Annotated in this window: 54 protein-coding genes (2 of these 54 cut by a window edge); 21 read left to right on the top strand and 33 right to left on the bottom strand. The window is 72.3% G+C overall.

Going from position 1 to position 56170, the window contains the following annotated elements; genetic code table 11:
- From ACG83_RS31780 to ACG83_RS31760, 5 genes are all read left to right on the top strand, one after another.
- Window positions 1-177: the 3' portion of a Zn-ribbon domain-containing OB-fold protein gene (locus tag ACG83_RS31780; protein ID WP_054569932.1), read on the top strand. 561 nt of this gene lie to the left of the window's left edge; the window shows 177 of its 738 coding nt (coding positions 562-738); its start codon lies off the left edge, out of view; its stop codon occupies window positions 175-177.
- Entirely contained in the window at window positions 174-1358 is a 1185-nt protein-coding gene (locus tag ACG83_RS31775) for a hypothetical protein (RefSeq protein ID WP_054569931.1), read from the top strand. Before ACG83_RS31780 ends, ACG83_RS31775 begins: the two co-directional genes overlap by 4 nt.
- A 74-nt stretch (window positions 1359-1432) precedes the next feature.
- On the top strand, window positions 1433-2260 hold the full coding sequence (locus ACG83_RS31770) for a crotonase/enoyl-CoA hydratase family protein (RefSeq protein WP_083473747.1): 828 nt from the start codon (window positions 1433-1435) through the stop codon (window positions 2258-2260).
- Window positions 2245-4824 (top strand): CaiB/BaiF CoA-transferase family protein, encoded by a 2580-nt coding sequence (locus ACG83_RS31765; RefSeq protein WP_200931415.1) that lies wholly within the window; start codon window positions 2245-2247, stop codon window positions 4822-4824. Before ACG83_RS31770 ends, ACG83_RS31765 begins: the two co-directional genes overlap by 16 nt.
- A 231-nt stretch (window positions 4825-5055) precedes the next feature.
- Window positions 5056-5694 (top strand): TetR family transcriptional regulator, encoded by a 639-nt coding sequence (locus ACG83_RS31760; protein WP_054569930.1) that lies wholly within the window; start codon window positions 5056-5058, stop codon window positions 5692-5694.
- A 63-nt stretch (window positions 5695-5757) separates the two neighbouring features.
- Here ACG83_RS31760 and ACG83_RS31755 read toward each other — a convergent pair whose 3' ends face one another.
- The 8 genes from ACG83_RS31755 to ACG83_RS31720 all read right to left on the bottom strand — a co-directional run bounded on the left by ACG83_RS31755 (window position 5758) and on the right by ACG83_RS31720 (window position 13784).
- Window positions 5758-6123, bottom strand: a complete 366-nt coding sequence (locus ACG83_RS31755; RefSeq protein WP_054569929.1) for a hypothetical protein — start codon at window positions 6121-6123, stop codon at window positions 5758-5760.
- A 151-nt stretch (window positions 6124-6274) separates the two neighbouring features.
- The gene (locus tag ACG83_RS31750; RefSeq protein ID WP_054569928.1) at window positions 6275-7351 is read right to left on the bottom strand and encodes a CaiB/BaiF CoA-transferase family protein; all 1077 of its coding nucleotides are present in this window, start codon (window positions 7349-7351) and stop codon (window positions 6275-6277) included.
- 45 nt (window positions 7352-7396) lie between these two features.
- A complete protein-coding gene (locus ACG83_RS31745; protein ID WP_054569927.1) occupies window positions 7397-8212 on the bottom strand; it encodes an enoyl-CoA hydratase/isomerase family protein in 816 nt (271 codons plus the stop codon).
- Between the two features lie 88 nt (window positions 8213-8300).
- Window positions 8301-9326 (bottom strand): PDR/VanB family oxidoreductase, encoded by a 1026-nt coding sequence (locus ACG83_RS31740; RefSeq protein WP_054569926.1) that lies wholly within the window; start codon window positions 9324-9326, stop codon window positions 8301-8303.
- Between the two features lie 438 nt (window positions 9327-9764).
- Window positions 9765-10232 (bottom strand): Zn-ribbon domain-containing OB-fold protein, encoded by a 468-nt coding sequence (locus tag ACG83_RS31735; RefSeq protein ID WP_054569925.1) that lies wholly within the window; start codon window positions 10230-10232, stop codon window positions 9765-9767.
- Complete coding sequence (locus tag ACG83_RS31730; protein WP_054569924.1) at window positions 10229-11425, bottom strand: thiolase family protein; 1197 nt, start codon at window positions 11423-11425, stop codon at window positions 10229-10231. Before ACG83_RS31730 ends, ACG83_RS31735 begins: the two co-directional genes overlap by 4 nt.
- A gap of 141 nt (window positions 11426-11566) precedes the next feature.
- Window positions 11567-12997, bottom strand: coding sequence for an aldehyde dehydrogenase (locus ACG83_RS31725; protein WP_054569923.1), 1431 nt, complete (start codon window positions 12995-12997; stop codon window positions 11567-11569).
- A 235-nt stretch (window positions 12998-13232) separates the two neighbouring features.
- Window positions 13233-13784, bottom strand: a complete 552-nt coding sequence (locus ACG83_RS31720) for a TetR/AcrR family transcriptional regulator (protein WP_198955756.1) — start codon at window positions 13782-13784, stop codon at window positions 13233-13235.
- A 649-nt stretch (window positions 13785-14433) separates the two neighbouring features.
- Here ACG83_RS31720 and ACG83_RS31715 point away from each other — a divergent pair.
- From ACG83_RS31715 to ACG83_RS31700, 4 genes are read left to right on the top strand one after another with little or no spacing between them, the layout of a single operon-like run.
- Window positions 14434-15651, top strand: coding sequence for an ABC transporter substrate-binding protein (locus tag ACG83_RS31715; RefSeq protein ID WP_083473746.1), 1218 nt, complete (start codon window positions 14434-14436; stop codon window positions 15649-15651).
- Between the two features lie 36 nt (window positions 15652-15687).
- A complete protein-coding gene (locus tag ACG83_RS31710; protein WP_054569920.1) occupies window positions 15688-17778 on the top strand; it encodes an ABC transporter permease in 2091 nt (696 codons plus the stop codon).
- Window positions 17762-18571, top strand: coding sequence for an ABC transporter ATP-binding protein (locus tag ACG83_RS31705; RefSeq protein ID WP_054569919.1), 810 nt, complete (start codon window positions 17762-17764; stop codon window positions 18569-18571). Before ACG83_RS31710 ends, ACG83_RS31705 begins: the two co-directional genes overlap by 17 nt.
- Window positions 18568-19293, top strand: coding sequence for an ABC transporter ATP-binding protein (locus ACG83_RS31700; RefSeq protein ID WP_054569918.1), 726 nt, complete (start codon window positions 18568-18570; stop codon window positions 19291-19293). Before ACG83_RS31705 ends, ACG83_RS31700 begins: the two co-directional genes overlap by 4 nt.
- A 110-nt stretch (window positions 19294-19403) precedes the next feature.
- Here the strand turns inward: ACG83_RS31700 and ACG83_RS31695 are convergent, their stop codons facing one another.
- The 7 genes from ACG83_RS31695 to ACG83_RS31665 form a co-directional block, all read right to left on the bottom strand.
- The gene (locus tag ACG83_RS31695; protein ID WP_054569917.1) at window positions 19404-20555 is read right to left on the bottom strand and encodes an acyl-CoA dehydrogenase family protein; all 1152 of its coding nucleotides are present in this window, start codon (window positions 20553-20555) and stop codon (window positions 19404-19406) included.
- Between the two features lie 4 nt (window positions 20556-20559).
- A complete protein-coding gene (locus ACG83_RS31690; protein WP_054569916.1) occupies window positions 20560-22122 on the bottom strand; it encodes a class I adenylate-forming enzyme family protein in 1563 nt (520 codons plus the stop codon).
- A gap of 47 nt (window positions 22123-22169) precedes the next feature.
- Complete coding sequence (locus ACG83_RS31685; RefSeq protein WP_054569915.1) at window positions 22170-23303, bottom strand: hypothetical protein; 1134 nt, start codon at window positions 23301-23303, stop codon at window positions 22170-22172.
- Window positions 23300-24466, bottom strand: a complete 1167-nt coding sequence (locus ACG83_RS31680; RefSeq protein ID WP_054569914.1) for an aromatic ring-hydroxylating dioxygenase subunit alpha — start codon at window positions 24464-24466, stop codon at window positions 23300-23302. Before ACG83_RS31680 ends, ACG83_RS31685 begins: the two co-directional genes overlap by 4 nt.
- A 143-nt stretch (window positions 24467-24609) precedes the next feature.
- A complete protein-coding gene (locus ACG83_RS31675; RefSeq protein ID WP_054569913.1) occupies window positions 24610-25497 on the bottom strand; it encodes an SDR family NAD(P)-dependent oxidoreductase in 888 nt (295 codons plus the stop codon).
- Window positions 25494-26828 carry a cytochrome P450 gene (locus ACG83_RS31670; protein ID WP_054569912.1) on the bottom strand — a complete coding sequence of 445 codons (1335 nt, stop codon included), beginning with the start codon at window positions 26826-26828 and terminating at the stop codon, window positions 25494-25496. Before ACG83_RS31670 ends, ACG83_RS31675 begins: the two co-directional genes overlap by 4 nt.
- Window positions 26829-27185: 357 nt before the next feature.
- Window positions 27186-28091 carry a TIGR03564 family F420-dependent LLM class oxidoreductase gene (locus tag ACG83_RS31665; protein ID WP_054569911.1) on the bottom strand — a complete coding sequence of 302 codons (906 nt, stop codon included), beginning with the start codon at window positions 28089-28091 and terminating at the stop codon, window positions 27186-27188.
- Between the two features lie 87 nt (window positions 28092-28178).
- Here ACG83_RS31665 and ACG83_RS31660 point away from each other — a divergent pair, with 87 nt between their 5' ends.
- Window positions 28179-28817, top strand: a complete 639-nt coding sequence (locus tag ACG83_RS31660) for a TetR/AcrR family transcriptional regulator (protein WP_054569910.1) — start codon at window positions 28179-28181, stop codon at window positions 28815-28817.
- Between the two features lie 106 nt (window positions 28818-28923).
- Here ACG83_RS31660 and ACG83_RS31655 read toward each other — a convergent pair whose 3' ends face one another.
- Window positions 28924-29259 carry a hypothetical protein gene (locus ACG83_RS31655; protein ID WP_054569909.1) on the bottom strand — a complete coding sequence of 112 codons (336 nt, stop codon included), beginning with the start codon at window positions 29257-29259 and terminating at the stop codon, window positions 28924-28926.
- 452 nt (window positions 29260-29711) lie between these two features.
- Here ACG83_RS31655 and ACG83_RS31650 point away from each other — a divergent pair, with 452 nt between their 5' ends.
- On the top strand, window positions 29712-30416 hold the full coding sequence (locus ACG83_RS31650; RefSeq protein ID WP_054570014.1) for a nitroreductase family protein: 705 nt from the start codon (window positions 29712-29714) through the stop codon (window positions 30414-30416).
- Window positions 30417-30575: 159 nt separating this feature from the next.
- Window positions 30576-31475, top strand: a complete 900-nt coding sequence (locus ACG83_RS31645) for a hypothetical protein (RefSeq protein WP_054569908.1) — start codon at window positions 30576-30578, stop codon at window positions 31473-31475.
- A 52-nt stretch (window positions 31476-31527) separates the two neighbouring features.
- Here ACG83_RS31645 and ACG83_RS31640 read toward each other — a convergent pair whose 3' ends face one another.
- The 8 genes from ACG83_RS31640 to ACG83_RS31605 all read right to left on the bottom strand — a co-directional run bounded on the left by ACG83_RS31640 (window position 31528) and on the right by ACG83_RS31605 (window position 39099).
- Window positions 31528-31911, bottom strand: coding sequence for a hypothetical protein (locus tag ACG83_RS31640; RefSeq protein ID WP_235498312.1), 384 nt, complete (start codon window positions 31909-31911; stop codon window positions 31528-31530).
- Between the two features lie 68 nt (window positions 31912-31979).
- Complete coding sequence (locus tag ACG83_RS31635) at window positions 31980-33176, bottom strand: SfnB family sulfur acquisition oxidoreductase (protein WP_054569907.1); 1197 nt, start codon at window positions 33174-33176, stop codon at window positions 31980-31982.
- 128 nt (window positions 33177-33304) lie between these two features.
- Window positions 33305-34738, bottom strand: a complete 1434-nt coding sequence (locus ACG83_RS31630; RefSeq protein WP_054569906.1) for an HNH endonuclease signature motif containing protein — start codon at window positions 34736-34738, stop codon at window positions 33305-33307.
- Between the two features lie 276 nt (window positions 34739-35014).
- Window positions 35015-35791 (bottom strand): SDR family NAD(P)-dependent oxidoreductase, encoded by a 777-nt coding sequence (locus ACG83_RS31625; RefSeq protein ID WP_054569905.1) that lies wholly within the window; start codon window positions 35789-35791, stop codon window positions 35015-35017.
- Between the two features lie 22 nt (window positions 35792-35813).
- A complete protein-coding gene (locus tag ACG83_RS31620; RefSeq protein WP_235498311.1) occupies window positions 35814-36941 on the bottom strand; it encodes a dihydrodipicolinate reductase in 1128 nt (375 codons plus the stop codon).
- Window positions 36942-37008: 67 nt separating this feature from the next.
- A complete protein-coding gene (locus tag ACG83_RS31615; protein ID WP_054569904.1) occupies window positions 37009-37758 on the bottom strand; it encodes an enoyl-CoA hydratase-related protein in 750 nt (249 codons plus the stop codon).
- Between the two features lie 105 nt (window positions 37759-37863).
- Window positions 37864-38289, bottom strand: a complete 426-nt coding sequence (locus tag ACG83_RS31610; protein ID WP_054569903.1) for a hypothetical protein — start codon at window positions 38287-38289, stop codon at window positions 37864-37866.
- A 216-nt stretch (window positions 38290-38505) separates the two neighbouring features.
- On the bottom strand, window positions 38506-39099 hold the full coding sequence (locus ACG83_RS31605; protein WP_054569902.1) for a TetR/AcrR family transcriptional regulator: 594 nt from the start codon (window positions 39097-39099) through the stop codon (window positions 38506-38508).
- Between the two features lie 160 nt (window positions 39100-39259).
- Between ACG83_RS31605 and ACG83_RS31600 the strand changes: the two genes are divergently transcribed.
- Window positions 39260-40450: an acyl-CoA dehydrogenase family protein gene (locus tag ACG83_RS31600; RefSeq protein ID WP_054569901.1), complete on the top strand. Its 1191-nt coding sequence runs from the start codon at window positions 39260-39262 to the stop codon at window positions 40448-40450.
- The gene (locus ACG83_RS31595; protein WP_054569900.1) at window positions 40447-41205 is read left to right on the top strand and encodes an SDR family NAD(P)-dependent oxidoreductase; all 759 of its coding nucleotides are present in this window, start codon (window positions 40447-40449) and stop codon (window positions 41203-41205) included. The genes ACG83_RS31600 and ACG83_RS31595 overlap by 4 nt, the downstream gene beginning before the upstream one ends.
- Window positions 41206-41282: 77 nt before the next feature.
- On the opposite strand, the gene ACG83_RS31590 is transcribed toward ACG83_RS31595, so the two are convergent.
- Genes ACG83_RS31590 through ACG83_RS31580 form a run of 3 tightly spaced genes read right to left on the bottom strand, consistent with a single transcriptional unit; the run spans window position 41283 to window position 43785 of the window.
- Window positions 41283-41930, bottom strand: coding sequence for a TetR/AcrR family transcriptional regulator (locus ACG83_RS31590; RefSeq protein ID WP_054569899.1), 648 nt, complete (start codon window positions 41928-41930; stop codon window positions 41283-41285).
- A gap of 23 nt (window positions 41931-41953) precedes the next feature.
- Window positions 41954-43030 carry a nitronate monooxygenase family protein gene (locus ACG83_RS31585; RefSeq protein ID WP_054569898.1) on the bottom strand — a complete coding sequence of 359 codons (1077 nt, stop codon included), beginning with the start codon at window positions 43028-43030 and terminating at the stop codon, window positions 41954-41956.
- The gene (locus ACG83_RS31580) at window positions 43027-43785 is read right to left on the bottom strand and encodes an enoyl-CoA hydratase family protein (protein WP_054569897.1); all 759 of its coding nucleotides are present in this window, start codon (window positions 43783-43785) and stop codon (window positions 43027-43029) included. Before ACG83_RS31580 ends, ACG83_RS31585 begins: the two co-directional genes overlap by 4 nt.
- Before the next feature lie 155 nt (window positions 43786-43940).
- Here ACG83_RS31580 and ACG83_RS31575 point away from each other — a divergent pair, with 155 nt between their 5' ends.
- The 4 genes from ACG83_RS31575 (at window position 43941) to ACG83_RS31560 (ending at window position 47592) form a co-directional block, all read left to right on the top strand.
- A complete protein-coding gene (locus tag ACG83_RS31575) occupies window positions 43941-44852 on the top strand; it encodes an SDR family oxidoreductase (protein ID WP_054569896.1) in 912 nt (303 codons plus the stop codon).
- A gap of 10 nt (window positions 44853-44862) precedes the next feature.
- Window positions 44863-45648 (top strand): MaoC/PaaZ C-terminal domain-containing protein, encoded by a 786-nt coding sequence (locus tag ACG83_RS31570; RefSeq protein WP_054569895.1) that lies wholly within the window; start codon window positions 44863-44865, stop codon window positions 45646-45648.
- A gap of 186 nt (window positions 45649-45834) precedes the next feature.
- Window positions 45835-46782, top strand: coding sequence for a TIGR03619 family F420-dependent LLM class oxidoreductase (locus ACG83_RS31565; protein ID WP_054569894.1), 948 nt, complete (start codon window positions 45835-45837; stop codon window positions 46780-46782).
- 39 nt (window positions 46783-46821) lie between these two features.
- On the top strand, window positions 46822-47592 hold the full coding sequence (locus ACG83_RS31560; protein ID WP_152991581.1) for an SDR family oxidoreductase: 771 nt from the start codon (window positions 46822-46824) through the stop codon (window positions 47590-47592).
- 91 nt (window positions 47593-47683) lie between these two features.
- On the opposite strand, the gene ACG83_RS31555 is transcribed toward ACG83_RS31560, so the two are convergent.
- From ACG83_RS31555 to ACG83_RS31530, 6 genes are read right to left on the bottom strand one after another with little or no spacing between them, the layout of a single operon-like run.
- Entirely contained in the window at window positions 47684-48472 is a 789-nt protein-coding gene (locus tag ACG83_RS31555) for a CoA-transferase subunit beta (protein ID WP_054569893.1), read from the bottom strand.
- Window positions 48469-49347, bottom strand: coding sequence for a CoA transferase subunit A (locus ACG83_RS31550; protein WP_152991580.1), 879 nt, complete (start codon window positions 49345-49347; stop codon window positions 48469-48471). Before ACG83_RS31550 ends, ACG83_RS31555 begins: the two co-directional genes overlap by 4 nt.
- Window positions 49348-49402: 55 nt before the next feature.
- Window positions 49403-50548 carry an acyl-CoA dehydrogenase family protein gene (locus ACG83_RS31545; protein WP_054569892.1) on the bottom strand — a complete coding sequence of 382 codons (1146 nt, stop codon included), beginning with the start codon at window positions 50546-50548 and terminating at the stop codon, window positions 49403-49405.
- Window positions 50549-50550: 2 nt separating this feature from the next.
- Entirely contained in the window at window positions 50551-51609 is a 1059-nt protein-coding gene (locus tag ACG83_RS31540; protein ID WP_054569891.1) for an acyl-CoA dehydrogenase family protein, read from the bottom strand.
- Complete coding sequence (locus ACG83_RS31535; protein WP_054569890.1) at window positions 51606-52781, bottom strand: acyl-CoA dehydrogenase family protein; 1176 nt, start codon at window positions 52779-52781, stop codon at window positions 51606-51608. Before ACG83_RS31535 ends, ACG83_RS31540 begins: the two co-directional genes overlap by 4 nt.
- Window positions 52778-53719, bottom strand: a complete 942-nt coding sequence (locus ACG83_RS31530) for an enoyl-CoA hydratase (protein WP_083473768.1) — start codon at window positions 53717-53719, stop codon at window positions 52778-52780. Before ACG83_RS31530 ends, ACG83_RS31535 begins: the two co-directional genes overlap by 4 nt.
- 162 nt (window positions 53720-53881) lie before the next feature.
- On the opposite strand from ACG83_RS31530, the gene ACG83_RS31525 reads away from it, so the two are divergent.
- The 3 genes in view from ACG83_RS31525 to ACG83_RS31515 are tightly spaced (at most 60 nt apart) and all read left to right on the top strand, a layout consistent with a single transcriptional unit that may run on beyond the window.
- On the top strand, window positions 53882-55117 hold the full coding sequence (locus tag ACG83_RS31525) for an acyl-CoA dehydrogenase family protein (RefSeq protein WP_054570009.1): 1236 nt from the start codon (window positions 53882-53884) through the stop codon (window positions 55115-55117).
- Window positions 55118-55158: 41 nt separating this feature from the next.
- On the top strand, window positions 55159-55959 hold the full coding sequence (locus tag ACG83_RS31520) for an SDR family oxidoreductase (RefSeq protein ID WP_054570008.1): 801 nt from the start codon (window positions 55159-55161) through the stop codon (window positions 55957-55959).
- Between the two features lie 60 nt (window positions 55960-56019).
- Window positions 56020-56170, top strand: partial view of an acetyl-CoA C-acetyltransferase gene (locus ACG83_RS31515; protein WP_054569889.1) — the beginning only. Its footprint extends 1001 nt past the window's final position; only the first 151 of its 1152 coding nucleotides appear in the window; it begins with the start codon at window positions 56020-56022; its stop codon lies off the right edge, out of view.

Genomic DNA, 56170 nt, shown 5'->3' with positions numbered 1-56170 from the left:
CACCTGCCGTACGTCGTGGTGCTCGTGGAACTGCCGGCCGCGGGCGGGCGCCGGGTGCTCGGCGTGCTGCGCGACGCCGACGGCGCCGACATCCGCATCGGCCTGCCGGTGAAGGGCGACTTCGACCCGCCGGCCACGCCGGTCGGGGTTCCGCTGCTGCGCTGGAGGATCTCGTGACGACGAACGGTTCGCTGTGCGGGGCCGCAGCCGTGGTGGGGATCGGCACCACCGCGTACCGCAAGCGGGGGACGGCGCCCGCCTCGGCGCTGCGGCTGACCTTGGAAGCCGTGCTGGCGGCGTGCGCGGACGGAGGGCTCGACCCCCGGTCCCTCGACGGGTTCGTGTCATACGCGAACGACGCCAACGAGGGCATCGCGGTCGGCTCGGCGCTGGGGGTGCACGAGATCCGCTGGTCGACCATGGTGTGGGGCGGCGGTGGCGGCGGGGTCGCGGCCGCGGTGAACGCCGCCGCCGCGGCGGTGGCCTGCGGCCAGGCCGAGCACGTCGTCGTCTACCGCGGGATCACCGAGGTCGACGACGGGCGCGGCAGCTACGGCCGCGGGCACTTCCCGCCGCTGTTGCACAGCCACGGCCTGCTCACCCCGGCGCAGATCTGCGCGCTGCGGACGCAGCGTCTGCTGGAGGTCGACGGGGTGCCACGCTCGGCCCTGGAAGCCCTGGTGCAGGCCGACTACACGCACGCGCAGAACAACCCGGCGGCGGTCGCCTACGGACGTCCACTCGACCCGGCGGTCTACGCCGACGCGCGGTGGATCTCCGAGCCGCTGCGGCTCTACGACTGCTCCCGGGAGAACGACGCGGCGGCCGCGGTGGTCGTCACGTCGGCGCGGCGGGCCCGTGAGCTCGTCGAGCGGCCGGCGTTCATCCTGTCCGGGGTGCAGGGCGCGACCCGCGGCTGGAGTGAGTCCGCGGAGAACGAGACGAGCTACACCAGCGCCGGGTTCCACCCCGAGCTGGTGCGGCGGCTGTGGGACGGGGCCGGGGTGAAGGCCGGCGAGGTCGACGTCGTCCAGGTGTACGAGAACTTCAGCGGGCCGGCGGTCGCCGCGCTGATCGACCTGGGGCTGTGCCCGCCCGGGCCGGAGGCCGGGCGGTTCATGACCGTCGAGAACCTGACCGCCCCGCACGGGCGGTTGCCGATCAACACCGCCGGCGGCAACATCGCCGAGGGGTTCGTCCACGGGATCGGGCTGGTCCTGGAGGCCGTCCGGCAGATCCGCGGGACGTCGGTCAACCAGGTGCCGGGTGCGGACCTCTCGCTGCTGCTGGGAGGGCCGATGGCACCGCTGGTGAGCGCGACCCTGCTCGGGTCGCAGCGAACGCTCGCCGGCCGGTGATCGTCGCATCGAGACCGTTCTCGGCCGCCGCGCCAGCCGGCGGGGCGGCCGAGAACCGAAGGGGACTGAACACAATGACCACGAATCCGTCCTCCCAGGTGACCGACGCCGGCGGCGAGGAGCCCGCGGCGCTGTTCACACGTCACGACGGCCACGTCGGTGTCGTCACCCTGAACCGCCCGCGGGCGCTCAACGCGGTGAACGCGCGGCTGTCGGTGGACGCGGGGGCCGCGCTCGAGCAGGCGCAGGCCGACCCCGAGGTCCGCGCGATCGTGATCACCGGCGCGGGCCGTGCCTTCTGCGCGGGCGCCGACCTCAGGGAACTGGCCGCCGGCAACCGGGTCGACGACGTCGAGCACCCCGAACGGGGCTTCGCCGGGATCGCCCAGCACTGGGTCGGCAAGCCGACGATCGCCGCCGTCAACGGCTTCGCGCTCGGCGGCGGCACGGAGATCATGCTGGCCTGCGACCTCGCCGTCATCGACGAGACCGCAGCGCTGGGGCTGCCCGAGGTGAAGCGCGGGCTGTTCGCCGCCGCGGGCGGGGTGATCCGGCTGCAGCGCCAGATCCCGATGAGGATCGCGCTGGAGGCGGTGCTGACCGGCGAGCCGATCTCCGCTGCGCGGGCCTACGAGCTGGGTCTGGTCAACCGGGTCGCGCCTGCCGGCACGGCCCTGGAGCTCGCCCTCGAGCTTGCCCGGACGGTGGCGGCGAACGCCCCGCTGGCGGTGCAGGAGAGCAAGCGCGTCATGCACGCCACCGGCTCCGCCGGCTCCGACTGGGAGCGTGAGGTCTGGCGGATCAGCAACCAGGCCGTGAAAGTCGTCTTCGCCAGCGAGGACGGGAAGGAAGGCGCAAGGGCGTTCGCCGAGAAGCGGGAGCCGAAGTGGACGGGACGTTGACGGCGTCGATCTGGCCCGCGTCGATCTGGCCCGCGGCGACCTCGATCGGGGCGACCTCGACCGGAGCGCGGCCGGTCACCGATCAGGTCGCGGATCAGGTCGCCGCGCGGACGCTGCCGCTGTGGGGGGTGCGCGTCCTCGACCTCACCGAGGGAGCGGCGCAGTCGTGTGCGCGCTACCTCGCCGACCTCGGCGCCGAGGTGCTGCGGATCGAGCCGCCCGGTGGCTCGCCGGGCCGTGCGGAGCCGGTCGCGTTCGCGCTGCGCAACGCCGGCAAGCTCGGGCTGGTGCTCGACCTGGATGACGAGACGGGCCGCGAGCGGCTGCACGAGCTCGCCAGCATGGCCGACATCCTGCTCGACTCGTCCGGTGAGGCGACCGCGCGGGCCCGGGGCCTGACACCCGAGGAGTTGTCGACCCGGCATCCGCGGCTGGTCATCGTCTCGATCACCGCCTTCGGCCGCTCCGGGCCCTACCGGGACTTCACCGCGACCGAGCCGGTGCTCGCCGCACTCGGCGGTGTGCTGGCCCGCTCCGGGCTGCCCGGGGCCCGCCCGGTGCTGCCGCCCGCCGGCCTGGTCGACCAGACGGTCGGGGTGCACGCGGCCTGGGCGGCGCTGGTCGCCTACGTCCGGCGGCTGCGGACCGGTGCCGGTGAGCTCGCCGACGTCAGCGCGCACGAGGCGGTCGTGCACGGGTTCGATCCCGGTTTCGGTACCCAGGGGTCGGCCGCCGCCGGCCGGCCGGAGGGCTTCCCCCGGGACCGTCCTGACGCCAGCGCCTTCTACCCCGTGTTCCCCTGCGCCGACGGGCATGTGCGGATCTGCCTGCTCGCCCGGCGGCAGTGGCGGGCGATGTTCGCCTGGCTGGGGGAGCCGGCGGAGTTCGCCGACCCGAGTTACGACACCATCCCCGCCCGGTTCGCCGCCGCCGACCGGCTGCATCCGCTGATCGGGGCGCTGTTCGCCGGCGTGCGGCGCGACGAGCTGGTCGCGGAGGGGACCCGGCGCGGGGTCCCGATCGCCGCGGTGCTCACCCCCGGCGAGGTGCTGGCGGCCGACCACTTCGCCGAGACCGGCACCCTCTTCGACGCCGAGATCGCCGAGGGGCTGCGGGCCAGGGTTCCGTCCGGCTACGTCTCGGTCGACGGCGTCCGCGCCGGGCTGCGTCACCGGGCCCCGAACCTCGGCGAACACACCGAGCTGCTCCTGGGCGGAGCGGCGCCGGGCGGAGCGGCGCTGGACGGCGGGGCGCTGGGCCAAGCAGGGGAGCGGGGGCCGGAGCCCGACCTGGGCATCCCCGGGGATCCGGCGGACGGGCCGCTGGCCGGCCTGCGCGTGCTCGACCTGGGGGTGATCGTGTTCGGCGCGGAGCTCGGCCGGCTGTTCGCCGACCAGGGCGCCGACGTCATCAAGATCGAGAACAACGCCTTCCCGGACGGGCTGCGCCAGACCCGCCGGGGCGGCGGGATGAACGCGTCCTTCGCCTGGGGCCAGCGGAACAAGCGCGGTCTCGGCCTCGACCTGCGCAGCGAGCCGGGCGCCGCCCTGTTCCGGGAGCTGGTGCGGCACGCGGACATCGTCGCGGCGAACTTCAAGCCCGGCACCCTGGAGTCGCTGGGCCTCTCCCACGCCCAGCTCGCCGAGATCAACCCGAGGATCATCGTCTCCGACAGCAGCGCCTTCGGCTCGCGCGGGCCGTGGAGCGGGCGGATGGGCTACGGCCCGCTGGTCCGTTCCTCCTGCGGGGTCTCCGCCCTGTGGCGGGACCCGACGCGCGCCGAGACGGACAGCCAGGCGTACTGCGACGGTTCGACGGTCTACCCCGACCACATCGCCGGGCATGTGACTGCCGTCGCCGCGCTCGCCGCGGTGATCAGGCGGGCCCGTTCGGGCCGGGGCGCGGCGTTGGAGACCGCGCAGGCGGACGTCGCGGTGATGCCCCTGGGCCCGGCCCTCGCCGCCGCGTCACTCGCCCCGGGATCGGCGGCCCCGGGAACGGCGGCCCCGGGAACGGTGGACGGCGGCGCCGGGAACATCTTCGCGGCGGTGCTGCCCTGCGCGGGTGACGACGAGTGGTGCGTGGTCGACGTCCGAGGCGACGAGCACTGGGCCCGGCTGACGACGGTGCTCGGCCGGCCGGAGCTGGCGGTGGGCGAGCTCGCCACCGCCGGAGGGCGATGGACCAGATGGGCCGAGGTCGAGGAGCTGATCTCCCGGTGGACCGCGCAGCGTACGCCCGCGCAGGTCACCGCCACACTGCAGGAAGCCGGTGTCCCGGCGGGCGCGATGGTCCGGCTGCCCGAGGAGCTGACCGATCCGCAGCTGGTCGCACGGCAGTCGTTCCGGACGCTGGAGCACCCGCTGCTGTCCCGGCCGGTGCCGGCGAACGCCCGCATCGCACGGTTCTCCACCATCGCGGACCCGCCGCTGCGTCCGGCGCCGGTGCCGGGCGAGCACACCTGGGAGATCTGCCGGACCCTGCTGGGGCTGACCGAGGACGAGATCGACCGCCTCGCCGAGGCCGGCGTCCTGCAGCCGCCGCCGGAGCCTGCCCTGACCTGACCTGGCGGCGTGTTGCTACCGGACAAGGCGGCGTGTTGCTACCGGACAAGAGTGAAGGATTTCGGTCGTCAGGACGACCAAGATCCTTCACTCTTCGGGTGGTCGACCTCGCCTCGGGACCACGGTTTCAGGCGTGCCGGTGGTCGTGGGCGACCTGGGCCCGGCGTTGCCCGGCGCGGCTGCGACCTGGGGATCGGACGTGTTCGGCCGGGCATGTTGGACAATGGTCAGATGCCCAGGCCGTCCCAACCACTCCTCAGCCGCCGGCTCGTCATCGAGACGGCGCTTCGCCTCATCGACGAGGAGGGCCTGGAGACGTTCAGCCTGCCGCGGCTGGCGACCCGGCTGCAGGTCCGCACTCCGTCTCTCTACCACCACTTCACGGACAAGGCCGAGATCCTGGCCGCGGTCGCGCGGGAGATCGTGCTGGAGGCACGCCCGCCGAGCGAGCACCTGGGGGACGCCTGGATGGAGTGGTTCGTCGGCCTGGGCCTGAGCTTCCGGCGGGCGGTGCTGCGCCACAGCAACGCAGCTCTGGTCCTGCTGCAGTACCTGCCCCGGGACGTCCTGACCGAGGTGTACGAGGAGGCCGCGACGGTGCTCGCGGAGGTCGGGGTGCCGGCCGAGCAGCGCCTGCTGATCATCGACGGTCTGGACAAGATGGTGCTGGGGGCAGTACTCACCGAGGCGATGAAGTCTCCCGCGGACCGGGCGCGGATCTTCTCCGGTGTGGAGCCGGAGAAGCTGCCGGCGCTGGCGACGGCGATGGACGCCAACTCCCGCTCGGCCGCGGAGATCTACGCCGAGTCCCTGCGCTGCCTGCTGCGCGGCGCGGTCAACCCGGCCGACCTGGTGCCCGCACAGCCCTGACATCGCACGGCTCTGACACCGCACAGCCGTGACGCCGCACAGCCGTGACACCGAGGCCCGACGTCAGGTCGGCCAGTCGAGCTGCGAGTCGGGGATGCCGTGGGCGCGGCCGTAGTCCTCGGCCTCGGCGCGCCCCTGAGAGTTGCCCCGTGGGTAGCGAAAAACCCGGATGGGAAACACGATGAAGGTCTCCTGGGCGGTATGCAGGTCCACGTACCAACCGGGTGCATCCAGAGCTTCGCTGAGTTGAGTGGCCAGGGCCTCGGCTTCGGTATCAGCGATGTCGAAGAAGATCAGCGTCCAGACGGATGGCTGATCGGCGGTGGCGTTCCCAGACGCCGATCGTTGGATCTTCCGCACGGAGAAGGGAAGATCGCTCAGCACGGCTCCGGTGCGCAGGCTCTCCGCGATCAGTACGCCAGCGGCCACTGGTAGCTCCCTGGGGTCAGGATGAATGTGGCCCGCATCTTCCTCCGAGGGGCAGATCGCCGACCGGCCAGCCTGAGGATCATCGAGTCCCACCCGCTCCCGATCACGACAGTCAATGATCACATGTGACGGGAGCGGGTCTCGGTGTTGGTCAGATGCCCCAGTCGGCGGGCACTTCGGAGGCGTGGGCGCCGGGTTCGGGGGCTGCGGTGGGCCGGTCCGGCACCGTGCGCGAGAAGCGGGGGGCCGGGGCGGGCTGCGGGGCGCCGTGCAGGTCGAGCAGCGTTCCGCGGGCGGCGAGGTGGGGGTGCTCGATCGCCTCGCCCCAGCTGAGGATCGGGGTGACGCAGGCGTCGGAGCCGTCGAACACCTTCGCCCAGTGGTCGCGGGGGTGGGCTCGGAAGGCGTCCGCGAGTGTCGCACGCAGCGCCGGCCAGCCGGCCTGGTCGTACTGGTCGGGCAGGGCCGCGGCGTCCAGGCCGAGCAGCGCCAGCATCTGGGCGTAGAACTGCGGCTCGATGCAGCCGACGGCCACGTGGGCGCCGTCGGCGCACTCGTAGGTGTCGTAGAACGGCGCGGCGCCGTCGAGCAGGTTCGTGCCCCGGTCGTCGGTCCACCCGCCCAGGCTGCGCATCGACCACATCATCTGCGCCAGGACGCTGGCGCCGTCCACCATCGCGGCGTCGATGACCTGGCCCAGCCCGGAGCGTTCCCGCTCCCAGAGCGCGGCGAGGACACCGGTGACCAGGAACATCGACCCGCCGCCGAAGTCACCGGCGAGGTTCAGCGGTGGCACCGGCCGCTCACCGGCCCGGCCGACGGCGTGCAGGACGCCGGTCAGGCTGATGTAGTTGATGTCGTGGCCGGCCTGCCGGGCCCACGGGCCGTCCTGGCCCCAGCCGGTCATCCGGCCGTAGATCAGCCGCGGGTTCACCGCGTGGCATTCGGCCGGGCCGACCCCGAGCCGTTCGGCGACACCGGGCCGGTAGCCCTCGATGAGGATGTCGGCCTTCGCGACGAGGTGCAGCACCAGCTCACGCCCGGCGTCGGTCTTGAGGTCGGCGATGACGGAGCGCCGCCCACGCAGCAGCGGCTCACGTTCCGTGCTGCCGGGGCGGTCGACCCGGACGACGTCCGCGCCCAGGTCGGCGAGGATCATCGCCGCGTGCGGGCCGGGGCCGATACCCGCCAGCTCGAGGACGCACAGCCCGGTCAGTGGGCCCATCAGGATCTCCTCGCCTTGGAATCTCCCGCGCTCACGCGGGTGAGGACGTCAACGGTCCGTGTACACCGCGGGGCGTTTCTCCAGGAAGGCGGCGACCGCCTCCTGATGGTCCGCGGTCGTCGAGCAGAGGATCTGGTTGCGGTTCTCCAGGTCGAGCGCGGCCCGGAAGCTGGGGATCTCCAGGTTCGACCACAGCACCTCCTTCGTCATCCGCACGGCGAAGGGGCTGTGCGCGGTGATGGCCGACGCCTTGTCGAGCGCGGCGTCGAGCAGGCCGTCGTCGGGGACGACCGCGGAGACCAGGCCGATCCGCTCGGCCTCGGTGGCGTCGAGGGAGCCGCCGGTGAGCAGGAGGTCGGCGGCGCGGGAGAAGCCGACGATCCGCGGCAGCGTCCAGCTCACCCCGATGTCGCAGCCACCGAGCCCGCGCTGGATGTAGGAGGCGTGGAAGGTCGCCGAGGCCGCCGCGACCCTGATGTCGCAGAACAGGCTGATCGACAGGCCGGCGCCGGCGGCTGGGCCGTTGACCGCGGCGATGATCGGGGCCCGCACCCGGCGGAACCCGTCGGCGAGATCGGCGATGCGCCGCTGCAGCCGCATCCCGGCCTGCGTCGTCCCCTCCCCGGCCTCGGGGGCACCGGGGATCTCCCCGTAGCCCTTCAGGTCGAGGCCGGCGCAGAACCCGCGCCCGGCGCCGGTGAGGACGACCGCGCGGACCCGGGAGTCGTCCTGGATCCGGCCCAGCACCTCACGTAGGCCTTCGACGAGCTCGGTGTTCAGCGCGTTGAGCGCGCGGGGCCGGTTCAGCCGCACCAGCAGGACGCCCGGCCGGGCCTCCGTCGTCTCCAGCACCGGCCCCGTCACGGCCTACGCGCCTTGTTCGTCCAGCCCGTGTTCATCCGTCCCGTGTTCATCCGTCCCGCCCCGTTCATCACTGACCACATATCACATATCACAAGTCGAGTACGAGGACGGGGGACAGCGCCCGGGAGACACACGGCATGAGCACCGTGCCGCCTTCCCGTTCGTCCTCGGTCAGCAGCGAGTCCCGGTGGTCGGGCACCCCGGAGACCACCGCGGTCTCGCAGGTCCCGCAGGTGCCCTCCCGGCAGGACGTCGGCACCGCCACCCCCGCGTCGGCGAGGGCGTCCACGATCGATCTGCCGGCCGGCACCGTGACCGCCGTGCCGCTGCGTGCGAGCTCGACGACGAACTCGCCGGCGGCCGGCGCATCGACGATCTCCTTCGGCGAGAACCGTTCCAGGTGCAGCGCGCCCGCCGGCCACGAGCCGGCCAGCCGCTCGAGCGCGGCAAGCAGTGGCTCCGGGCCGCAGCAGTAGATCGCGACCCCGTCGCGCGGCGCGCCGAGGAAGCCGGCCAGGTCGAGCAGCCCGAACTCATCCTCGGGACGGAGCATCACCCGGTCCTCGCCGTAGCGGTCGGCGAGCTGCGCGGCGAACGCCATGGACGACCTGGCCCGCCCCCCGTAGAGCAGCGCCCACTCGGCGCCGGCCGCCTCGGCCTTCTCGATCATGGGCATGATCGGCGTGATGCCGATGCCGCCCGCGACGAACAGGTACTCCGGGCTGTCGACCAGCGTGAAGTGGTTGCGCGGGCCGCGGGTCCGCACCACGTCCCCGGGACCGATCCGGTCGTGGACGTAGGCCGACCCTCCGCGCCCGCCCGGAGCCCGCAGCACCGCGATGCGCAGCGTGGACGAATCACCCGGGTCGCCGCACAGCGAGTACTGCCGGACGAAGGGCTCCTCCCCGCCGGCCGGCGACCCGGGCTCGGTGCCGGTGCCGGTGCCGGCACCAGCGCCGAGCCCGGGGCCGAGCAGCAGGTCGATGTGGGCGCCCGGTTCCCAGCCGGGCACCGCGCCGCCGTCCAGCCGGGCCATGGTCAGGCACACGACGCCCTCGGCGACCGCCTCCCGCTGCTGGACGACCAGGTCCTCGATCTGCTCCTGGGCGCGCACGTTCCTCACCCCTTGTCGAGTTACGAGACGTTGACGTCGGCGAACAGCGGCCGACCTCGTAAACCTTATGGCATTAGGTTACCGTGGGCGTGCCTAGATCGTCAGCGGGACGGATATGTCGATCCGGGCCTCGCGGCGGCAGGCTCGGTATCCCCGCGGCACCGGCAGTTCGCCTCTATAAAGGCAAAAGGGGTGCAAGATCGCCTGGCAAACCGCAAGCGTGAAGGATTTCGGTCGTCAGAACAACCAGAATCCTTCACGCTTGCAACTCACCAAGCCGGGCTACCGGACCCTCGGAGGTCCGGCCACGTTCATGGAGGGCGCCCCCACGCCTCCCACCGACTAGCAATCTTGATCGGCGCCACTCTGCGACAGGCTCCCGAACAACCGAAATTCTCACTTCGCCGGGGTGGCGATGTGGGCCGCGCTGACCGTCGGCTAGCCGCGCGCTGTGAGGCGTGCGTCGGGTGCGAAGACCGGCAGGACCTCGCCGGGAGCCTCGCCGCCTTCGGCTCCGGAGCCGTCGTCGGGTCGCTGGGGCCGGACGAACCGGGCGCTCACCGGCTGGCCCGCCCGCATGTCGCGACCGTCGGTGCCGACCAGGCGAACCAGCAGCCACGGGCCTTCCGCGAGCTCGACGACGGCGGTCACGTACGGGACGGCGCCACGCAGCGCCGACACCGGAACCTGGTGGACGACCGCCCAGGTGACCAACACACCCCGACCGGAGACGACGAACGGCTCCAGCCGGGCCGAGCCGCAGCCGGTACAGGTCCGGGCCTCCGGGCCGAGCACGTCGCCACTGTCGAGGCAGCGGCGCACCAGCAGCTCACCGCGCGCGGCCGCGTCGAAGAACGCCGCGCTCGCGTCGTCCCGTGCGACCGGCGGGAACGCGCCGTCGCTCATCCCAGGCCTCCTGAGGACGTCCGCGGGTGCGGGCTGAGCACCAGCGTCGAGTGATGTTCGAGGATGCCGCCGTTGCCGCTGACCAGCACGATGTCGTTGCGGGGCGCCTGGCGGGCGCCACCGGCGCCGCGGGCCTGGACCACCGCCTCGGACAGCGGGGTCATCCCCCACATGTAGTAGGAGGACAGCTGGCCGCCGCCGGTGTTGCAGGCGAGCTTGCCGTCGGGGGCGAGCCGGCCGTCGCCGACGAACGCGCCGCCGTCGCCCTTCTCGCAGAACCCGTAGTCCTCCAGCGTCACCAGCACGGTGTAGGTGTAGCAGTCGTACAGCTCGCAGATGTCGACGTCACCGATCCCGATGCCGGCCATCCGCATCGCCGCCGGCCCGCTGCGTGCCGCCGGGGTGACCAGGCCCCAGGGCGAGCCGGCGTGCATCCGGCGGGGTTCGTGTGCCTGTGCGTACCCGTGGACGTGCACCGGCGGGTGGCGCAGTGCCCGTGCCCGCTCGGCGGAGGTCACCACGACCGCGATGCCACCGTTGCTGACCAGACAGCAGTCGAGCAGGTGCAGCGGTTCGGCGATCGGGCGGGACGCCTGATGGTCCGCCACGGTGAGCGGTTCCCGCATCGCCGCCAGCGGGTTGCCGGCCGCCCACGCCCGCTGGGCGACCGCGATCGCGGCCAGCTGTTCCGACGTGGTGCCGTAACGCTGCATGTGCCGCCGGGCGGCGAGCGCGTACAGGATGTTCGGGTTGACCCCGCCGGACGCCAGCTGCCAGCCGGCCAGTCCGGTCAGCGCGCGGGGCTTGCGGCCCGCGCCACCCCAGGCCTCGCCGGCGCTGCGCTTCGGGGCCAGCGGCGCGTCGGCGAACACGCAGGCGACGGTGGTGGCGGAGCCGGCGGCGATGGCCTGCGCGGCCTGGGCGACCATCACCCCGGCGGTGGCGCCGAACGCGTTGATGTCGGCGAGCAGGCCGAGCTGCCCGAGGCCGAGGGCACCGGCCAGCTCCACGCCGACCTTGCCGGCCAGGCCGTTGCTGACCAGCAGGCCGTCGACGTCGCCGAGCCGCAGGCCGGCGTCGGTGACCGCGAGCCGGACGGCCTCGGCGGCGAGGCCGCGCGCCGATCGGCCGTAGACCTTGCCCAGTTCGGTCATGCCCAGCCCGGCGATCGCCGCGGTGCGGTCAGCGGTCATCGGCGCTACCTTCCCGTGCTGTGTCCTGCCTGCTGCGCGCCGTGTCCTGCGGCGCCATGTGCCGCGCGGTTCCGCGGAACCGCATCACATGGCACGGTTCCGCGGAACCGCGTGCTGCGATGCCACATCCTCCGATACCGCTCACTCCGGTGCCAGATACACCGAGCGGTGCCGCCGGTAGGGGGCGAGGCCTTCGGGCCCGAGCTCCCAGCCCAGGCCGCTGGCCTTGGTCCCGCCGAACGGTGCGCCCAGGTCGAGTGCGTAGTGGTTGAGGCCGATGGTCCCGGTCTCGATCCGGTCGGCGAGTGCCAGGCCGCGTTCGGTGTCGGTGGTCCAGACGGAGCCGGCCAGGCCGAACTCGGAGTCGTTGGCGAGGGCCACCGCCTCGGCCTCGTCCCGGTAGGGGATGACGCAGAGAACCGGGCCGAAGATCTCCTCGCGGGCGATGACACTGGTGTTGTCGACATCGGCGAACACGGTCGGCTCGACGAACCAGCCGACGGGCTGGTCCGCGGGCCGGCCACCGCCGACCGTCAGCCGTGCCCCGCAGGCCCGCCCCGCCTCGACATAGCCGAGCACCCGCTCCCGCTGCGCCGCGCTGACCAGCGGCCCGATCGCGGTCGACCGCTCCAGCGGGTCCCCGATCGTCAGGCCGCGCACCGTTTCTGTGACGGCGTCCACGACCTCGTCGTACCGGGCACGGGGGGCGAGGATGCGGGTGCAGGCGTGGCAGGTCTGTCCGTTGTTCGCCAGTGAGACCTCGGGCAGGCGGGCCGCGAACAGGTCCAGGTCGGCGTCGGCGGCGACGATCGCGGCGGACTTGCCGCCGAGCTCCAGGGTGACGGGACGCAGCAGCCGTCCGCAGGCCTCGCCGATGGCCCGGCCGGCGGCGGTCGAACCGGTGAAGGCGACCTTGTCGACGCCCGGATGGGCGACGAGGTACGAACCGGCGTCCCGGTCACCCGCCACGATGTTGAGTACCCCCGGGGGCAGGCCGGCGGCGAGCGCGGCCTCGGCGAACACCAGCGCGTCGAGCGTGGTCTCCGGTGCCGGCTTGAGCACGACGGTGCAGCCGGCGGCGAGCGCAGGGGCGATCTTCATCGCGGCGAGCGGCTGCGGGTAGTTCCACGGGGTGATCGCGGCGACGACGCCGACCGGCCGGTGCTGGACGATCGTCCTCCCGCGCGGAACGCCGGCCCGGATCTCGTCGGGTGCCGCGTCCCTGATCAGATCCGCGTAGTAGTCGACGATCATCGCGGGGCTGTAGCCGTTGGCGGCGCGGGAGAGCCGGATCGGCATCCCGTTCTCCTGGCTGACCAGTACGGCCGTATCGGCGGCGCGGGTGCGCAGCTCGGCGGCGAAGCGCTTCAGCAGGTCGCTGCGCTCGGGGCCGGTCAGTGCGGCCCACGGGCCGTGCAGCGCGCGCCGCGCCGCCGTCACCGCGAGGTCGATCTGGGTGGGCCCGGCGAGCGCGACCTGGCCGAGCGTCTTCTCGGTGGCCGCCTCCAGCACGTCCACCGTCCGTGGCGCGGCCAGCCACTGACCGTCGATGAAGAGAGTCGACCTGTCCAATCCGGCACCTCCGCGAACCGACCGGCCGGCCACCCGTCGCGGTGCGGCGGATCGGCTCGTGCTCAGGGAATCGGTCTGGCGGCGGGACGGCACTCGTCCTCATCCCGACGCCAGATACCTACAGGTTGTAGGTTAATGGGGTCGGGATGGCCGGTCAACCGGTCGCCTGATCGCCGTGGCCGTTGACGAGTGCGCGATGTCGGCTGTGGGCGATCCGGGGGTGATCAGGTGGCGGTCAAGGAGTGCCGACCCGCGGCTGCTCGAACCGGGTCGCGACTCCGGCGAGCAGTGCCCGTACCGACTCGCGGAATATCTCGTCCACCGTCCACGGATTCGAGGCGAGCCCGCGGGTGAGGATCGGGTGCTCGACGTGGTCCACGTGCGGATAAATGAGATCCCGCTTCTCCGGGGCCTTCATGACCTCCGACAGTGCGGCGCCGAGGGTGACCTTCTCCAGCGTGTCGAGAATCAGGATGTGCACGTAGCTCGGGAAGTCGGTGTACTCGACCAGTACGGCGGCGGAGTTCTCGGTGACGGCGACCAGGATGTCGCGGGGCGGGAACTGCAGCATCAGCGGGGCCGCGTGGGGGTGCTCCAGCAGGACGTCCCGCAGGTTCGCGGCCAGTGCCACGAACCACTCCTGCCACTCGTCCCGGCTCGGCCGGGCCGGGATCGCGGTCTGCGAGACCATGTACCGGGCGACCTCGGAGAGAATCTCCGCCTTGTCGCGGAAATGATGGTAAAGAGATGCCGCCCGAACGGACATCGCGCTGGCGAGGCCCGGCATGCTGAAAGTCGCGAGACCGTCCCTGTCGATTAGTTCGAGGGATGTCGCGACAATGCTTTTCCGGCTCAGGAGCGGGCGGCTCGGGCGTGGCATGGGGATGATTATGCCTGGATGGCCCGGTGTCGGGTCCCGGTCAGCTTTGCAATGCGGCCGAAATGTACCCGCCGTCACAGCCGGGCATTGTTGGAGGCTGGCCGTCGGGTGCCGGTGAGAATCGGTGCCGGAGCCGGCTCCGAGGTCGGCTGCCCACTGGTCGGGCTCCGGTGCGTTTCCTGGTGGGGTCATGCCCGTCGTCGCCCTGGGTGACCCTCTGCTCGCCTGCTCGCCTGCTCGCGCGCCGGGCGCCGGGCGCTGGCGGCTGCGGGCTGGGGCCGGCTCGGTCCGGCCTGACGGGCTGGCAGTCGTGCCGATCCGGGGGTGTCCGGATGCCCCCGGGATGGGTCTTGCCAGGTTAACCAAATGCCTTTAGGTTGTTCCGACACTGGTACCCACCCACCTGTACGCCTTCCTCTGGCCGGACCCGGGACCCCGCCGCGGAAGGCGCCACAGACATTCCTCGACGTGTGTTCCTGTACCTGTCCGGCGCCAGGCGGCGGCCAGGTGCTCCTTTCGCATGCCGTCGAACCCCGGTCTTGTATTGGAGAGATAGATGACGCGACCCAAGAGGCTTGTCGGCGGCTTAGCCTTGGCGGCCATGCTGCTTTCCGGTGCCGCGGCGTGCGGCGGCGGTGAGGACGAGGGCGGCAGCGCCCCCGCCGCCGCGAACAAGGCCACCGGCGAACCGATCCGTATCGGTTTCATCAACCAGGAGCAGGCCGCCTCCGGCTCCTTCCCGGACCTGCGCACGGGCGCGTCCGCGGCCGCGGAGTACCTCAACAACCAGCAGGGCGGCGTCGACGGCCGGCCGGTCGAGTTCGTCAACTGCACCGTCGACGGATCACCCGAGGCGTCCCAGCGCTGTGCGAACCAGATGGTCGAGGCGAAGGTTCCGCTCGTGATCTCCGGCCTCGACTTCTCCGGGCCGTCCGCGACCGCGATCATCCGCGCTGCCGGCATCCCCTACGTGCCGATCCTGCCGATCCAGGGCACGGATCTGACCGGCGACGGTGTCTTCGCCTTCCTGGGCGGCAGCCCGGGCCAGTTCGCCGGCGTGGCCGGCTATGTGACCGATGAGATCAAGGCCGACAAGGTCACCATCCTGGCCAACGACACGCCGCCGGGCGTCGCGGCCGCGGAGAGCCTCCAGAAGGTGCTGACCGCCAGGAAGGTGAGCGACGTCCAGATCGTCAAGGAGTCCCCGACCGCCACGGACTTCACCGCCTCCGTCACCGCCGCCAACGACGGCTCGCCGGACGCCGTCGTGGTCATGTTCGTCTCGCCCTCCTGCTCGCTGATCATGCAGTCCGCCCAGTCGCTCGGCATCAGGACGCAGATGATCTATCCGAGCAGCTGCCTCGACCCGGCGAACCTGGAGGCGGCCGGGGCCGCCGCCGACGGCGCTCTGATCACCACCGAGCAGCTCTCCCCGCAGACCGACCCGGACGACCCGGACGTGTCGACCCTGGTGACCGCGATGAAGGACTACGCGGACGTCGCCGAGGACGAGATCACGTCCTCGCACACGAACGGCTTCGGCGTGGCCATGACCGTGTTCGGCGTCCTCGGCCGGGCCGGCAAGGACGTCACCGCCGCGTCCGTGCTCGAGGCGCTGAAGGCCTCGAAGGATCAGGACGGCTTCCTCGACGACAGCTACTCCTGCGACGGGACCGCGCTGACCGGGGTGTCGACGGTGTGCAACGGCAGCGTCCGCATCGTCCGGATCGAGGGCGGGAAGCCGGTGCCGGCCAGCGACTGGACGACCTCCTGAGCGTTCCCCTGGACCGGCCGGCCTGAGAGGTGCTCGGTGGACTTCCTGTCGTTCGTGATCCTGGGACTCGGGTCGGGCGCGATCTACGCCGCATTCGCGACGGGGATCGTGCTCGTCCACCGAGCCTCGGGCGTCATCCACTTCGGTTTCGGGGCGACCGCCCTGTTCGGTGTCCTGCAGTACGCGGACCTGCGCCGGCACGGGATCCTCGTGCTGCCCGTCGGCCACATCGACCTCGGGACCGAACCGTCCGTGGCGCTGTGCATGCTGCTGGTGCTGGCGCACGCGCTGCTGTTCACACTTCTGATCTACCTGCTGTGTTTCGCGCCGCTGCACGCCGCGCCGCCACTGGCACGGGTCGTCGCCTCGGTGGGCGTGATGCTGGCGGTGCAGGCGCTCATCCTGCAACGCTTCGGGTCCGCGCCGCGGTCGGTGGCGGCCATCCTGCCGAACGAGCCGGTCACGGTTCTCGGGGCGACGCTGCCGCGGGACCGCCTGTACCTCGCCGGCATCGCGCTGCTGTTCGCCGCCGCGCTGCATCTGTGGTCGACCCGCACCCGGTTCGGCAAGGCCACCCGCGGTGCCGCCGAGAACGAGAAGGCTGCCATCCTGCTGGGGCTGCGGCCCCGCTGGCTGGCCGCCGTCAGCTGGCTGCTCGCCGGGGCCGTGGTGACCGTGGTCGGCATCCTGATCGCGCCGACCACCTCGCTGGAGGCGGGCAGCTTCACGCTGCTGATCGTGCCCGCGCTCGGCGCGGCGCTGGTCGGCCGGCTCAGCTCGGTGGCCGTCGCCGCCGTCGCCGGGCTGGCGCTCGGGGGCCTGCAGTCCGGGCTGCTCTACCTCACCCGTGAGTTCAGCTGGCTGCCACAGAACGGCCTCAAGCAGGGCCTGCCGTTCCTGCTGGTCGTGCTGATGCTGATGGTGGCGGGCCGGCGGCTGCCCGGCCGCGGCACCGCCCAGGACCGGCTCCCGCCGGCACCCGCCGGGCGGCTGCGGCCGGTGCCGATCGCCGCTGCGGTGGCCGCCGCCGCGATCGCGCTGCCCCTGCTGTCGAGCCAGTGGCGGCTCGGGATGATCACCAGTGGGGTGGCGGCGGTCCTGTGTCTTTCCCTGGTGGTGCTGACCGGCTTCGTCGGCCAGATCTCGCTGGCGCAGATGTCGCTGGCGGGCGTCGCCGGGTTCACCCTCAGCAAGGTGACCGCCGACGGCGGCGTGCCGTTCCCGGTGGGGCCGCTGATCGCCGTGCTGGCGGCCACCGCGCTCGGCCTGCTCGTCGCGGTGCCGGCGCTGCGGGTCCGTGGCCTGCACCTGGCGGTCGTGACGCTGGCCGCCGCGGTCGCGATCGAGGAGTTCATCTTCAAGAATCCCAAGGTCACCGGCGGCCTGAGCGGCTCCACGGTGCCCCAGCCGGAGATCTTCGGGTTCTCGCTGGGCATCCGGGGCGGCGCCGAGGACTTCCCTCGGGTCACGTTCGGCTACTTCGTGCTGGTGGTCACCGTCGCCGCGGCCCTCGGGGTCGCCGCGCTGCGGCGCCACGAGCTGGGCCGGCGAATGCTCGCGGTCCGTGGCAGCGAACGGGCCGCCGCGGCGGCGGGCATCAACGCCGCCCGGGTGAAGCTGACCGGCGCGGCGATCTCCTCGGCGCTCGCCGGCGTCGGCGGCACCCTGCTCGCCTACCAGCAGGGCCAGCTGTCGTACGCCTCCTACAGCACCTTCACCTCGCTGGGCCTGCTCGTCGCGGTCTACCTCGGCGGGATCACCAGCGTGTCGGGCGCACTGGTCGGCGGCACCCTCTACTCGGGCGGCCTGGTCTCGGTCGCCCTGCACGAGTGGGCGGGCCTGGGTGACTACGAGACCCTGATCCTCTCGATCGGTCTGATCATCGTCGCGATCCGCAGCCCGGACGGGCTCGCCGGCCTGACCCGGCAGCGGCTTACCCCACGGCTGCGGCAGCTGGCCAGGCGGACGACCACGGCGCCGGAGCCGACCACGACGACGGAGCCGACCGTCACGACGGAAGCGATCGCCGTGGCGGAGCCGATCGCTGGGGCGGAGTCGATCGCTGGGGTGGAGTCGACCACCGCCACCACCACGAAGGAGGTGAATCCGCATGTTGCTGCGGGCTGAGGGGGTCGGTGTCGCCTTCGGTGGGGTCCGGGCGCTGGACGAGGTCACGATGTCCGTGGCCGCGGGCGAGGTGGTCGGGCTGATCGGGCCGAACGGTGCCGGCAAGACGACGTTCATCGACGCCGTCACCGGGTTCGTGCCGGCCACCGGCACCATCCACTTCGGTGACCAGCAGATCCAGGGGCTGCCCGCGCATCGGCGGGCGGCCCTCGGCCTGGTGCGGACGTTCCAGCACCTCGAGCTGTTCGACGACCTGTCCCTGACCGAGAACGTGCTGATCGGGCACGGCCGGCGTCCCGGCGGGCGCCACGAGGCCGCCGCGCTGCTCGACCGGTTCGGCCTCGCGGACCACGCCGGGTCGCTCCCCCCGGACCTGTCCCACGGGCAGCAGCGGCTGCTGGCGCTGGCGCGTGCGCTGGCCAGCCGCCCCCGGCTGCTGCTGCTCGACGAGCCCGCGGCCGGCCTGGACAGCCGGGAGTCGGCGGCGCTCGCCGATCCGATCCGGGCGATGGCGACGGGGGGGCGGGCTGTCCTGCTCATCGATCACGACGTCGATCTCGTGTTCTCCGTGTGCGACCGGGTGTACGTCCTCGAGTTCGGCCGGGTGATCGCCGCCGGCGGGCCGGCCGAGGTCAGCGCGTCAGCCGCGGTCCGGGCCGCCTACCTCGGCACCACGGAAGACGGCGCGGACCACGACGGCGCGGACCACGACCGCGCCGAGACGGACAGCGCCGAGGCGGGCGGCGTGGACCTGGACGAGCGGCAGAGCGAGACACAGGAGAAGTCGCCATGACAGCTGCACTCGCCGTGACCGGCCTGTCCGCGGGGTACGGCTCGGCGCCGGTGATCCGGGGGATCTCGTTCGAGGTCCTCCCGGGCGAGATCGTCGCGCTGCTGGGGCGCAACGGTGCGGGCAAGACGACCACGCTGCTGACGATCTCGGGGCTGGTCCGGGCCCGCGCGGGGGAGGTGTCGGTCGGTGGCAAGGTCGTGGCGGCGCACCAGCCACGCGCGGTGACCCGGGCCGGGGTGGGCCATGTCCCCGAGGAGCGCGCGCTGTTCGCGAACCTGTCGGTGCGCGACAACCTCGCGGTCGCGGGCGCGCGCCGGGCACGTGACCTGCGCCGGGTGCTCGAGCTGTTCCCCGAGCTCGAACGGCTCCTCGACCGGCGCTCCGGCCTGCTCTCCGGTGGGGAGCAGCAGATGCTCGCGCTGGCCCGCGCCGTCTACCAGCGGCCGAAGGTCCTGCTGGTGGACGAGATGAGCCTGGGCCTGGCACCGAAGATCTGCCAGCGGCTCGTCGGCATCCTGCGCCGGCTGGCCACCGAGCAGGGGCTGGCGGTCGTCCTGGTGGAACAGCACCTGTTCCTGGCGCTCGAAGCCGCCGACCGGGCGTACGTCCTGCACCGTGGGGAGATCACCCTGTCGGGTACCCGGGCCGAGCTGGCCGAGCGCCGGGCTGAGCTGGAGGCCGCCTACCTCGGCTCGGTCAGCGCCGGCGCGACGGCCGCCTGAGCCGGCGGCGCTCCAGAAAGGCAACAGATCCAGCGACAGACAGATCCAACGACAGTGGCCCGGGCCGCGGACGAGGTTCGTCGCGGCCCGGGCCACTGTGCTGTGAGGCGTCAGCTCCAGACGAGGTCCCGGCTGATGATCTCCTTCATGATCTCGTTGGTGCCGCCGTAGATGCGCTGGACCCGGGCGTCGAGGAACGCCCGCGCGATCGGGTACTCGGTCATGTAGCCGTACCCGCCGTGCAGCTGGACCCCGGTGTCGACGACCTTCCACTGCATCTCGGTGGCCCACCACTTCGCCTTCGCCGCGTCCACCGCGCTCAGGGTGCCCCGGTTGAGCTCGCGCACGCAGCGGTCGATGTAGGCGCGGGTCACCTCGATGCGGGTCCGCAGCTCGGCGAGGGCGAACCCGACCGTCTGGAACTCGGCGACCGGGCGGCCGAACGCCTGGCGCTGGCGGACGTAGTCCAACGTCCAGGCGAACGCGGCCTCCGCGGAGCACTGCCCCGCGATCGCGATGCCGAGCCGTTCCCGCGGCAGGTTGCGCATCAGCGCCGGCAGCCCGCCGCCCTCGACGCCGAGCAGGTTGCGGGCGGGCACCCGGACGTCCCGGAAGAACAGCTCGGCGGTGTCCTGCGCGGCCAGGCCGACCTTGTCGAGCTTGCGGCCGCGCTCGAAGCCGGGGGTGTCGCGCTCGACGACGAACAGGCTGAAGCCGCGGCTGCCGCCGTCGGTGCCGGTCCGGGCGAAGACGATCACCAGGTCGGCGAGGATGCCGTTGGTGATGAACGTCTTCGACCCGTTGATCACCCAGTCGTCGCCGTCGCGGACCGCCGTGGTGGCGACGCCGCGCAGGTCGCTGCCGGTCTGCGGTTCGGTCATCGCGATCGCGCCGACCGTCTCGCCGGTGGCGAAGCCGGGCAGCCATCGGGCCTGCTGCCCCTCGGTGGCCATCTCCAGCAGATACGACAGGACGATGTCGTCGTTGGTGGAGAACGACGACTGCAGCGAGGAGGCACCGACCCGGGCGACCTCCTCCTGCAGGACCACGCGGAACCGGTAGTCGCGCTCCCCGGCCCCGCCGTGGCTCTCGGGCACCGCGAGACCCAGCAGCCCGGCGGCGCCGGCCCGCTTCCAGGTCTCCCGGTCGATGAGGCGCTCGGCGTCCCACCGTTCCAGGTTGGGGACCACGTCCCGGGTGACGAACGCCCGCACCGTCTCCCGGTAGAGCTCGTGGTCGGACTCGAAAAGATCTGTGTTCACAGGTTCATCGCACCTTCGGGAAACGTTCGGTGACGTCGCGGTACTCGTCCCGGATCGCGGGCTTGGCGAGCTTGCCGCTGGGCAGCCGGGGCAGGGGATCACGGCGGATCACGACGTACCGGGGCACCTTGTAGTCCGCCATGCGGGTCGCGCAGGCCGCGACGATCGCCGCCTCGTCGAGGTCGGAGTCCGCGGCGACGGAGACGATCGCGGCCGGGGTCTCGCCGAACCGTTCGTCCGGCGCCGCGATGACCGCGACCTCGGAGATGCCGGGGATCGTCATCAGGGCGGCCTCCAGCTCGAACGGGGAGATGTTGATGCCGCCCGAGATGATCAGATCCTTGAGCCGGTCCGCGAAGCCGATGCGGCCGTCGGCGTCGCGGACGCCGAGGTCACCGCCGTGCAGCCAGCCGTCCCGGATCGCCTGCGCGGTCAGTTCGGGCGCCGCCCAGTAGCCGGGGGTCACCCCCGGCCCACGCATGATGATCTCGCCGGGTTCGCCGGGCTCGCAGTCGGTGCCGTCGGGCCGCACGACCCGCAGGTCGGTGAACGGGGAGCCGGCGCCGCAGGTGGCGGCATGCTCCTCGGCCTCCTCGGGCAGGGTCGCGGTGGCGATCCCGCCGACCTCGGTCATGCCGTAGATCTGGCGCAGCACGACACCCTTGGCGCCCCAGGCCCGCAGCAGCGGCACGGACACCGCCGCGCCGCCGACCACCGCCGAGCCGAGGCTCGACAGGTCCGCCTCGGCGAAGCCGGGCGTACGCGCCATCGACTCCCACAGCAGCGGCACACCGAACATGGCCTGGATGTGATGCTCGGCCAGCCGCTGCACCGCCCGCGCGGCGTCGAACCCCGGCTCGATGACGAGGGTGCCGCCCAGGATGCCGGTCATGAACAGGCCGTAGACGACACCGGGGGTGAAGCAGAGCGGCAGCACCAGCAGGGTCCGCACCCCGGTGTTGAGCGCGTCCTCCCGCAGCGAGGCCTCGAAGGCGATGTCGAGCATCGTCCGGTTGGTGCAGATGACGCCCTTGGACCGCCCCGTGGAGCCGCTGGTGAACAGCACCGTCATCGGCTCGTGCTGGTCGCGGTCCACCCGGAAGGCGCCCGTCTCCCCGACCTTCACGCCGCCGGCCTCGCCGCCCGTCTCGCCGGTACGCAGCGCTTCGACGGCCGCGATCTCGACGATGTCGAGGTCGCCGTCGAGCTGGCCCGCGACCTCCTTCAGCGTCGCGGTGAACGCGCCCTCGGCGATGACCAGCCGGACCCCGGCCTCCTCGAAGAAGGACCGGATCTCCCCCGCGACCAGCCGCGGGTTGATCGGAACCAGGACGCCGCCGGCCCGCAGGACACCGATCGCGGTGACCGCCCACTCCAGCGAGTTGTTGGCCAGCAGCGCCACCCGGTCACCGGGTGCGACGCCGCGGGCGACGAGCGATCTCGCCACCCGGCTGGTCCAGTCCCGATACCGCCGGTAGTCGACCTGGTCGTCACCGAAGACTAACGCGACCCGGTCCGGCTTGGCGCGTGCCCACCAGTCGAGAACCGAAACAACCGACGTGGCCACTTCTTTCCTCCTTTTTGCATGGATTCCTTTTGCGCGGATTCGGCGATTCAGGTCTTCGACCGCGGCAGCGCGGGGCCGGCCAGAGCGGAACAGAGGCCCGCCCGTTCGCCTGCGGCAGTGGTTGAGATGCCCGGCGCGGCCGGTCGGTCCGCGAACATGTACTCGACATCGGTGCGACGGTGCTCGAAGCCGGCCAGCCGGGCGCTCGTCACGAGCGGGCTCTCCGCCGCCGGCACGACGATCACGGCCGCCATGCGGTGGTGCCCCGCCATCCGTTCCATGGCCGCGCGCAGCAGCTGGTCCCGCACGGTCCCGGGCCGCGCCGCCGAGCCGGCCACCGCGAGGCCCTCGATCCGCCCGGCGGTGCCGTACTCGGTCCGTTCGACGGGGCCGGGATCGAACCAGATCGCGCCGGCCACGCCGCCGGCCGTCGGGGCCACGAGCAGCTCACCGCCCGGTGGCGGTGACGACGTCGCGGACACCCGCCACAGGGCGGCGGCGTGGGCCCGCTCCCGGTCGGTCGCGGGTGGGCGGGCCGGCGCCGCGGCGCCGTCGGCGGGCCGGGGGAGCGGCCGGTCGCCGTCCACGGCCGCACGCAGATCCGCGAGCAGCCACCAGCGCCGATCGTTCACCTCGACACCGAGCCGGCGGAAACGGCGGGCCACCCGGGCGGCGGCGGGATGGTCACCCTGCGCCCAGATCCGCAGTCGCGCCGCGTCCAGGGCGGAGACCCCGCCGGCCCAGCCGGGTCCGCCGAACGGGCCGAGCTCCTCCAGGAGCAAGGTCGTGACACCCAGGGAGCGCAGCGCTGGACGGACCACATAGCGGGCGACAGCCTGCCCCGCGCCGGCCGGTTCGACCCGCAGACAGGCCGCGAGAACCGGTGCCGGTGCGAGGGACGGGGCCGGCACCGCAGCCGAGGCCGTCGCCGGCGCTGAGGTGGTCGGCGTCGAGGTGGTCGGCGTCGAGGCGGCTGGGGCCGGCGTCGACATCCAGCGGCCACGGCCGCCCTCGCCGGACATCCAGACCAGCAGCTGTGTCGTGCCTGGTGGGAGCGGTTCGGCGATGCCCGCCTGCAGGTAGCCGGTCTCCTCGTCCTCCCGGGCGGCCTCGGCGAGCAGCGACGCCAGCTCGGCGGCCTCGCGCGCCGAAAGGCCCGTCCGCCAGCCGTGCTCGATCAAGACAGCAGCCTGCCGATCTCGCGGTGGAAGACCTGGTTCGCCACCTCGTTGCGGCCCAGCACCATGCCACCGGCGTCCGCGCTGGCGAGCCCCGCCTGGGAGGCGCGCAGCAACGGGAAGTCCTCGGCGTGCAGCACCGCGAGCAGGATCTTCCAGTTCTTCTCCCAGCGGGACTGCCACTTCTGCTCGTCGAGCCCGCTCTGGGCCACGTCGCGGACGATCAGGCGCATCTCCATCCGGGAACGGTCCGGGTCGGTCGGATGCGGCCGGAAGGTGAGCAGCTCGAAGTGGTCCGGCTGACGCAGCAGGGTGCTGTTCGGCAGCAGGAAGTGGGTCTCGGTCACATAGCGCCCCAGCGGCGTGTCGCCGGGATCCTCGTCCAGCCACCGGTCGATGCTCTTGCGCGGCACCACGAACCGGCAGTGCCGGCCGAAGTCCTCGAACGCCATCACGTTCGTGTGGATGTGCAGCCCCGCCGTGTTGGGGTGGGCGTACTGCACGTGGTAACCGTCCAGGAAGGCGTCCTGCATGATCTTCCAGTTGACCGGCTCGTCGAAGCCCTCGGCCTGGAAGCAGATGTGCCCGCCGAGGTCGTACCCGCCGAGGATGCCGTCCATCTCCGGGCCGAGCCAGGCGGCCACGTCGATGTCGGTGGCCTCGGCGTTGTCGATCACCCAGATGAAGCCGTGGCGCTCCTCGCAGGGGAGCTCCACCAGGCCCAGTCCGGAGCGGTCGACCTCCCCGAAGGTCGAGTCGAGCGTGATGGTGCGCAGCGACCCGTCGAGGTCGTAGGACCAGCGGTGGTACTGGCAGGAGAACAGGCGGCAGCGGCCCTTCTCCTGGTCCTCGAGCAGCGCTCCCCGGTGCCGGCAGAGGTTGACGAACGCCTTCACCCCGCCGTCGCGCTGGCGGGCGACGATGACCCGGTTGCGCGGCAGCTGCAGTGTGACGAAGTCACCGGCCCTGGGCAGCTCCGAGCCGTGCGCGACGATCGAGGGGACCCGGCCGAACACGCGGTCCCGTTCCCGCGCGGCGACCGCCGGATCGGTGAACTCCGTCGGGCCGAACGGCGTGACGGAGTTGTACTCGTCCGTGGTCTGCCCGCGCAGATGCTCGAGCGCACGCCTGATCCGTGCCTCCCTCGACACGATCGACTGGGTCATGATTCCTCCTCGAGGGATCCCCGTCGCGCAGCCACCGCGGTGGCCATCGCATAAAACTAACGAGTGTAGATAAAAGTTCCGATGCCTGCTCCGGGTGGGCGATCGGGCTGCCCACCCGGAGATTCCGACGCTCTGTGCCAGGCTCAGCCGGTCGCGGTCGCGGTCGCGTCGGCGTCCGCGGGCGGTGCGTCCTCCTCGAACGTCATCGCGACCCGGGACAGCGTGCCGCCGTCGGTGGCGGGCACCACCACTCCCGACATGTAGGCCGAGTCGTCACTCGCCAGGAACAGCGCGACCTTCGCGTTGTCCAGCAGCGACGGCGGGCGGCGCAGCTTGAGCGGGATCGGTGACACACCCGGGTTCCACGGGCCGGCCACCTCCTCGTAGGACTGGCCGACGACCGGCGAGCCCGACGGCATCAGGAAGTTCGGTGACATGCCGTGCGTGGGCGCCAGCGCGTTCACCCGGATGCCGAACTTCCCGAGATCGAGGGAGAGGCCGCGGACCAGCCCGTTGACCCCGGCCTTGGTGGCCGAGTACAGGGAGATGCTGTGGTAGGCCACCAGGGACGCCGCCGAGGAGGTCACCACGATCGCGCCGCCGCCGCGTTCCCGCATCGGGCGCACCGAGTGCTTGCACGAGAAGAAGACGCCGCTGAGGTTGACCCCCAGCACCTGCTGCCAGTCGGCCTCGGTCAGGTCCTCGAAGGCCACCGGCTCCCCGCCGGCGACCGACGGAACGCCACCGCGGGACACGACGCCGGCGTTGGCGAACATGATGTCCAGGCCGCCGAACTCCTCGACGGCGGTCGCGACCGCACGGGCGACGTCGGCCTCCACCGACACGTCGGCGGTCACCGCCAACGCCTTGCCGCCCTGCTCGGTGACGAGCCTGACCGTCTCCTCGGCGCGGTCGGCGAGAATGTCGACCACGACGACCGAGGCGCCTTCCTGCGCGAACAGCAGGGAGCTCTGCCGGCCGAGCCCGGAACCGGCCCCGGTGATGACTGCGACTTTTCCTGCGAGCTTCATACCTGCACCTCGGTCACTTCGACGTCGACGTTTCCAGGGGCGTTCTGGGTTTTTCCAGGGGTTTCCCGCTCCGGGCCGAAGGTGATACCCATGCGCTGGAAACCACGCACCTGGCTCGGGAGAATGACGGGCGGATCGGCCGGGTCGAGGGCGTAGTCCGGAATGCGGCGGTGAATCTCCTCGAGCGCGATGCGCAGCTCGATCCGGCCCAGATGGGAGCCGATGCACCGGTGTGGGCCCGAACCGAAGGAAAGGTGCCGGTTCGGGGTGCGGTTGATCCGCAGCTCGTCCGGGCCGTCGAACTGCTCGCCGTCGCGGTTCGCCCCGCACAGCATCACCAGCAGCTGGTCGCCCTCGCGCAGCGCGACCCCACCCAGCTCGGTGTCGTGGCGCACCCGGCGGCCGGCCGACACCGCCGCCTCGTAGCGCAGCACCTCCTCCACCGCGTTCGGGATGAGCCCGGGATCGTCGACGAGCAGTTTGCGTTCCTGCGGATGGGCCGACAGGTGCATGAGCGCCCAGCACAAAGAGCCGCGCACGGTGTGCAGCCCGCCGATGAGAAGGAGCAGGAAGACCCGGCGCAGCTCGTCGTCGTCGAGTGGCCGCTGGGCACCGTCGGCGGTCACCATCGCCTGCATCACCTGGGCGGTGACGTCGTCGCTGTCCGCCGGCGCGCCCCGGCGTTCGTCCACCATCCGCTGGAAGTAGCCGAACAGCGACATCGCCGCCTCGGTGCGCGAGCCGACAGCCTGCTCCGGGGTGTCGCCCGGGCGGCCGTTGAGCAGGATCTCCGTGGCCTCGGCGAACATCGAGGCGTCCGACAGCGGCCAGCCGAGGAGCTCCAGAAAGACCCGGGTCGGCAGCTGGTGGGCGAACTCGGCGACGTACTCGCAGCGCCCCCGGGCGGCGAAGTCGTCGATCAGCTCGTTCACCGTCCTGCGGATGCCCTGCTCCAGCACCTTTATCCGGCTCGGGCTGAAAAGCGGTTGCAGGGCGTGCCGGTAGAGGGTGTGCTCCGGCGGATCCAGCTCCAGCGGGATGAACTTCCCCTGCCCGGCGTCCACCAGGTTGTTGGGGTAGCTGGAGAAGGTCTCGTGCTCCCGCAGCACCCGGTGCACGGCATCATAGGAGGTGACCACCCAGTGGCCGCCGTAGGCGGTCGAATAGACGACCGGCCCGCGCCTCGCCAGCTCGGCGACCTTTTCCTGCATGCGGTCGACCGGCATTGTTAACATCGGATCATAGACGTCGAAATCCACTACCAGGTCGGGCGGGACGTCCGCCAGTTCAGTGACCACGACGCTGCGCTTCTCCTTCCGGCCAGGCGGCATTTCCGCGGGCGGGGACGAGCCGGGCGCGGAAAGTCGTCGAGGCGTTCCGCGGGGGAGGGGATTCCATCACTCCGTACCGGGGAAACGTAAACCTATTGGCTGTAGGTTAGCGGCCGGCTGACAGGCGGTCAACCCTGACGGTCCCCGGCCCGACGGCGGTCGAAACGATCTTCGATCGATCCTGGCCCGTCCGGCACCGGCCGGGATGACCGGTGCCGGACGTGATCGGATCCGCCGGGCGAGATCAGGGTCCGGCGGACCCGGCCGGGGCCCGCCAGGCCTGGTGCCACGGCCCCGGCCCGCGGCCTCCCCGCGCGGCTATCGGTCCGAATGCGGACAACACCCTCGGAAGCGGGCTCAGACCTGTGTGGCGAGATCGGAGAGCAGGGCGAGAGTGCGTTTCCGGGTCGGTTCGTCGCCGAACAGGCCGACCACCAGATCGGTGGCACCGGCAGCGGCGAAACGCCGAATCTCGCGTTCGACCTCGCGCTCGTCCCCCACCGCGGCGGTTTCGTGCACGCCGGTCAGGCCCTGCCGATCCAGCAACGCCCGATAGCTCGGCAGCTCGGCCACGAAGCCAAGCTGCTCCGAAAGCGTCTGCAACGCACCTGGCCGGTCGTCGGTCACAGCGGCGAGTACACCCGCGACGACGCGGGGCGCGGGGCGGCCGGCAGCCGTGGCGGCCGCGGTGACCGCGGGGGTGATCGTCTCCTCCAGGTGGCGCGCACCGGTCCAGACGGTGATGGTGCCGTCCGCGAGCTCGCCGGCGAGACGCAGCAGCTTCGGTGCCAGCGCCGCGAGCAGGACGGGTGGCGCCGACGTGCCCGGTACGTCCACCCGGCCGACGACGGTGAGTGTCTCGCCGTGGAATTCGACGTCCTCGCCGTGCAGCAGTGGGCGCAGCGCGGTGAGGTACTCGCGGACATGCCGGGCCGGTCGGTCGAACGAAAGGCCGAACTGCCCCTCGACGATCGGTCGGTGCCCTGGGCCGATACCCAGCACGAACCGGTTGCCGCTGGCCGCCTGCGCGGTGAGCGCCTGCCCGGCCAGGACAAGCGGGTGCCGCGGGTAGGTCGGGACGATCGCCGTACCGATCTCGATGCCGGGTACCCGCCCGGCGCACAGCGCCGCCGCGGTAACCGCATCCCAGGATGCGAGCTGGCCGAAGTGGGCACTGGCCAGCCCGGCGTCGGCGGCCTGGCGGACCTCTCCGACCAGCGCTTCCAGACCTGGACCGTCGGCTATGTGGACACCGAGACGCATGCGTTCGCCCCTAACCTGAACAGGAACCTCAGCTTCTGGCTGTGAGTGTAACCTGAACCTGCGGTTCCGCATGGGGAGGCGATCAAGGTGCGGTCGGATGCGCGGCGCAACCGGGAGCTGATCGTTTCCGCGGCGCTGGCGGTGATCGCCGAGCGCGGGTCGTTCGCGTCGATGGACGAGATCGCGCGGGTCGCGGGTCTCGGCGTCGGCACCCTCTACCGGCACTTCCCGGACCGGCAGGCGCTGCTTGACACCATCACCGTCGACACGCTCCGTGAGCTACATGCCGTCGGTCAGCGGCAGGGCGTCGGCAGGCCGCGGAGCCCCGAGCTGAACGAGCTGAACGAGCGGAACGGGGCCCGTGCGGGTGCCGCCTGGGCGGCGCTGCGAGAGGTCGTCGACCACTGCACCCACGCGCCACTCACCCTGATCAAAACCCTGAACGAGAGTGCGAGCGACGAACCCGAGATCGCCCGCCTGCTCGCCGATGTCAACGAGATGCTGGTGGGAATCGTCGAGGCGGCGCAGGCCGAAGGGACGCTTCGGGACGACATCGCGTCGGCGGAGGTCGTCCAGGTGATCAGCGTGGCGGTATGCCGACCCGGTGCCCGGCCCGACGACGCGCTCACAACCGTTCTCATGGACGGCCTACGCGTTCGCCGGCCCGAAACCGAGGCCGGACCGGCACCGGCACCGGCGGTAGCGCTGACATCGGCGGAACACTGAGCGGACCAGCCGGAATCCCCCGTTCGCCTCAAGGTGCCGGGGGCCCGGCCCGTCCGAACAGCGGAGGGTTCTCGTCGTTCCCGCGACCGGAATCCTCCGCTGTTCGCTACTGCGGCTTGTTGCTCTTGTCGAACATCCGGGCGAGGTATTCGGTGCGCAGTACGCCGCGGCCGTCGGCGCCGATGTAACCGACGTCCCGGGTGAGGTACCCATCCGGATAGTCGTAGCCGGCGGCGGTGATCTCGCCGTTGCGGGTCCACCAGGCTTTGCGATGGGTGTTGCAGCGGTCGCAGGTGTGGACCACATGGTAGGCACGCGCCTCGCGGTCCCAGGTGGCGCTGTGCGGTTGCCAGCGGTGACCCATGGTGCGGCATTCGACGAAACTGACGGGCAGGTCGCGTGCCCAGGACTCGATGCTGCGACGGGGAGCCTGCTCAGGCACGACGGGGACATCCTCTCTGACGCACTGCGTGCGGGACGGGTGAAGCGCGTGAAGCGCGTGGGGCGTGTGGGGCGTGTGGGGCGGGCAACGGCCGTCGGGCATCCGCCGGCGATGTTCCGTGGGGTGATCCTGCCATCCGGACGGGTCCACGTGCCTGCCCATTGCTCCCCTTAGGGGCAGGCCTGTGACCTGCTCGGACGCCTTCGGATCGGTTCCGTCGCGAAGGCGTCCCGCCGGCCGGCGTCCGCCGGTGTCCCGGTGGGCTTCAAACGACCTGCCGGTCGGCATGCTCATCCGCCATCCCCTACCCGCCAGGGCTACCGTCGTGGCGGGTAGGGGATGGCGGCGTCACGGCCGGGTGGACGGAGGCGGGTGGCATGCAGTCGAGTGGCACGGGGCCGAACGGCCTGGAACCGGGTGGCGGTGACCCGGGTGGCGGTGACCCGGGTGGCATGGGCCTGCGCGAGGCGATGCGCACGTCGGGCGCGGAACGAACGTTCACCGAGGAGCCGGTACCGGACGAGGTGCTCGCCCGCGTGCTCGACGACGCCCGGTTCGCCCCCAGCGGTGCCAACGCGCAGCCGTGGACGGTGATCGTCCTGCGTGACCCGGAGATCCGCCGCGGTGTTCGCGAGCTTTCGGTGCTCGGCTGGCGCGAGTACCGGGCGCAGGTCAAGGCCGGGCTGCGCCCGTTCGCGCCCGGGCCGGACGGCCGCTGGCACGGCCCGGGTGTCGACCTCGCCGAGGCCGCGGCGACACCCCAGCCGATGACGTTCATCGACAATCTCGACCGGGCGCCCGTGCTGCTCGTCCTGTGCGCAAGGCTGACCGCCCTCGCGGTGGCGGACGTCGACCTGGATCGGCAGAGCATCGTCGGTGGCGGGTCGGTCTACCCGTTCGCCCAGAACGTGTTGCTCGCCGCGCGGGCCGAGGGGCTCGGTGGGGTCCTGACGACCTTCCTGGTGCGCCGGGAACCGGCAGCGGCGAAACTGCTCGCAATTCCCGCGGACCATGCCATCGCCGGTGTCATCGCCCTCGGCTACCCCCAGCGCCGGGCCACCCGGCTGACCCGCCGCCCCGTCGAGGAGTTCGCCCGCCTCGACACCTTCGACGGCCCGGCGTTTCCCGGCCCCGCCAGCCGCGGGACGACCCTGTAGGCGGGTCGATGGCAGCCTCTGCCGTCAATTCGTTGCGCCGGCCGATCCGCGGGCCGGAAAATGCTGTCGGCAAGCAACAGGTTGGGGGCGGCGGGTTTCGCGTCGGGGCCATCGGCCCCTCGCGACGGGTGAGCCGCGCGGGAAGTGGGGGAGCGCACCATGACGCCGACGCCCGAGGCGGATACGCCGAGCACGGCACGGCCGTCGCGCTCCTTCATCGAAGACGCAGCCATTACCCAGTACCTCGTCTCCGACCAGCGCTGCCTGATGGTCATGCCGGTCAGCGACGCCGTCAGATCCCCCCGGGGCACCATCTCGGCGGGAATGGTCCTGACCGTCTTCGACGTCGGCGCATCACATCCCGCCATCATCGCCGGCCGGCCCGACTGGACGGCAACCCAGGACATCTCGCTGCACGGCGCGGAGCCGATCACCGAGGGCCCGATCGTGCTGGACAACCAGCTTGTCCGGGTCGGCAAGAAGATCATCATCGCATCCGCGGCCGTCTACGACGGGCACGGGCTGGATGACGCCGACAAGCTCGCCCGCCTCATCGACCAGGCCGGGCCGTCGGTCGTCCCCACCGGGCTGACCCGGGCCGGCAGCGGCCTGCTCACCTTCGCGCGCCTCCCCCGGGCAGCGGCGCCCGGCATGGACGACTACGACCCGGGAAACTGGATCGGGCAGGTCCACCGCCCCGCCGCGGGCGGCCCGGTCGAAGGCTCCCTGTACGAACGGATGGGGCTGGAGCTCGTCGACGCCCGCACCGGCCAGTTCGACCTGGAACGCACGCCGTTCGTGACCAACAGCATCGGCACGATCCTCGGCGGAGCCCTGGCCGTCATGGTGGAGGCCTCGGCCGAGGCCCTGTGCCCCGGCCTGGTGGCGACGGACCTGCAGATCCACTACCTGTCCCAGGTGCGGACCGGCCCGGCCCGCACCGCCGGCACCGTCCTGCGGGACGCGGGCGACCACGCGGTGGTGACGGTGCGGGTCACCGACGCCGGCCACGGCGACCAGCTCCTCGCCCTCGCCACCGTCACCCTGCGAAAGGGCTAGCGAGAAAGATCACCCGCGCCGGCGTCGGCCGGGGGCGTTGCTGTGGGGCAGGTCAGGACGGGCGGAGAAAACTCCGGACGTCGTCGAGTCCATCCAGGGCCCGACCGTCCACGTCCGACGGATCCAGCTCGGCGCGTGCCGCCAAGGAGTGCACCAGCGCGACTGCCTCGTCGCCGAGATGCCCGAACCGCCGAGCGGTGTGCCCGAGGCACAGCCCGCCGAGCCCGAGCAGCGGGCTGCCGGCCACCGCCCGGGTCCCGACCTGCACACACCAGTGCTCGACGAACTCCCTGTCGGCGCCGTTCAGGGCGATCCCGACCAGAGCGTTCGCCGCCGCGGGTTCATGCGCCCGATCCGCAAGCGCCCGCTCCAACGCCTCGACCACCGCGTCCCGCGGCAGTGCAGGCGGGTTCTCGAAGATCGGATGTGATGGCACGCCGCGAGACTACGCATTCCCACCCGCCACGTCTCCCGGACCGCGACCTACGCGAGCGCCCCTGCGCGTCAGAGCTGACCGTGTCGCGGCGGCCGGGTGCCGGACAGCAGCCAGCGGCCGATGTGCTGGACCTTCCAGCGCGTCGGATCGTGCAGGGTATGCGTGCGGGCGTCCCGCCAGTGGCGGTCCAGGCCCAGGGCGGCGGACGCCGATCGGGTCCCGCCGAGCTCGAACAGGGCGCCGGCCACCTCGACCGCGGCCCTGGCGGCGGCGACCTTGGCGACGGCGGTGGCGATCGACGCCCTGGCGGTGCTGTCGTCGGTCGGTTCGGCGTCGGCGGCGTCGATCGTGCCCGCTGCCTCGCGCAGCAGTGCCTCGGCCGCGCGCACCGTGATCTCCAGCTCGCCGGCCTGCTGGATCACCAGCGGCTCGGCGGCGGCGCTCGCCGCGCCGGACTCGAACCACGGCCGGGCCTTGCCCACCGCGGCGACGGCCGCGTCGAGCGCACCACGGGCGATGCCGGCGTCGAGGGCCGCGTGGAGGACCTGCGCGCGAGCACCGTAGGTGGTGGGGCGGTCGAAGATCGAGGTGAAGGGCACGATCTCGGCCGTATCGACCGGGACGCCGCGCAGATGGACGGTGCCGCTCGCGGTGGTCCGCTGCCCGATGCCGTCCCAGTCGTCCTCGACGGTGACACCCGGGGTGTCGCGGCTGATGTAGGCGAGCGCCTTGCTGCCGTCCTCCAGCACCGCCCGCACCACGAGATAGTGCGCGAACAGTGCCCCGGTGCAGTAGAACTTGTCGCCGTCGAGGAGGTGGCGCGTCCCGTCCCGGCGCAGGGAGGTGGCGTCGTCGGCCACCGTGCGGCCGCCCTTCTCGGACTGCGCGTTGGCGAAACGTGCCCCGGCGAGTGCCGCGGTGAAGAAGCGCTCCTGCTGCTGCTCCGTCCCCTGCCGGCGTAGCGCGTCGAGGAAGACGAAGTGGCTGTGCGGGATCTGCGCGAGGCTCGCGTCGGCGGTGGCCAGTACCCGGAAGACCTCGGCGAGCGTCGTGACCGGGACGTCCGCGCCGCCGAAGCGTGCCGGCACCGAGATCGCAAGCAGGCCGGTGGCGGAAAGCCGCTCCACCTCGGCCGCCGGGAGCTCGCGGTCACGGTCACGTTCACCGGCCCGGGCCGCGAACTCGGCCGCGAGCTTGCCGGCGACCTCCTCGGCCTCGGCTGAGTCGCGGATGACGTGCGCGGGGCGCCGGCCGCGTTCGGTCATGGGTGGCCTCCGTGGGGGTGGGCCGCCTCGGCCGGCAGGATGCCTTGGCAGCAGGAGGCATCGATCAGAACACGCCTGCTATGCCGGGCACGCCCCCTGATCGGATAGGCGACTGCTGATCAGAGCGATCACGCGACGACTACGTGGTCCTGGAGGAGTACGAACAGGGATTCGCCGAGGTTGAGCCGGCCGCCGTCACGGGTGGTGACGGCGGCCGGTGCGACGTGCCCGGTTCTGTCGGCGAGCGCGGCGGTGGGCCGTTCCCCGGGGGTCACCGGTGGTGCGGGCAGGAGGGTCCGGCCGTCGGGGAGCAGCGCGACGATCGTTCCGTTGCTGGTTCTGCGGAGCACGATGCCTTCCTCGTGGAGGTGGCGGTGGTGGGTGCCGCAGACGAGGGTGAGGTTGTCGAGGTCGGTGCGGCCGCCTTCGGCCCAGCCGGTGAGGTGGTGGATGTTCAGCCAGCGGGTGTGGGCACAGCCCGGGTACTGACAGGTGCCGTGGTCACGGGCGTGCACGGCGGCCTGGAGACGGCGGGTGGGGAACCGGTGTCGCCGGCCGAGGCGGAGCGGGTTGCCGTGCGGGTCGGTGAGCAGGGCCTGCACCAGACCATCGCAGCCGAGGCGTTGCAGGACGGCCGGGGGAAGCGTCGCCGGCGTGGCGGTACCGGTCACGGTGGTGCCTGACCGCAGGTCGGTGGGGCGCAGGTGCAGGACGAGAGAATGCGCGGGCCGGAGGAGCCCGGGTGCGCCGTGGTGCAGGAAGCTTTCGGCAAGCGCGACGAGACCGTCGGCGTCACGCTGACACCCCGACCCCGATCTCTCTTCCGGTGCTGGTTCCGGTTCGGGGTGTTCCAGCGCGGTGGGTTCCGGCGTGCCTGGTTCCGCGGTGCCGGGTTCGGTGGTGGCGAGGCTGTCGCGGGCGGCTTCGATCGCCGCGACCAACTGGGCGCCTTCCTCGGCGGGAAGGACCGCGGTGAGGTGGACCATGCCGTCCTCGTCGGTGCGCCAGGACACCCGGCGGGCGGCCCGTATCCGGGCCTGGTCGTCGGGGTCGGCGCTGCGTTGCCGGTAGGCGCGGACCAGGGTTTCCAGGGCGCCGGCGGTGCAGTGCTCGGCGTGGTTGAGCCAGGTCCGCTCGGTGTCGGGGCGGGCGACCCGGGTGATCGCGCGGACCTTCGAGTACGACAGCGTTCCCGCCGTGAACGCCGCCCGGATCGCGGGAAGCTGTTCCAGGGCGTGCGCGGTCGCGAGATGATCACGGGCGGTGCGCGGGCTCAGCCCGCACCGCCAGGACAACCAGTGCGCGCAGGACCGCATCCCGATCCCCGACCAGCCCGAACGCCGATCGAACGCTGCCAACAGGCCGAGCCAGGCACAGGTCGCGGCCGCGATCCGGCCCGCCCACTGGCAGATCGCGGTCTCCAACTCGGCAACAGGGACGGCGTCAGGATCCACCGAGAAACCAGCAGCGTCCGCAGCAGCATCGGTAGCGGCGGCATCGGCATCGGCATCGGCAGCGGCGGTGGGGGTGTCGTAAGGAGGAACACCAGCAGTGTCGATCATGAAGTCACCGGGCCAGGGGTGTCGTCGACCAGTCGGACCCGCGCATCGTCACACCAGCCACCGACAGTTCTCACAACTCCGGCCCAACTCGACTCCGGCCGTGGCGACGGCGGCCCGGCCGCGACCACCGTGACGGGCGTGGGGCGGTTCAGCGGAACCGTCTCGACGCGCCCGAGCACCGGGGCTGGCCGGCGGAAGCGGCACCGGCCATCGGCTCCGGACGTGCCGAGGTGCTGTTCCGACGGCGTTGTTCCCAGACTGCGGCCGGTTCGGATCTCACTGCGCGAAGGAGATACCGCCGTTGAGTGGATAGGTCTGGCCCGTGATCCAGGAAGCCTGCGAGCTCGCGAGGAACACCGCCAGCGCGGCGACGTCCTCGGGCAGGCCGGGGCGCCGGATGGCGTAGCGGGCCATCAGCTTCCCGGCCGTCGGGTTGTCGGGGTCGGACCAGGTCTGTTCGGTCACCGGCGTGCGCATGGTGCCCAGTGAGATGTTGTTGACGGTGATGCCGTGGCGGCCGTTCTCCAGCGCGAGGGCCCGCGTGAGCCCGGCGGCACCCGCCTTCGCCGTGGCGTAGGCGGCCATGTTGGCCTCGCCGGTGCGGCCCGAGTCCGAGATGATCGTGATCACCCGGCCGAAGCCTCTGGCAATCATCGCCGGCAGGGCGGCCCGGCAACAGTGCAGGACTCCGTAGAGGTTCACCCGCAGGAACGGCTCCCAGTGCGCGGGTTCGGTGTCGACGAACCTCGCCAGGCCCGACCAGCTTTCCGCCCCCGCGTTCCCGGCGTTGTTCACCAGGACGTCCACCCCCGCGAGCGCGTCGACAGCCGCGGTGACGGCCGCGTAGTCGGTGACGTCGAACGGGCTCCCGAGCGCGCTGCCACCGGCCGCCGCGATCTCGTCGACGACCTCGGCCACGCGCTCGGGCCGAAGGTCGTTCACGACGACCTCGGCGCCCGCGGCGGCGAAACCGAGGGCGATCCCCCGGCCCACGCCCTGGCCGGCGCCGGTGACGAGTGCCCGGCGGCCGGTGAGATCAAGCTCCATCGTCATGGGATGATGTTTCCCCAGTCGCTCAGGCCGGTGCCGTGCGGCGCACGTTGCGGCTGACGGGATGGCCGATGTCGCGCGGGCCGAGCAGGCCGGGCCGGGCGGCGCAGACCGCCGGGATGGCGTTCACGAGCGGCATGGCCGTGCTCTTCCCGGCCATGACGAGCCCGCCGCGCATAAGGCTGCTGCTCGGGTCGCTCGGGTCGCCTGCGTCGGATCCGTGCGGACGGCTCGACACCTGGTGCTCGAGGGTGAACGACGGGCGGCCTTCGACCTCGATCCGGAACGCGAACACCTCCGGGCCGAAGGGGGCCTTCCACTGCGGGCCGGCGCCCATGCCGACCCGGTCGACGTGCTCGACGACCGCGACCGGACGTCCGCCGTTGAGCGCCTGCAGCTCGAATCGGATGACGGAGGCGGTGCCGGCCCGGACGACACCGAACCCGGTCGTCACGTCGTGGTCGAGCGAGTCGGACTCGTAGACGATGTTCCAGTCCTCGATCTCGACGCCCATCGCGTCGCAGAGCACCTTCAGGGTCGGCTCCCACATCTGGCGCAGGAAGCCACCCTTGACGAGGATCGGCTCGAAGCCGGGGGCCTGGCCGAACCCGAAGTACTCCCGGCAGACGTACTCCGCCGTGTAACCGCCCCAGTAGCCGAGCTCGCAGACCCGGATGCACTCGACCTCGTCGGCCATCCGTAACGCGGCGAGGGCCAGGTCCGTGGTCGCCCAGCCCGGGTCCGAGCCGGAGAAGTAGGCGCTGCTGTTCCCCCGGGCGCAGGCGTCGTGGACGTGGGCGAACCGCGCCGGCACGTCGGCGGGGTAGCCCCAGGCGAAGATCGAGGCGGTGACGGCGTTGACGCCCGCTTCGAGGAAGCGGCACACGTCGTTCGCCGCGTCGACCTCACGCCCGATGCTGTCGCTCTGGTACGACAGGCAGTCCGGCGCCAGGTCGAGGAGCTCGTCCCAGTCGTTGGTGGCGATGACACCGGTCGCGGGGCGCCTGACGAACTCGCCGGCATCTTTGCCGATCTTCTCCGGGGACTGGACGAACATGCCCACCAGTTCGAGGTCCGGGTGGTTGAGAATGCCGTCCAGCGTTGCTCGGCCGATCAGTCCCGTGCCGCTGTGAACCACCCGAAGCGTCACCATGCCTCCTCCGTCGAACTCCAGGAGCGAGAGCCTAGTAAATATTTAGATGTTTTGTAAGTCCCCCGTGTTACTCGCCTTTCCAGGTGGGTGGGCGGCGTTCGAAGAAGGCCGCCAGGCCCTCGGTGAGGTCGGCCGTCTTCAGCAGCTCCGCGTGGGTGGCGTCGCTGTACTCCCAGCTTGCGGTCTCGTCGGGCGCGACCTCCCGGTGGGCGGTGCCGAGGGCGGCGCGGACGGCCAGCGGAGCGTTCGCGACGATCCGCTCGGCGAGGGCGAGCGCGCCGTCCAGGGCGGCGCCGGGCTCGGTGAGGTGGTTGACGAAGCCGAGCCGTTCGGCGCGTTCGGCGGTGAGGTTGTCGCCGGTGGCGAGCATCTCGTTGGCGATGTTGCGGGGCAGTACCCGGGTGACCCGGAACGCGCCGCCGAAGTCGGGCATCAGCCCGCGCTTGACCTCGGGGAGCCCGAACTGGGCGGTGCGGGCGGCGACGACCATGTCGCAGCACAGCACGAGCTCGACCCCGCCGCCCAGCGCCAGCCCCTCGACCGCGGCGATCATCGGCTTGACCCGCCGGCGGTGGATGATCCCGACGAGCCCGCCGCGTTCGGTGGGCTCACCCGGACCGGTGGCGAGATCCGCACCCGCGGAGAACATCCTGGGGCCGCCGGTGAGAATGCCGACCCACAGGTCGGGGTCGTCCTCCAGCTCGTTCATGGCCTGGTCGATACCGGCGGTGACCTCGGCGTTGAGCGCGTTGCGCTTGTGCTCCCGGTCGATCCGGATGATCAGGACCCGGCCGTGCCTGCTGGTCACGACACTCACTGCGCCACCGCCTTCAGAGCCGATGTCATCGAATATTCGAAATCCAACCTTCGGATCGTCGAAAACTTACGATGGCCGCGGGTGGGGGTCAAGCCGGGCAGGAGGTCAGATGGCTGGTTCCGGTGCGGGAGCGGGCGCGGACGGTGTGGGCGCGGACGGTGTCTGCGTGGCGGTGCGGGAGCGGCGGGCGCTGGAGGCCGACGGGGATGACGAGCGCTTCGACGCCGGCTTCGAGGCGGAGGCGGGGGGCGTGGCCGCCGCGGTGTCCTCATCCGTGGCGTTGTTGTCCTCCACCGCTGTCCAGGCCGTGTCGAGCCGGCCTGAGCGGGGCGCGTCGACGACCTGGCCGTAGCCCGCGTATTCGTCGAGCACGGCCGCCATCTCGTCTCGGCACTCGTCGCACAGGTCGAGCCGGACGAGCTTGCCGTCGTAGGCCAGTGCCACCGACCTCTTCGCGGCGGCCTTGTCCGTGGGGTGGCGGCCGGTGTTGTCGCACCAGATGTTGATGATCGAGATCACTTCCCGCACCATCGGTATCCCTCCCGTTGTCTCTGCCTGCCCCCGGCGGGCGTTGCCGTGGCGCGCGGCGGCCTGCTGACCGCCTCGTTCACGGCGAGCAGTGATCATGACGGGCCGAACAATACTCCCCGGCTGCGACAAGTCGGGACGTCGCACGAAGGCGGCGACGAGAGCGGGAGACGGCAGGCGCCGAACATCAGGCGCCGGGTGCCGGACGAGGTGTGGTGGTCAGTTGCCGGTGCCGGTGCCCAGGCCGTTGAGGACGAGGTCGGTCAGCTCGCGGTAGGCGTCCGCATGGTTGAGGCCGGTCGCCGCCGCGATGTCGCCGCGCTGGATTGCCGTCATCACCTGGGTGACGGCCGCGCCGACGAACGCCGCGTGGGCCGGGCGCAGGACCCCGGCGGCGACACCTTCGTCCACGAGCTCGCGCACCCGGCGGGCCGCGTGGACGGTGTTCTCCTGGTAGACCGCGTCGGCGGGCGCGAAGGCGGTGAGGTCGGCGTAGAACGCCTCCGACGCCGGTTTCAGCTCGGCGCTCACGCCGAGCAGGTAGCCGCGCAGCCTTCGCACCGGATCGTCGGAGGCGGCGACGAGCGTCTCGATGCGTTCCGCCGCGGTGCGGAAGTAGTGCCGGACGGTGGCGACGACGATCTGCTCCTTGCTGCCCGCCACCAGATAGAGCGTGGTCTTGGAGCAGTGGAGGCGTTCGGCGAGCATCGCGAGGCTGAAGGCCGAGAACCCCTCGCGCAGGAACAGCGTCGTCAGCTCCGCGAGCAGCTCCTGCCGGCGGAGGTCGGTGCGCGCGGGCGGCAGCGCCCGCATCCGATCCGCCATCACCGCAGCGTACCAGGTGCCGGGTACCAGAATGGGTACCGTGGTACCGTCACAGGTATCGAGCGGTGCCGCGGAACCGCCCGATGCCGAGGCGTCCCCGTCGGGTGGCCGCTGCCAGGTAGATCGACCGATTAGCCCTGAGGTGACCATGCCCAATCGTCCGGTCGTGCCCACCGCCGAGGCCGCGGAGCTGATCCGTCTCGCCCGCGACCTGGCCGAGCGTGAGCTCGCCCCCCGCGTGGCCGACGCCGAGCGGGACGCCAGCTTCCCCCGGGACCTGTTCCGCCTGCTCGGCGGTGCCGGGCTGCTCAGCCTGCCCTACGCCGAGAAGTACGGCGGCGGTGGTCAGCCGTACGAGGTCTACCTGCAGGCGCTCGAGGAGATCGGCGCCGTCTGGGCGAGCGTCGGGGTCGGCGTGTCGGTGCACGCGCTGTCGTGCTTCCCGCTGGCCCACTTCGGCAGCGAGGAGCAGCGCGAGCGGTGGCTGCCGGAGATGCTCGGCGGCGACCTGCTCGGCGCCTACTGCCTGTCCGAGCCGCATGCCGGCAGCGACCCGGCCGCGATGCGCACCCGTGCGGTCCGTGACGGCGACGACTATGTGATCAACGGCGCCAAGGCCTGGACGACCCACGGTGGCGACGCCGACTTCTACACCGTCATGGCGCGCACCAGCGACGAGCGGCGGGGGATCAGCTGCTTCCTCGTGCCGGCGGGCACGCCGGGCCTGTCCGCCGACCCGCCTGAGCACAAGATGGGCCTGACCGGCTCGAACACGGCCACGATGCGGTTCGACGCGGTGCGGGTGCCCGCCGAGCGCCGGATCGGCGCGGAGGGTGAGGGCCTGTCGATCGCGCTCGCCGGCCTGGACTCGGGGCGCCTGGGTATCGCCGCGGTGGCGACCGGGCTGGCCCAGGGCGCGCTCGACCACGCGGTGGCCTACGCGAAGGAACGGGAGGCCTTCGGCAAGGCGATCATCGACCATCAGGGCCTCGCCTTCCTCCTCGCCGACATGGCCGCGGCCGTCGGGTCCGCGCGCGCGACCACGCTGGCCGCCGCGCGGCTGCGTGACCTGGGCCTGCCGTTCGCCACCGAGGCGAGCATCGCCAAGCTGGTCGCGACGGACAACGCGATGAAGGTGACCACCGACGCGGTCCAGGTCCTCGGCGGATACGGCTACACCCGCGACTTCCCGGTCGAGCGCTACATGCGGGAAGCCAAGGTGATGCAGATCTTCGAGGGAACGAACCAGATCCAGCGCATGGTGGTCGGCCGCGCGCTCGCGGCCGGTCGCCCCGCCACCGTCCACATCGCCGAACGCACATCCGGAGCCGCGCAATGAAGCTCACCGACACTGCCGCCATCGTCACCGGCGGCGCTTCCGGTCTGGGGGCGGCCACCGCCGCCGCTCTCGCCGAGAAGGGCGCGACCGTCTTCGCGCTCGACCTGCCGTCGTCCATCGAGAAGGCGCCGTCGGTCACCGGCGTCCAGTACCTGGGTGCCGACGTGACGGACCCCGCGCAGGTCACCGCGGCGGTGGAGGCGGCGGCAGGGGAGGGCCCGCCGCTGCGCACGGTGGTCAACTGCGCCGGGATCGGCCCCTCGCAGCGCATCCTCAGCAAGGGCAAGTCGCATGACATCGACCTGTTCGCCAAGATCATCCAGATCAACCTCGTCGGTACGTTCGCGGTGCTCTCCACGGCCGCGCGAGTGATCGCCACCACCGAGCCGGACGAGAACGGCCAGCGCGGGGTCGTGGTCAACACGGCTTCCATCGCGGCGTTCGAGGGCCAGATCGGGCAGGCCGCCTACGCCTCCTCGAAGGCGGGCGTGGTCGGGCTCACCATCGCGGCCGCGCGTGACCTCGCCCAGTACGGAATCCGGGTCTGCACCATCGCCCCGGGAATCGTGGAGACTCCGATGCTGGCCACGGTCTCGGACGAGTTCCGCGCCGGTCTCGCCGCGTCGGTGCCGTTTCCGAAGCGGCTCGCCCAGCCACATGAATACGCGCGGCTGGCGCTGTCGATCATCGACCAGGACTACCTCAACGGCGAGGTGATCCGCATGGACGGCGCACTGAGAATGGCTCCCCGCTGAGGCCGGAGGAGCTCATCGCCCGCTGGCGGACGAGGCCGGGCCGGTGTCAGGCCGGGCCGGTATAGGCCGAAACGGTGTCAGGCCGAAACGGTGTCGTCCGCCAGCAGGCCGCTGTGGAGCAGCAGCAGGTACTGGTCCGCGACGACGTCGTGCCGGAGCCTGCCTCGCGGCCGGTACCACCGGACGGAGGTCCAGACGGCGTCCCGGATGAAACGGTAGGTCAGCTCCGGGTCGAGGCCGGTGCGGAAATCACCGACCTGCTGGCCGGCGACGATGACGCCGACCCACATCTTCTCGATCTCCAGGCTGATCTGGCCCACGAAACGGAATTCCGGCACGCCGGCGAGCGCGCCGGACTCCTTCTGGTAAAGCGCCACCGCGTGCGGCTGCTGATGGATGGTGGCGAAGCTCCCGCGCACCAGCTCGTCGAGCCTGGCCCGCGGTGGACGGTCCTGGGCGACGACCTCGGCGAAGCGGCCGCGCAGGTTCTCCATGAAATCACGGAGGATTTCCGCCAGCATCGCCTCCTTGGAGTCGAAGTGGTGGTAAAGGCTGCCGGAGAGGATTCCGGCCTCGTCGCCGATATCGCGCACCGTCGTCTGCGGGAAGCCCCGGGTCGCGAAGAGCTGTGCCGCTATCGCCAGGATCTCCGCGCGCCGGGCGGTCCCGGTGCCCTCGGAGACCGTGCGACGCCTGGTCCGCGGCTCCGGTCGAGTCGCGCTCACGAAGCCGATCCGTCCCTTCTGGTTCAGTGCTCCGAGACCAGCGTGGCCGCGTTGGCTGTGAGGCGTTCGACGGCCTGACCGACCACCAGGTCGATCAGCTCCTGGCAGCTGGGCAGATCGTCGATCAGGCCCACGACCTGGCCGGAGGCCAGCATGCCAGCGCCGAGGTCGCCCTCGACGAGACCGGCGCGCAGCAGCATCGGCGTGTTGGCCGCGAGGACCAGCTGCGCCCATGAACGATCGCCGGCACGCTTCATCCGCCAGCCGTCGCGGACCAGCCCACCCCAGGACTGCCCATTCAGGCGCCGGAACTGCCGGGTGCGGTGCAGCGTCGCCCAGAGTCGCCGGGCCGTACCGGTGTCCTCCAGGGATCGGATGAAGTCCGTGCGCAGCAGCCGGTGCGGCATGCCGTCGGCGCGGGTGGTGACGACGGTTCCGTCGAGGCCGTAGCTCAGGTAGTGGCGTTTGACCGGTTCGGGCACGGCGCTGTCGCTGGTGAGCAGGAAGCGGGTGCCCATCCCGATGCCGCAGGCGCCGTAGGAGAGCGCGGCGGCCAGCCCGCGGCCGTCGAAGTAGCCGCCGGCCGCGACGACCGGGATGTCGACCGCGTCCAGCACGGTCGGCAGGAGCAGCGTCGTCGGGACCGGCCCGGTGTGCCCGCCGCCCTCGCCGCCCTGGACCATCACCAGATCGGCGCCCCACGCGGCCACCTTCTTCGCGTGCCGCGCGGCGCCCACCGACGGCATGACCACGACGCCGTTCTCCCTGAGCCGGGCGATGAGTTCCGGCCTGGGCGCCAGCGCGAAGGACGCGACCCGTACGCCATGCCGGATGAGGAGGTCGACGCGTTCGGTGGCGTCACCGGCGTCGGCGCGGAGGTTGACGCCGAACGGTGCGTCGGTGCGTTCCCGGACCTTGCGGATGGCCTGGTCGAGCTCGTCCAGGGTCATCGTGGCCGACGCGAGGATGCCGAGGGCGCCGGCGCGGGCGACCGCGCTGACCAGGCGCGGCCCGGCGACCCAGCCCATGCCGGTCTGCACGACGGGATGGCGCACGCCGGTGAGGTCGGTCAGGGCGGTGCGCAGGCGCTGGGCGGTCATGCGCGCGGCAACCGGGCGTTGTCGACGAACTCGTCGCGGTGCTCGTCGGCGACGCCGGCGAGGTTCAGCTCGAAGGTGAAGCCCTGCTCGAAGCGGTAGCTGCGGTTGACGTCGACCGGGTCGATGCCGTTGAGGGCCTCCTTGGCGGCCCGGATCACCCGGGGGTCCTTGGCGGCGATCTCGCGGGCGACGGTGAGTGCGGCGTCGTCGAGCTGACCGCGGGGGACCACCTCCAGCACCGAGCCGTGCTGGACGAGGTCGGCGGCCCTGATGGTGCGGCTGGTGAAGTACAGGGTGCGCATCAGGTGCTGGGGCACCAGCCGGGCGAGATGGGTGGCCGCGCCGAGAGCGCCGCGGTCGACCTCGGGCACGCCGAAGTAGGCGTCGTCGCTGGCGACGACGGTGTCGCTGTTGCCGACCAGCCCGACGCCGCCGCCGAGGCAGAACCCGTGGACGGCCGCGATCACCGGGACGGGGCATTCGTAGACGGCCCTGAAGGCCGCGTGGCAGCCGCGGTTGGCGCCGATGAGGGCGTCGAAGCCGGCGGTCCGCTGCATCTGCTTGATGTCGACACCGGCGTTGAAGCCGCGGCCCTCCGCGCGCAGCACGACGACGCGGGCGTGGTGTGTCTCGGCGGCGGCCCGGAGGGCCTCGGCGACGTCGTACCAGCCCTGGACGGGCAGCGCGTTGACGGGCGGGAAGTTCATGGTGACGACGGCGATCGTGCCGTCCAGCAGGTTGGTCGTGATGCCCATGAGCGTCTTCCTAACCTAGCGATTGCTTGGTAGCGTAGCAGTGTCCGCCGCGGTGGGAAGGCCTGCGCGGCAAGGACTGCACGGCACGCATGGGGCCCGTGAGAACACCCGACGACGGCGGACGGGAGTGGCGCTGGCATGAGGGGCATTCAACGGTGAGCGGCATTCTCCGGGGCCGGGTCGCGATCGTGACGGGCGCCGGGCGGGGGCTCGGCCGCGAGCACGCGCTGGAGCTGGCCCGCCAGGGCGCGGCGGTCGTGGTGAACGACCTCGGCACCTCCGGTGCGGGTGAGGGCGCGTCGGCGGGCCCGGCCGAGGATGTGGCGAACGCGATCAGGCTCGCCGGGGGCATCGCGGTCGCCAACAGTGCCGACGTGGCCGACTTCGCGGCGGCGCAGCGCTTGGTGCAGCAGGCGATCGACACCTTCGGGAGCCTGGACGTCCTGGTCAACAACGCCGGGTTCGTGCGGGACCGGATGCTGGTGAACACCACCGAGGCGGAGTGGGAGGCGGTGCTGCGGGTCCACCTCACCGGGCATTTCGCGCCGCTGCGCCAGGCCGCGGCGTACTGGCGGGCCCAGGCAAAGGCCGGGCGGGTACGGGCGGCCAGGGTGATCAACACATCGTCCGGTGCGGGCCTGCAGGGCAGCGTCGGCCAGGGAACCTACTCCACGGCCAAGGCCGGGATCGCCGCGCTCACCCTGGTCGCCGCCGAGGAGCTGCGTCCGTACGGGGTGACGGTGAACGCCATCGCGCCGTCGGCGCGCACCCGGATGACCGAGGGGCCGTTCGCGCAGCGGATGGCCGCGCCCGCCGACGGTTTCGACGCCATGCATCCGGGCAACGTCTCCCCGGTGGTGGCCTGGCTCGCCAGCGTCGACGCCGCCGATGTCACCGGGCGCCTGATCGAGATCGAGGGTGGCCGGATCTGCGTCGAGGAGGGCTGGCGGCACGGGCCAGCGAAGGACCTCGGCGCGCGGTGGGACGCGGCCGCGGTCGGGGGCACGCTGCGCAGCCTGCTGGCGCAGGCCGCGCGCCCCGAGCCGGTGTACGGTGCCCGCGGATGAGGGCCCGCGGATGAGCGCCGGTGACTGGCGCGGGCGGTTTCTCGGGGAGCGGACGGTCGGGTGGACCGACCGGGACGTCATCCTGTTCGCGCTGGCCGTCGGTGCTCGGGCCGACCAGCTTGACCTCGTCTTCGAGGAGCGGCTGCGGGTGCTGCCGCCGTTCGCGCTGACGCTGGCCCAGTGGGCGCCGGACCAGCTCGGCGCGGCGGGCGCGTTCGAGGTCGGCACGACGCTGCACGGCGCCCAGCGGCTGGAGGTGCTGGCGCCGTTGCCGACCGAGGGCGAGCTGACCATGGCGGCGCGGGTCGGTGACGTGTGGGACAAGGGCGGCGCCGCGGTCTTCGAGATCGTCGTGGAAAGCGCGTACTTCGTGGCTACCTGGTCGCTGTTCGCGCCTGGGGCGGGCGGTTTCGGGGGCGCACGCGGCCCGGGGCGGCCCCCGTCGCCCGCTGCTGAGCCGGCCTGGGCGGGTGAGCTCGCCGTCGCGGCGAATGCCGCGGTTCTTTACCGCCTGCTGGGGGACAGGCACCACATCCACGTCGACCCGGCCGCCGCGGCGGCGATCGGGCAGGAGCGGCCGATCCTGCATGGGCTGGCTACTCTCGCCGCGTCGACACTCGTCGTCGCCGCGCGGGCCGGGGCACATCCGGCAGACCTCACCCTGGTGGAGGGGCGTTTCGCCGGGCCGGTCCTTCCGGGCGAGACCCTGGCGCTGCGCGGCTGGACTGATGGCGGGTTCGACGTCCGATCATCGCGGGGCCCAGCACTCGACGCCGGCCGAGCGCTGTTCGGCTGACGGCGCTGCGGGTGTCCGCGGTGCCCCGGTTCGTTTCGCGGTTCCGCGGTTCCGCGGAACCGCCCAGGTGTCACGGACGGAGAGCCACCGGCGGGAGGTGCGTTGCTCGCGGTTCTGCGGAACCGCCCAGGGCGTCATCGGAGAACCGTTCATGCGGGAATGCGGAATGCGAGGTGGAAAGGCTCCATGAAGTTCGATGTCATCCTGCCGGGCACGAGCCATCTCCCGGACATGTATCCCTGGGCCCGGCACCTCTCCCCGCCGCAGATGCGCCAGATGCTGACGGTGCTGGACACTCTCGGCTTCGCGAATGTGTCCGTCTCCGAGCATCTCGGCATGCCGGACGCCGAGGTCGGGCGACTCGGGCCCTACTGGCAGGACGCGCTGACCGTGCTGGCGTTCATCGCCGCCGCGACCGAGCGGATCCGCCTCGACACGGCCGTACTCGTCCTGCCCTATCATCATCCGCTGCGGCTGGCCAAGGCGTTGGCGACCATCGACGTCCTGTCCGGGGGACGGCTCGGGGTGTCGGTCGGGGTCGGCCATGCGGAGGCGGAGTTCACCGCGCTGGGCGTCCCGTTCACCGAACGCGGTGCCATCGCGGACGAGATCCTCGCGGCCCTCGACGCGCTCTGGAGCAGCGATCCGCCCCGCCATCAGGGAAAGCGTTTCGCGATCGAGGGGCTCGCGATCGAGCCGAGGCCGACCCGGAAACCGCGCCCGCCGATCCGCGTCGGGGGGAACTCCCGGCCGGCGCTGCGCCGGGCGGCCCGGTATGACGGCTGGCAGCCCAATCCGGTCGGCTTCGAGGCCACCGGGATTCCGCCGCTGCTCGACTACATCCGGGCCCAGCCCGACTTCGCGGGCAAGGAGCAGACCTTCGACGTCAACTGGCTCAAACCGCCGGCCGGCGTCGAACCGGCCGGTGGGTTCACCGCCGCCGGCCCCGGCGAGCGCCGGGCCTACCGCGAGCGGCTCCTCGAGGCGTATACGGAACAGTATCCGGCGCTGGGAATCACGCGAACCTCCGTCGAGCAGCCGCGCGGGGTCGACTCCCTGGCGGAGTACCTCGATTTCCTCCGGTGGTTCGCGGCGGAGATCATTCCCGCCGTGCCGGGGCGCGGCGCTGAGTGAGATCGATTCCGTCGGGCGCAGCGGAGGGAGAACAGCACGGTGTCCTTCACCATCGACATGTCCGGGAAGGTCGTCCTGGTCACCGGCGGCAGTCGCGGGGTCGGTGACGGGATCGTCGAGACGTTCCTGCGGGCCGGCGCCGAACTGGAGATCTGCGGTCGCCGGACCCCCGGCTCGCTGCGTGAGGTCGCCGGGCGCCGGCCGCATTTCAGCCCGGTCGACGTCCGGGACGCCGCAGCGGTCCAGGCCTGGGTGGCCGACATCGCCGAGCGCCGCGGGCGCCTCGACATCGCGGTCAACAACGCGGGGGGCTCCCCGTACGCGCCGCTGGCGACATCGTCGGCGCAGCTGTACGGCAAGATCGCGCAGTTGAACTTCATGGCGGCGGTGCATGTCGCGCACGCGGTGCATCCGCTGCTGGCCTACGCGGGGGAGGGCGTGCTGCTCAACATCACCTCGATCTCGGCGCGCCGGCCGAGCCCGGGCACCGCCGTCTACGGCGCGGCGAAGGCGGCAGTGGAGAGCCTGACCGGCAGCCTGGCGGTCGAGTGGGCGCCGCGGATCCGGGTGAACGCGGTGCGCTGCGGCATCGTCGCGACGCCGGGCTCGATGGACCACTACGGTGACGCCGAGCAGGTCGCCAAGGTCGCGGCCACGATTCCGCGCGGGGTCCTCGCCACCCCCGCCGAGGTCGGCGCCGCCTGCCTGCTGCTCGCCTCGCCGCTGGCGAGCCATGTCACCGGCGCCGTCCTCAACGTCGACGGCGGCGGCGAATGGCCGGCGTTCCTGCAGCACACCCCGAACGGCTGAAAACCCCGAAAGGCTGAAAACCCCGAAAGGCTGAGAACCCCGAAAGGCTGAGAACCCCGAAAGGCTGACGCACCCCGCCCGAGAGCGGTCCTCAGCCGGGGACCTCGCGGTCGCGGGCCGCGGTCGGGTCGATGACGGTGCGGATGAGCTCCAGCTCGTGGTCGTCGGGCAGCCGGGTGGTGCCCGCCGCGGAGGCGTCGAGCTCGAAGCCGGTGTTGGCCGCGACCTCGTCCGCGCTGACCCCGGGGTGCAGGGAGCGGACCCTCATCCGGCCCCGCTCGTCGTAGTCGAACACGCCGAGGTTCGAGATCACCACACCGAGGTTGTGGAACCGCAGCGAAGTGCTGGTGTGTGCCCGCGCGCGGTCGTTGCCGACGCCGGAGACGACGTCCACGGCCGGGACGAAGACGCGGGCGGTGTGCCTGGCGACCCAGTAGTCGGTGCGGTGGTTCACGGTGTTGCCGGGCGCGCCGCGGACCCCGATCAGCGCCCGTTCCGGTCGCCGCCAGTCGCCGATCGCGGAGATGTTCTGGTTGCCGTACCGGTCGACCTGGCTGGCCCCCATCATGCTGTGGCGGCGCCCGGAGCTCAGGATGTCGAAGATCCGCCGGAAGGGCACCCAGCCCTCGATGGTCCCGCCCGCGGCGGCGGTCCGGCCGAGCGGTGGCGGATCGCTCATCAGGAAGGCCTCGCCGTCGGAGAGAACCAGGTCGGGGGAGTGGGTGAGCCGGGCGAGCCGGACGCCGACGGCGGGGATCGTGCCGACCGCGTGGGCCAGCACCTCGCCGGCGCCGCGCCAGGCGTCGGCGCAGGCCACCGCGCAGATCTCGGCCCGGGTGGCGCCCGTCCGGCCGGCGCCCGTCCGGCCGGTCGTCGTCATGGCTTCCCTCCGGCGGCAGCGGCGCTCGCGCGCAGCTCCTCGACGGCCCCCTGGTAGCCGGCGTCGTCCACGGCGAGGAACCGTTCGGTGAACTCCCGCCAGGACTGCTCGTCGCGGGCCGCCCGTGCGTAGGCGGCCTGGAAGGGCTCGTCCCGGGCGTAGTCGGGTTCGCAGCTGGTGAAGTGGGCGCCGCCGGGGGCTTCGACGACGCCGGTCACGAACAGCCGGCTGACCAGCAATGACTGCACGGGGGCGGCCGCGGTCAGCTCGGCCGTGGCCACGATCCGCTCGACGCTGAGGTAGCAGCGGTCGGCGGCCATCGCGAACAGGTCGTCGAAGTACGGGTCCGGGCCGAGGTACTGCCCGTTGCCGTGGACGTCGCCCCGGTTGAGGTGGATGAGCGACACGTCGAGGCGGATGCCGGGCACGGCGACGTACACGTCGTCGTCGTAGGGCGACGCGACCGTGCGCAGCTGTGGGTTCATGGCCATGACGTCGCTTTCCAGCCCGGCCCGGGTCGGCAGGAAGGAGAGCCGGCTGGCACCGGCGCGCAGCGCGGCGACGAACATCCCCTCGTCGTATTCGGACGTCGCGACGGAGCCGTTCTCGCGGGCGGCGCGGAAGTGCGGGTCGAGCGGGATGCTGTCGAGGGAGACGAAGCCGTAGACAACCCGTCGCACCCGGCCCGCGGCACACAGCAGGCCGACGTCCGGGCCGCCGAAGGAGACCACGGTCAGGTCCTTGATGTCGGTGCGCAGAAGGTCGCGCACCAGGGCCATCGGCTTGCGCCGTGAGCCCCAGCCGCCGATGCCGATGGTCATCCCCGACTCGATCTGCTGTGAGACGTCTGCCAGGGACATGGTCTTGTCCCGCACCTGACCTCCTCCGTCGGATGCATCGAGCTGTCGGTGTTGTCAGCGGGGGTCGTTGTCAGTGGGGGTCGTCAAGGAGCAGCTTCCGGTGCTCGTGGGCCTGGCCGAAAAGCTGGCCGGTGGCGTGCGCCCGCTTGAAGTAGAGCTGGGTGTCGTCCTCCCAGGTGATGGCGATACCGCCGTGCAGCTGGATGGACTCGCCGGCGACCGCCGCGAACGCCTCGGAGCACCACGCCTTCGCCAGTGCGGCCCGCAGTGGCAGGTCCGCGGGGTCGTGGGCGGCGGCCCAGGCGGCGGCCCAGGACATCGACCGGGATGTCTCGACCGCGACGAACATGTCGGCGGCCCGGTGTTTGAGCGCCTGGAAGGAGCCCAGCGGGCGGCCGAACTGGACCCGGTCACGCAGATGGCGGACGGTTCGGTCGAGTGCGCGCTGGGCCCCGCCGACCTGCAGCGCCGTGACCGCGGTCGCCGCGACGGCGTGCAGGTGGCGCAGCGCCGGCCCGACTCGGGCGTCCTCGGACGTCAGCGCGACGGCGGGGACCTGGTCGAAGGCGACGGTCGCGAGATCCAGGGTCAGGTCGAGCGCCCGGACGCGGATGCGGGTGACTCCGGGGCTGGCCGGGTCCACCTCGAACAGGCCCAGGCCGTCGGGGGTCTCGGCGACCGCGAGCAGGATCGCGGCGTATGAGCCGTCCAGGACCAGGGTTGAGCGGCCCGACAGCCGCCACCCGCCGTCGCAGGTACCGGTACTGGTACCGGTGTCGCGGCCGGCCGGTGTCGCCCGGACGCCCGCGCCGTCCGTCCGCCAGCGGCCGGTGCCGTCGGCCCAGGCGAGTGCCCCGACCGTGCCGTCGGCCAGCGCGGGCAGCAGTCGTTCGCGATGCTCGGCCCCGGCGGCGCCGAGCACCGCCTGCGCGGCGAGGATCGCGGAGCCCAGGTAGGGCGTCGGAGTCAGCGTCGCGCCGAGCTGCTCGAGGATCACGTGGCTTTCCAGCAGCGTCGCGCCGGCACCGCCGTACTCCTGCGGGATGGCCAGCGCGGCACCGCCGATCTGGGTGCACAGGGTCTTCCACAGGATGTCGTCGTAGCCGAGGTCGCTCGTGGCCGCGGCGCGGGTGCCCAGGGCGGCGGCCCGGCGGTCGACCAGCTGGCGGACCGCGCGGGCGAGCTCCTGCTGTTCGTCGCTGAGAGCGAGGCGCATGGTCAGGCCCCCGTCGGGGACATCAGGGAGCGCAGGACGCGGGCCCGGTGGTCCGCGGGTGTGCCCCAGGCGCCGACGAGCGCGCGGACTCCGAGAATCCAGATGCTCAGGTCACATTCCAGGGTGTAGCCGATGGCGCCGTGGACCTGCAGCGCGGTGCGGGCAGCCCGCAGCGCCGCCGTCGAGGCGAGCACCTTCGCCGCGGACACCTCCCGCGCCGCGGTCGCGGAGTCCGCCGCGGTCGCGGCCCCGGCTCCAGCCTCGCCGGTGGTGTCCGCCGCGAGCTCGAGGGCGGCGCCGTGCAGCAGCGGGCGGGCGAAGTCGAGGGCGACGCGGACATCCGCGAGCGCGTGCTTGACCGCCTGGTACTCGCCGATGGCCCGCCCGAACTGGCGGCGGGCGCCGACGTACCGGACGGACTCGGCGAGCAGGCGCTCCCCGGCGCCCACCAGGATCGCCGCGGCGGCGAGGGCGGCCCGATCGAGCCCGGCGCGCACCGTGCCCTCGCGCAGGCCGGCGACCGGCGCGCCGCCGGTCAGGACGTGCAGCCGCCGGGCCGGGTCCACCGACCGCAGTGCCTCGCCCGGCCGCCCGCGCAGCAGCACACGGTCGGCGACGCGGTTGACGACGTCAACGCTGTCGACGAGGTAGGCGTGGGTGGTGACGTCGCAGTCCAGGGCGTAGGGGACGGTCGGCGGCAGGGCGAAGGTGACCCGCGCCGCGCCGTCGGCGATCTCGGGCAGCAGGTGTTCATCCGCAGTGGTGCGCAGCAGGACCGGGGCGAGGGCCACCGTCTCGACCCAGGGCCCGGGAACGGCGTGGTAGCCGAGCCGTTCGAACGCGACGGCCAGGTCGAGAGGGCTGCCACCGAGGCCGCCGTGCTCCGGCCCGATGGCGAGGGCCGTGACACCGAGCTTGGCCAGCCGCTCCCACAGCGCGATTCCCGGGCCGGTTTCACCGTCGGCCCACGCCCGGTGGGCGGCTGGTACGTCCGAGGCGGTGAGCAGGTCGTCGAGCGCCGCGGCGAACGCGCCCTGTTCCGGGGAGAGCGAGAACCTCATGCGCCGGCCCGCCGGCTGTCCCCGCGGGGCAGGCCCAGCACCCGCTCGGCGACGATGTCGCGCTGGATCTCGTTCGTCCCGGCGTAGATCGGGCCGCCGAGGGCGAACAGGTAGTCGTCGAGCCAGGTTCCGCCGGCCGGTGCTCCCGGGCCGCGCAGCTCCTGGTCGGGGCCGAGCAGCTCCAGGGCGGTCTCGTGCAGGTCGACGTCCAGCTCCGACCAGAACAGCTTGTTGACGCTGCCGGCGGGGCCGATGCCCGCGCCGGCGCGGAGCCGGTCGACGGTTCCCCAGGTGTACCAGCGGTAGGCCTGCGCGCCGATCCAGGCGTCGGCCACCCGGTCCCGCAGGTGCCCGGCGTCGGCGCCGCGCTCCTGCCACAGCTCGAGCAGGCGCCCGGCGGCGGCGAGGAACCGGCCCGGGGCGCGCAGGGACAGCCCGCGCTCGTTGCCGGCGGTGCTCATCGCCACCCGCCAGCCGTCGCCGACGGCACCGAGGACGTCGGCGTCGGGCACGAGGACGTCGTCGAAGAAGATCTCCGCGAAGCCGGCGTCGCCGTCGAGCTGCGCGATGGGACGGACGGTGACCCCGGGGGCGTCGAGCGGGAACAGGAAGTAGGTCAGGCCGCGGTGGCGCTCGGCGCCCGGGTCGGTGCGGAACAGGCCGAACCCGCGGTCGGCGAACGGGGCCCGGGAGCTCCACGTCTTCTGCCCGGTCAGCAGCCAGCCGCCGCGCTCGTCGTCGCGGCGCGCCCGGGCACGCAGGGCCGCGAGGTCGCTGCCGGCCTCCGGCTCCGACCAGGCCTGTGCCCAGATCTCGGTGCCGTCCGCCATCGGGGGCAGGTAGCGCCGGCGCTGTTCGGCGGTGCCGTGCTCGAACAGGATCGGGGCGAGCAGCGAGATGCCGTTCTGGGCGATCCGGGTCGGTGCGCCACTGAGGTAGTACTCCTCCTCGAAGATCACCCATTCGGTGAGCGTCGCGTCGCGCCCGCCGAACTCCGCTGGCCAGGCGACGACCGACCAGCGCGCGGCGGCCAGTGCCCGCTCCCAGGCCCGGTGCTCGGCGGCACCGGCCGGGGTGTCCATCGACGGCAGCCGGCCGGGGTTGTTCCGGGTCAGCCAGGCCCGCGCATCGGCGCGGAACGCCAGCTCCCGCGGAGTGAACTCCAGGCTCATGCGTCGCCTGCCGTTGTCCCGCCCGCGGCAGCCTTGTCCGCGGCGGCATCGTCCGGCATGGCCTCACCAGCCGCCTGCTTGTTGGTGCGGGCCATGGCCTTCGCGTCCAGGCCGCCTAGGGAGTCGGTGCCGACCTCGGCGTTGTGCGCGTGCGCGGCGTGGTGCAGGCCGAACGCGGCGTCCATCCCGGTGCGCAGGCCCTGGATGTCCTCGATCTGGTTGACGGCCTTCTTCGTGAGCGCGAGGCCCAGCCTCGGCATCGCGGCGATCCGCCCGGCCATCGCGAACACGAAGTCGGCGAGCTCGGCGCGGGGCACGACGTGGTTGACCATCCCGAGCTGGTGCGCCCGCCACGCCGGGAAACGGTCGCCGGTGTACAGGAACTCCTTGGCCGCCCGCGGGTTCATCACCCAGGGGTGGGCGAAGTACTCCACCCCCGGGATGCCCATCCGCACCACCGGGTCGGAGAAGAAGGCGTCGTCGGAGGCGACGATGAAGTCGCAGCTCCAGGCCAGCATCAGGCCGCCGGCGATGCAGGCGCCCTGCACCATGGCGATCATCGGCTTGGGGATCTCGCGCCAGCGCCGGCACATGCCGAGGTAGACCTCCGACTCGCGGGCGAAGCGCCCGTCGAGGCCGGGCCGGCCGACGTGGTCCCACCAGATCACGGCCCGGCGGTCGAAGGTCTCGTCGATGTCACGGCCGGGGGTGCCGATGTCGTGCCCGCCGCTGAAGTGTTTCCCGTTGCCGGCGAGCACGATGACCTTCACCTCGTCGTCATCGGTGGCGCGGACGAAGGCGGCGTCCAGCGCGTAGGTGACCTTCGAGTTCTGCGCGTTTGTGTACTGCGGGCGGTTGACGGTCACGACCGCGACCGGGCCGCGCACCTCGTAGGTGACGACCGCGCCGGTGTCGGCGACGGGCTCGTGCGTCGTCAAGGTCACGCCTCCAGGCTGTGCGGGACTCCGGGCTGTGCGGGACTCCGGGCTGTGCGGGTCTCCAGACTGTGCGGGCCGGCCGTGACCGTACCAAACAAGTGCTTGGTGGGATAGTGTGTGGCCGCCCGCTGCCGGCACCGGACGGTGGGCCGGGAGGTCGCCATGGATCTGACCAGTTCCGTTGCCGACGAGGAGTTCCGTCAGCAGGTGCGGCAGTGGCTCGCCGAGAACCTCGTCGGAGAGTTCGCCGGCCTGCGCGGGCTGGGCGGCTCCGGCCGCGAGCACGAGGCGTTCGAGGCCCGGGTGGCCTGGAACCGGCGTCTGGCCGCCGCCGGGTGGACGTGCCTGGGCTGGCCGGTCGAGTTCGGGGGGCGTGGGCTCAGCCTGGTCCAGCAGGTGATCTTCCACGAGGAGTACGCCCGGGCCGACGCGCCGGCCCGGGTGAACCACCTCGGCGAGGAGCTGCTCGGCCCGACGCTGATCGCGCACGGCACCGACGAGCAGCGCGCCCGTTTCCTGCCCGGCATCGCCGCGGCGACCGAGCTGTGGTGCCAGGGCTACTCGGAGCCGGACGCCGGCTCCGACCTGGCCTCCGTCCGCACCCGGGCGCGGCGCGACGGCGACCAGTGGGTGATCGACGGGCAGAAGGTGTGGACGTCGCTGGCGCAGCAGGCCGACTGGTGTTTCGCCGTCGTCCGCACCGATCCGGGCTCGCGGCGCCACGCCGGCCTGTCGTACCTGCTGGTGCCGATGGACCAGCCCGGGGTGCAGGTCCGTCCGATCGTGCAGCTGACCGGGACGTCGGAGTTCAACGAGGTCTTCTTCGACGGTGCGCGGACCGCCGCCGACCTGGTCGTTGGCGCCCCGGGCGACGGGTGGCGGGTGGCGATGGCGACGCTCGGGTTCGAGCGTGGGGTGTCCACCGTCGGCCAGCAGGTCGGTTTCGCCCGGGAGCTGGACGCGGTGGTCGCCGAGGCGCGGCGCACCGGCGCGGTCGACGACCCGGTGCTCGCCGATCGCCTCGCGCGGGCCCGGCTCGGTCTGGAGGTGCTGCGCACCCACGCGCTGCGGACGCTGAGCGCCCACGACGCCGGTTCCGTGGTGCCGGCGGCATCGGCGGCGTCGGCGTCGGTGTCGGCGTCGTCGTCGGTGTCGTCGGCGTCGGCGTCGGTCTCGAAGCTGCTGTGGGGGCGCTGGCACCGTGACCTCGGCGAACTGGCGATGGCGGTGCGCGGCGCCGCCGGCCTGACCGTCGCGGAGCCGCCCTACGGCCTCGACCGGCTGCAGGCGCTGTACCTGTTCAGCCGGGCCGACACGATCTACGGCGGCTCCGACGAGATCCAGCGCAACATCATCGCCGAGCGGGTGCTCGGTCTCCCGAAGGAGCCACGCGGTTGACCAGCGCGTCCGGAACCAGCAGCGGTGGCGGGCCGGCGGAGGTGCCGCCGCCGTACGTGCCGCCGACGCCGCCGTACGTGCCCGGGCACGGGCTGCTCGCGGAGCGGACGGTGGTCGTGACGGCCGCGGCGGGCGCCGGCATCGGCGCCGCCGTGGTCCGCCGCTGCCTGGAGGAGGGCGCCCGCGCCGTGGTGCTCAGCGACACCCATTCCCGGCGGCTCGCCGAGGCGACCGAGGCCCTCAGCGCCGAGTTCGGCACCGAGCGCGTCGCGTCGCTGGTCTGCGACGTCACCCGCGAGGCCGACGTCGCCGCCCTGATCGACGCGGCGGAGCGGTTCGGCGGGGTCTCCGTCATGATCAACAATGCCGGTCTCGGTGGCACCGCCGCCATCGTGGACATGACCGACGAGCAGTGGTCGAAGGTCCTGGACGTCACCCTCAACGGCACGTTCCGCTGCGTGCGCGCCGCCGCCCGGCGGATGATCGAGCGCGGTACCCGCGGTGTCATCGTCAACAACGCCTCGGTCGTCGGCTGGCGCGCCCAGGAGGGCCAGGCCCACTACGCGGCGGCGAAGGCCGGCGTGATGGCGCTGACGAGGTGCGCGGCCATCGACGTCGCCGCGCACGGCATCCGGGTGAACGCGGTCGCCCCGAGCCTGGCGATGCACCCGTTCCTGGAGAAGGTGACCAGCGCCGACCTGCTCGCCGAGCTCCGGGGCCGGGAGGCGTTCGGCCGCGCCGCGGCGCCGTGGGAGGTCGCCAACGTCATGGTCTTCCTCGCCAGCGACTACTCGTCCTACCTGACCGGCGAGGTCGTCTCGGTCAGCAGCCAGCATCCGTAGCCGGCATCCGTGGCCGGCATCGCTTCCGCAGCCGGCATCCGTGAGCGACGGGAGACTCAGGTGGGTCAGGCCTACATCATCGACGCGGTGCGGACACCGGTCGGCCGCCGCGGTGGCTCGCTGGCGCAGGTGCACTCCGCCGACCTCGGCGGGCACGTGCTGCGCGCGCTGATGCGGCGCACCGGGATCGACCCGGGCGCCGTCGACGACG

The sequence above is a fragment of the Frankia sp. R43 genome (assembly GCF_001306465.1).
Lineage (GTDB): Bacteria > Actinomycetota > Actinomycetes > Frankiales > Frankiaceae > Parafrankia > Parafrankia irregularis.
This window is presented reverse-complemented; position numbering and strand designations above follow the sequence as displayed.

What these genes read in the sequence shown, in the direction of transcription:
- ACG83_RS31605 (WP_054569902.1), bottom strand. Translation starts at nt 39,099, where the DNA reads ATGCGGGCGCTGCCGCCCGCGCGCACCGACCTCCGCCGGCAGGAGCTG.
- ACG83_RS31715 (WP_083473746.1), top strand. Translation starts at nt 14,434, where the DNA reads ATGACGCGACCCAAGAGGCTTGTCGGCGGCTTAGCCTTGGCGGCCATG.
- ACG83_RS31705 (WP_054569919.1), top strand. Translation starts at nt 17,762, where the DNA reads ATGTTGCTGCGGGCTGAGGGGGTCGGTGTCGCCTTCGGTGGGGTCCGG.
- ACG83_RS31635 (WP_054569907.1), bottom strand. Translation starts at nt 33,176, where the DNA reads ATGACCGAACGCGGCCGGCGCCCCGCGCACGTCATCCGCGACTCAGCC.
- ACG83_RS31580 (WP_054569897.1), bottom strand. Translation starts at nt 43,785, where the DNA reads ATGGGCATCACGACCAACCTGCTGGACGGCACGATCGCCGTCGTCACC.
- ACG83_RS31540 (WP_054569891.1), bottom strand. Translation starts at nt 51,609, where the DNA reads ATGAGGTTCTCGCTCTCCCCGGAACAGGGCGCGTTCGCCGCGGCGCTC.
- ACG83_RS31670 (WP_054569912.1), bottom strand. Translation starts at nt 26,828, where the DNA reads ATGCCGCCTGGCCGGAAGGAGAAGCGCAGCGTCGTGGTCACTGAACTG.
- ACG83_RS31535 (WP_054569890.1), bottom strand. Translation starts at nt 52,781, where the DNA reads ATGAGCCTGGAGTTCACTCCGCGGGAGCTGGCGTTCCGCGCCGATGCG.
- ACG83_RS31525 (WP_054570009.1), top strand. Translation starts at nt 53,882, where the DNA reads ATGGATCTGACCAGTTCCGTTGCCGACGAGGAGTTCCGTCAGCAGGTG.
- ACG83_RS31650 (WP_054570014.1), top strand. Translation starts at nt 29,712, where the DNA reads ATGGGCCTGCGCGAGGCGATGCGCACGTCGGGCGCGGAACGAACGTTC.
- ACG83_RS31730 (WP_054569924.1), bottom strand. Translation starts at nt 11,425, where the DNA reads ATGACCGCTGACCGCACCGCGGCGATCGCCGGGCTGGGCATGACCGAA.
- ACG83_RS31760 (WP_054569930.1), top strand. Translation starts at nt 5,056, where the DNA reads ATGCCCAGGCCGTCCCAACCACTCCTCAGCCGCCGGCTCGTCATCGAG.
- ACG83_RS31570 (WP_054569895.1), top strand. Translation starts at nt 44,863, where the DNA reads ATGAGCGCCGGTGACTGGCGCGGGCGGTTTCTCGGGGAGCGGACGGTC.
- ACG83_RS31675 (WP_054569913.1), bottom strand. Translation starts at nt 25,497, where the DNA reads ATGAAGCTCGCAGGAAAAGTCGCAGTCATCACCGGGGCCGGTTCCGGG.
- ACG83_RS31610 (WP_054569903.1), bottom strand. Translation starts at nt 38,289, where the DNA reads ATGGTGCGGGAAGTGATCTCGATCATCAACATCTGGTGCGACAACACC.
- ACG83_RS31680 (WP_054569914.1), bottom strand. Translation starts at nt 24,466, where the DNA reads ATGACCCAGTCGATCGTGTCGAGGGAGGCACGGATCAGGCGTGCGCTC.
- ACG83_RS31585 (WP_054569898.1), bottom strand. Translation starts at nt 43,030, where the DNA reads ATGACCGCCCAGCGCCTGCGCACCGCCCTGACCGACCTCACCGGCGTG.
- ACG83_RS31595 (WP_054569900.1), top strand. Translation starts at nt 40,447, where the DNA reads ATGAAGCTCACCGACACTGCCGCCATCGTCACCGGCGGCGCTTCCGGT.
- ACG83_RS31625 (WP_054569905.1), bottom strand. Translation starts at nt 35,791, where the DNA reads ATGACGATGGAGCTTGATCTCACCGGCCGCCGGGCACTCGTCACCGGC.
- ACG83_RS31630 (WP_054569906.1), bottom strand. Translation starts at nt 34,738, where the DNA reads ATGATCGACACTGCTGGTGTTCCTCCTTACGACACCCCCACCGCCGCT.
- ACG83_RS31700 (WP_054569918.1), top strand. Translation starts at nt 18,568, where the DNA reads ATGACAGCTGCACTCGCCGTGACCGGCCTGTCCGCGGGGTACGGCTCG.
- ACG83_RS31720 (WP_198955756.1), bottom strand. Translation starts at nt 13,784, where the DNA reads ATGCCGGGCCTCGCCAGCGCGATGTCCGTTCGGGCGGCATCTCTTTAC.
- ACG83_RS31645 (WP_054569908.1), top strand. Translation starts at nt 30,576, where the DNA reads ATGACGCCGACGCCCGAGGCGGATACGCCGAGCACGGCACGGCCGTCG.
- ACG83_RS31600 (WP_054569901.1), top strand. Translation starts at nt 39,260, where the DNA reads ATGCCCAATCGTCCGGTCGTGCCCACCGCCGAGGCCGCGGAGCTGATC.
- ACG83_RS31545 (WP_054569892.1), bottom strand. Translation starts at nt 50,548, where the DNA reads ATGCGCCTCGCTCTCAGCGACGAACAGCAGGAGCTCGCCCGCGCGGTC.
- ACG83_RS31770 (WP_083473747.1), top strand. Translation starts at nt 1,433, where the DNA reads ATGACCACGAATCCGTCCTCCCAGGTGACCGACGCCGGCGGCGAGGAG.
- ACG83_RS31565 (WP_054569894.1), top strand. Translation starts at nt 45,835, where the DNA reads ATGAAGTTCGATGTCATCCTGCCGGGCACGAGCCATCTCCCGGACATG.
- ACG83_RS31555 (WP_054569893.1), bottom strand. Translation starts at nt 48,472, where the DNA reads ATGACGACGACCGGCCGGACGGGCGCCGGCCGGACGGGCGCCACCCGG.
- ACG83_RS31620 (WP_235498311.1), bottom strand. Translation starts at nt 36,941, where the DNA reads ATGGTGACGCTTCGGGTGGTTCACAGCGGCACGGGACTGATCGGCCGA.
- ACG83_RS31665 (WP_054569911.1), bottom strand. Translation starts at nt 28,091, where the DNA reads ATGCGTCTCGGTGTCCACATAGCCGACGGTCCAGGTCTGGAAGCGCTG.
- ACG83_RS31735 (WP_054569925.1), bottom strand. Translation starts at nt 10,232, where the DNA reads ATGAGCGACGGCGCGTTCCCGCCGGTCGCACGGGACGACGCGAGCGCG.